Below are 56,186 nucleotides of genomic sequence, written 5' to 3'. Positions count from 1 at the left end.
CCCCAACGAGCCACAAAGAGAACCACGGGAAGGCGATCAGCAGCGCGAGGCGTACAAGGTCGGATACCCAGAATGGGAACACGCCCTTGAAGATCGTGGAAAGTTTGACATCCTGGAGGACGTTGCGCAGCACGAAAACATTGAGCCCGACCGGTGGCGAGATCAGACTTATCTCGGTAACCACCACCACAATGACTGCAAACCAGATGAGCACGGCTTCCGGATCGTTCAGTACTTCTGTGCCAAAGTCCAACTCCAGAATGAGCGGGTAGAACACAGGCACGGTCAGCAGGATCATGGAGAGGCTCTCCAGCACACAACCAAGTACGATGTAGATGAGCACGATCCCGAGGATCACCATGTAGGCGTTGACTTCAAGCTCCAGCACCCATTCTGCCAGCGTGTCCGGCAGGCCAGCAAAGTTCACGAAGTTGGAGAACACTTCCGCGCCAATGATGATCATGAAGATCATTGCTGTGGTGCGGGCACTCTCCAGCATGGCTTGGTAGAGATTTCGAATGGTCATGCCACCCATCAGCAACGCGATCAGGAACGCTGTTCCAGCGCCGATACCAGCAGCCTCAGTGGGCGTGAAGAGCCCGCCATAAATGCCAACCATGATCACAGCAAACAGGCCGAGCACAGCAAAGACACCGAGCTTTTCTTTGCGGGTGAATGGCTCAACACCTTCAGCTTTGGGTGCGAGAGACGGGTTGATCAAAGTGGCGACGTAGATGGCGCCGATGTAAAGCAGAAGCCCTAGAATACCCGGAATGACACCAGCGACGAACAATTTGCCGATGTCGGACTCCGTCAGCAGGCCGTAGATGATCATCACAACAGATGGTGGAATGAGGATGCCAAGCGTTCCGCCAGCGGCGATGGAACCAGAGGCCAGGCTGTCTGCATAACCGTACTTGCGCATGGACGGCATGGCCACTTTGGACATGGTGGCCGCTGTCGCCAGAGATGATCCGCAAACAGCTGAGAACCCGCCGCACGCCACAACTGATGCCATGGCAAGGCCCCCGCGCGCGCCACCCAACAGGCGGTTTGCAGCAGCATAAAGGCCGTGGCTGACACCGGAGATGGTGAGCAGATTGCCCATGAGGATGAACAGCGGAACAACGGAGAGCGAGTAAGACAGGCTGGTTTCAAAACCCACGCTGCTGACAACAGACCATGTGGCAGACCAACCGCGCAGCCACGCAAAACCAGCCGCCCCGATAAAGATCATAGCGAAGGCGATTGGCACGCGCAGGAAAATGAGGACGAGCAGAGCTGCAAAGCCGACAAGGGATTCGAACATGACTTTAAAAACCTCTGCGGAATGCTTTTTTGAAGAATACGAATGTGTAACCGGCGCTCAGCAGCGCAGAGACAGCAGCGATCCAGGCAAGGGGTGCCAATGGGATGTCCAAAGCATTGGTGACGGCTCCATCTTCCATAAGGCGCTCTGCGTGTGCAGCCAGCCGCCAGGAGAGGATCAGGAGCGTGACAGTGGAAACAGACCAGGCAATGCCCTTCATCAGAGACTGCATGACCGGAGGAACCATGCCGTAGATCATGTCCACTTCAACATGTTCTTTACGAGAGGTTGTTAGCGGCAAAGCTGTGAAAACCAGAGCGCCAAGCATCAGCTGGGTGATTTCGAAAGCACCGCGAACAGGAGCGTTGAACCAGTAACGGCCAACAACATCAACGACTGTAAGGCCAGTCAGACCCGCGAGGAGTAACGCGCAACATATTCCAAGGCCAAGCTCAATGAGGTTGGCGAGGGAGCGCACCCGCGATGCGCCCCCTGAAGAGTTGTTAGACCCGATCACTTTTCTACGCCTGTAGATTTACGGAATTTTTTGAGAGCAGCAGTGCCGTCAAAGCCATCTTCTGCAACAGCCTTTGCCCATTCGGTCTCGTAGGCAGTAGCTTTTTCCTTGATGGCCGCAACCATTTCAGGAGATGCATCATAAATTTCGATGCCAGCTTTGTTGATGCGCTCGATTGCTTTCTCATCCGCACCGTTCCATGCCTTGCCAACACGCTCAGCAAAAGCATCGCCGGAGATTGCCATGATAGCGGCCTGATCTTCAGCAGAGATGCCCTTCCACTTGTCTTCGTTCATCACGAGGAACCATGTGGTGTTGTAGATGCCGCCTGGAACGCGCATGGAGTATTTGACGTGGTCCAGCAGTTTGAACGCGGTCAACGCTTCATAAGTGAAAGTCACACCGTCGATGATGCCGCGAGACAGGGTCTCATAGACTTCGCCGGATGGCATGAACAGTGGAGACGCGCCAAGATCGCTTGCCAGATCAGCAATGTAACCGCCCGGAACACGGATCTTGAGGCCTTCGATGTCTGCTGGAGTGTTCAGCTTGCGTACGTTGTTATGGAACACGCCCGGGCCATGAACGAAGAGACCAAGAACCTTCGTGCCCTTATGTTCAGCCTGTGCATCCAGATCGTTTGCGTAAACATCCCAAAATGCTTTGGAGCCGGAACCAGCATCATCTCCAAGGAAGGAGAACTGGCCGATGCGGGAGCGCTGGAAACGGTTGTCCTTGGTGAAGGAATGCAGACCGTAGGTGATGTCGACAACACCGTCAGCAGCCATGTCAAAGTGCGCAGGTGGAGCGCCAGCAGATTTCGCCAGAACGCGCACAGAAACGCGACCATCGGTAACCTTCTTAACTTCCTTTGCCCAGGGCTTGATTGCGTTGACCACAATCGGGTGGCGTGGTGGCAGCCAGCTGGAAAGAACCAGCTTGGTTTCTGCGTAAGCAGCGGTTGCAAATGCAGTTGGCGCCAGCATGGCAGCTGTTGCCATGCCAAGCAGCGTGCGGCGGGCAACTTTCGTCTTCAAGAATTCCATGGCTCCCTCCCTAAAGATACCAATAAAATCATTTTGTTGGGTGAAGAACGGGAACCTCCCAGTCCCCATTCTTCAGGCAGTCCTAATCCTAGGCTTTGCCGAGTTCTTTTGCGTGCAGCCAGTCAGCGTGTTTTGGCGCCTTCTTGGTGCGGCTCCACTCTTCCAGCATGTCCCACTTCACAGCATCGAGACGCTTGAGCTTCTCTTCTTCTGCCGGATCCGGACAGGCCAGCTCGACGCGGTGTCCGTTTGGATCGAAGAAGTAGATGGAATGGAAGATGGAGTGATCTGTCACGCCCAGCACATCAATGCCGTTGCCTTCAAGGTGCTCTTTAAACTCGATCAGAGTTTCACGGTCCTTCACTTTGAAGGCAATGTGCTGCACCCAGATTGGCGTGTTCTCGTCGCGGCCCATTTCCGGCTTGGTTGGCAGTTCAAAGAATGCCAGTACGTTGCCGTTGCCTGCATCAAGGAACAGATGCATGTAAGGATCAGGCTCGTGTGTAGAAGGAACCTTGTCCTCTGCAATCGCCAATACGAAGTCCATGTTGAGGTTTTTGGTGTACCACTCAACGGTCTCTTTTGCGTCTTTACAACGGTAGGCAACGTGGTGAATTTGCTCAATTTTCATAAGACTCTAACCGAGGCGACTAAGCCTCGCCTCCTCCCTGTATTCTGGCCTGTGTTTTGGCAGCCAGGTCCATTGCTTCACGAAGAACACTTGCATCCCCGATGTGGTTGGCAAGAATGAGAACCAGCTTGGCGTTGAGCGCTTCGCTTTCCTCTTCAGAACGTCCTTCATGCAGAACCAGAAGATCGTGATAAAACTCGTCCGGTTTGGCGATGTTTGCTTTTGTATTCAGATGGCTCATTGTGCGGCCTCCTGCTCAAAAATGCCGATAGCGCGGTTCAGGGCCTGTGCGACGTTGGCACCGTCATAGGTCTCCCAACGGGCAGCAGCGTGCTGGTCCGGGCGCATCAGATAAACAGCGGAAGACTTGTCTCCCAGATAACGATCTTTGATCTCGTCGGTCGCGTTTACACGCAATGCAGAGATGGTCACGCCGCCAACATCGACAGTGTCCGGCACATCTGTGTTGATTGCCAGCAACTGAAATTTGTTGCCCATCTGATCCAGCAACCAGCCATTCGCCGTTGGTGCATCTGCTGCCGGAGAGCCCGGACGGGAGCGCACTGGCATGCCAGCACAATCATCACTGTTCAGAGAAGACCCGTCATAAGTGGCCGGAACGGACAGACGACCGGAGTTGACCAGTGGGCGTGCAAACTCGGCAGCCTCGGAAAGGTCCAGCACAGCATTGCGGAACACACGGCTGATCGCAGATTTCGGCGTGATGAAGTCAGTGGAACGCGAAGAGTTCAAAATGTTCTCTTCAGCCGCAAAAACACGCTCTTCATCGTATGTGTCCAGCAGGCTCATTGGTGCCGTACCGTCCATCACCAGCTTCAGCTTCCAGATCAGGTTATCTGTGTCCTGCAGGCCGGAGTTTGCACCACGGGCACCAAACGGAGACACCTGATGGGCACTGTCACCAGCAAAGATCACACGGCCTTTGCGGAACTGTTCCATGCGGCGGCACTGGAAGGTGTAGATGGAAACCCACTCAAGCTCGAAGTTCACATCCTCGCCCAGCATCGCTTTCAGGCGCGGAATGACGTTTTCCGGCTTCTTCTCTTCTTCCTTGTCGACATCCCAGCCAAGCTGGAGATCGATGCGCCAAACATTGTCTGGCTGCTTGTGAAGAAGAGCGGACTGACCACGGTTGAATGGTGGATCGAACCAGAACCAGCGCTCTGTCGGGAAGTTTGCTTCCATAACCACGTCAGCAATCAGGAAGTTGTCTTCAAAGATGCGGCCCACAAAGTCCAGACCCATCATGGCACGGATTGGAGACGCAGCCCCGTCACAGGCGATCACCCAGTCGGCTTCGACCGAATAGTTGCCTTCCGGTGTTTCCAGCTCAACAGTTGCAAAGTCACTGCCCTGATCAACGGAGACAACCTTGTTGTTGCCGCGGATCTCGATCGGCTTGCCTTGGGCCTGAAGTTCTTTAACCCGGTCAACCAGATACTCTTCAAAGTAATACTGTTGCAGGTTGATGAAGGCCGGACGCTTGTGACCGTCTTCTGGCAACAGGTCAAACTGATAGACCTGACGCTCGTCAAAGAAGACCTTGCCCACGTTCCACTGAACGCCTTTATCGACAAATTGGTCACCACAGCCAATGCGGTCGAGGATTTCCAGCGGGCGCTTTGCATAACAAACCGCGCGAGAGCCCCAGCTCACCTTGTCGTTGTCATCAACAACAACAACTTCAACATCCTGCATGGCCAGTTCAATTGCTGCAGCCAGACCAATCGGGCCTGCTCCCACCACAACAACCTTATGGCGCACTGCCTTTTCCGCATCCTGATCCGGCGACCGGACATATGGATAAAGCGGAACTTCGAAAATCTTTTTTTTCGTCATACGCTGCCTCCCAGCAAGTGTGATGCCTCAGCCAGCATCCGGCAAAACATCAATCAACTTTAGAGAGCCGGCTGGAACTTGGGGTCCATCCGGCGCCCTGACGCATATGGGGTGGCTTTCGCCTGCGGTATTGAAGGTGGAAGGGCCAGCAAAATTGGTGTTCAGGATAAACGCTGCCAAAATGCTGAGAGAGACAAGAACTCAAGGTGTTGCCGTGAGCCAGTATTTTCTATTTCTTAGATGCATTCGCTCTGTTGCGAGTGACCCAAATTCTGTAGCTTCCTGTCGTCTCTCTTTAGGTCTTCCACCTCGAATTTGTTTGAGCTTTGCGGTCTTTATCCCTTGAAGGGGGAAAGGTGGTGAGGAGGATCTTGGACATCCTCACCTCACCTCAGCTCATTCATATTAACCCTGCAACGCTGCCCACATTTCCTGATCGCGTTCAGCGGTCCAGATGCGTGGGGTGTCGATGCCGCGAGCCTCATCAAAAGCGCGGGCGACGTTGAAAGGCAGACAATGCTCGTAGATTGCGTAGTCAGCGAATTTCGGATCGCATTCTGCGCGCACTGCGTCCCATGCTTCTTTCAGCGTGCCGCCTCGTACTGCCACGCGGGCGGCTGGTTTATAGGTGCTCTCAACAAAGTCGCGCGTGTTCTCAATGGCTTTGTTGACCATGTCCTGACCCACAAGCGCATCACCGCGACCCGGTGCAATTGCGTCTGGATTGTAGGCTTTGATTGCGTCGAGCGTGTTGCCCCAGTCCTTGAAGTGACCGTCGCCGCAGTAACAAGCAGAGTGGTACTCAACAATGTCACCAGTGAACATCACGCCTTCATCGGGAACCCATGCAACAATGTCGCCTGCAGTGTGGGCACGGCCCAGATGCATCAGCTCAACCTTGCGGCTGCCCATGTTGATGGTCATGCGGTCTTTGAAGGTCATGGTTGGCCATGTGAGGCCCGGAATGGAGTCTGCTGCATCAAACAGGCGTGGGAAGCGACCGAACTCGGAGTCCCAGTCTTCCTGACCGCGCTCATAGATCATGCCCTCACACTTTTCAGAGGCAATGATTTCTGAAGCGCCGTAACCGGATGCTCCCAGCACGCGCACAGCGTGGTAGTGCGACAAGGTTACGTATTTGATCGGCTTGTCAGTCACTTCGCGGATTTTATCAACCACGAGCTGAGCCATGACAGGGGTTGCCTGCGCATCAACCACCATGACGCTGTCATCACCAATGATAACGCCGGTGTTTGGGTCACCTTCAGCGGTGAACGCGTACAGATCGCGTCCAACTTCGGTGAAGGAGATCTTTTTGGCTTCCATGTCGCCACTGGATGCAAATGCTTTAGCCATCGTCACTATCCTAATTAAGCTTTGAAATCTGGAGCTGGCAGAATTTTGCCGGTACATTCGCCGAAGCCGATGCGGAAGCCATCGCCCTGCGCCCAGCCTGTCAGCGTCAGGGTGTCACCATCCTCGATGAACGTGCGGCTTTCACCGCTGTCCAGAGTGATCGGCTCTTTGCCACCCCATGTGAGTTCCATCAGGGAGCCAAACTCGGACCTTTCTGCACCGGAAATGGTGCCGGAGCCGAGCAGGTCGCCCGTGTTCATTTTACAGCCGCCGATGGCATGGTGGGTCAGCTGCTGTGCCGCAGAGTAGTACATGCGGTTGTAATTGGTGTGGCAGAGCAAAGTCGCTTTGTCAGCGCCTTCTGGCTGCATGTAGGCCTGCAGCTCAATGTCGTAGATCATCGGACCCGGCTCATTGAGATAAGACAGAAGCTCTTTTTCACGTTCCGGTGTGCTGGTGCGGAAGGATTCCAGTGCTGCCTTCGTCACAACCCACGGGCTGATGGAGGTTGCAAATGCTTTCGCCTGAAACGGACCAAGCGGCTGATATTCCCAGCCTTGAATGTCGCGTGCGGACCAGTCGTTGAGCAGCACATAACCGAAGATCATATCATCGGCTTCCTGCACGGTGATCGGCTGACCCATAGTGCTTGGCGTACCAACAACCGCACCCATTTCCAGCTCGATATCGAGGCGTGCACAGGCTTTGAAAGAAGGCACCTGAGCCGTTGGCGCTTTGGTTTGACCCAGAGGGCGCTTGATATCTGTACCGGATACAATGACCGTTGAGGCGCGGCCATTGTATCCGATTGGGATATGCAACCAGTTTGGTGGTAGTGCATTCTCAGCGCCGCGAAGAATAGTGCCAATGTTCATGGCATGCTGCTTGCCAGCGTAAAAATCGGTGTATTCGGAAACTGCAAAAGGCAGGTACATCTGCGCAGCGCTCATTGGCACCAGCGCTTTTGCTTTCAACGTATCATTGCCGGAAAGCGCATCATTGCCGCCTTTCGCAAACAGCGATGTCAGCTGCTCGCGAACGCTGTCCCAGGATGTTTTGCCAAGGCCCATGAAGGCATTCAGAGTTGGCTTATCGAAAACTGTAGTGGCGGCGCCCGCTTTGAGAAGTCCGGCGGATTCCAGCACAGCCATGTCAACAACCATGTCACCGATCGCAACACCACAACGTGGCTCTTCACCGTTTTTGGCAAACACGCCGTAGGGAAGATTTTGGATTGGGAAATGGCAGTGCGGTGCGTTCGCACTCTCGATCCAACTCGTCATAACACATCCTTGGCAATTGAAGATCACAGCAAAGTCCTCCCAGACTCAGGCAATCTGTAATTTATCTAATCTCAGAATAGTTTCACTTGTAACTTTGTCAATAACATTTTCCGCCAAAACAAATTCCCTAAGCGTAAGAAAGCGGGCTAAAATGCTGCAAAATGGCTAAAAATAGCTGATTATTCTACTTTTGGATATATATCAGAGGCGCTGATCATGCTCTTGACATATAGTTGCAATTGATACTATCAGGATGATTGTGCAAGTATCTATGTGCAATAGTTTCATTTTAAACCAACGAGACATGATGATGGCGACTGCGAATAACACGATGGACAAGGAAGACTTCCAGCTTGGGTCGTTCTTTCCCTATAAGGTCCGTGTTTTTGGCACTGCCGTTAGTACTGCTGTCTCAAGTGTTTACCGGGAACGGTACGGCCTCAGCGTCTCTGAGTGGCGCACCATGGCAATTCTGGGTCGCAATCAGGCGCTGTCCGCTTCTGAGATTGTCGAACGCTCCAGTATGGACAAGGTGAATGTCAGCCGCGCTGTGCAGGCCCTTCGCAAAAAAGAGTTCCTGCGCCGCGATATTGACGGAGAGGACCGCCGTAAATCCGTCCTGCGCCTGACCGAAAAAGGCCTTGCCGTATTCAACGATGTCATTCCGTTGGTCCGGGATGTGGAAGCAGCACTGACTGGGAACCTTTCCGCTGAAGAACAGGCCGTTCTGCTGTCTTTGATGGAAAAGGTTCAGAAAAATGCAGAGGGACTTATTGGGGAAATGAGTGCCGAGGCTGCCGACGGGACCTAAAGCGTATTTCCCAAAAGTCGGGAACCGACTCTCGGGGAACGATACGCGTAAGATCATGAATTGAGCTCTGGGAGGGGGCGCCAATACGATGAGCAACATAAAATTATATGATTACTGGCGTTCTTCCGCGAGCTACCGGGTCCGCATCGCACTGAACCTGAAAGGGCTCTCCTACGATATGGTCACGGTCAATCTGCTCAAAGGCGAGCAAAAGGCCGATGAAAACCTGAGCCGCAATCCGCAAGGCTTTGTGCCGTCGCTGGATCTGGACGGCGATATGCTGACCCAGTCGCTCGCCATCATCGAATATCTGGATGAGCTGCACCCATCCCCTGCCCTGTTGCCATCCACCGCTCGCGAACGGGCCCGCGTCCGTGCGCTGTCTCATGCAATCGCTATGGATATTCACCCGGTTTGTAATCTGGGTGTGGTTCAGCGCATCGTGGAGCTGGCTGGCGGAGACGATCAGGTTAAAATTGACTGGATGCGTGAGTTCATCGCCAAAGGCCTCGATGCATTTGAGCAGATGCTGGCAGATGGGCAAAGCGGTAAGTTCTGTCATGGGGATCAGGTGGGACTGGCTGATATCTGCCTTGTGCCGCAAGTTTACAATGCGGATCGCTGGGGCGTGGACCGCTCTCACCTCACGCGCATCAGTGCTATTTTTGAGCAAACAGAGCAGATTGAAGCCTTTCAAAAGGCTGCACCAAAACAGGTTGCGTGAGGGAAAATATCCCTCAGTTCAATGAATGAGCTTCATTTTTAACGCGGTGTTGGAAAAATATTCCTGCGCCGCGTTTTCGCGTTTGAAGAGCATCATTCCAGAATACATCAATAGTTTGGCTCCGAGATTGTTAGAATACCTCTAAGCTTCCTAGGAGGAATGGGCGCAAGTTTCTCTCAGTGGAACTGCAATTTTAGCAATATTTCACTTCTAAACTATCTCCCCGCATAGATTTGTTGTCATGAAAATTCTTCTTTACTGAGTTTTGCCTCTTGCCAACAGAGATATATCAGAGATAATACTGATATATCACCGGTGACTAATGGAATTTTTGGGAGAGGCCACCACCTGCACGCCACCATGCATCATAAAATAATAAGCAGGTCCGGCGTGTATCAATTGAGGGGACTATCATGAAGACTTTGTTGATTGCCGCGCTTGCAGGCGTGTCGATGCTCGCCATCAATTCGGCTCAGGCCGTGGAACGTGGTGGCACGCTCACCTTCGCCCGCTATGATGATTCCAATCTGGTTGATCCAGTCTATGCAGACCGGAACCCGGATATCTGGATGGTCACAAACCTCTATGATACCCTGCTCCGCACCAAGGCAGATGGCAAAACCATCGTTCCAGGCCTTGCATCCGGTTATGAGGTTTCCGCAGATGGTAAAACCATCTCCATCACCCTGCGCGACGGCATCAAGTTTTCCGATGGTTCCGCGATTACTGCGGCAGACGTGAAATTCTCTTTGGAACGCGCCACAAATCCTGACTTCGGCCCATGGTCCGGCCTTTTGGGCTCTGTTGAAAGCATCACCGAGACCAAGAATGGTGTCACGCTTTCCATGAAGAACCCTGACCCGACCATCATCTCAATTCTGGCGACCTTCAACACCGCGATCGTGTCCAAGGCCGCGTTTGAGGCTGCGCCAGGGGCAAACGATCAGGAAAAAGCAACTGCTCTTTTCGCTCCGGCTACGCCTGTTTCCGGCCCGTTTACGCTGAAAGACCGTAGCCGCGGCAGCACCATGACATTTTCCGCCAACCCGCATTACTGGCGTCAGGGCGAAGACGGTAAACCACTGCCGTATCTGGATGAGGTCAGCTTCGTCGTGATTCCTGATGATGCAACCCGTATCCTGAAACTGCAGGCTGGTGAAGTGAACGGTGCTGAGTTCGTGCCATTCTCTCGTGTGGCTGAGCTGAAGGCAGACCCTGCGATCAACATGGAGCTGTACCCATCCACCCGCATCATCTACAGCCCGATCAATTCTCGCGAAACCCGTGCAGATGGCTCTCCAAACCCGATGGCAACCAAAGAGGCGCGTCAGGCGCTGAACTATGCCATCAACAAAGACGCATTAGTTCAGTTGATCACGCATGGCACTGGCAAGTCCATGACATCCCCGTTAATGGCATCGACAACCCAGCTGGCACATGATGGCGGTCCGCTTTACCCATATGACGTTGCCAAGGCGAAAGAACTTGCTGCTGCATCAGGTCTTGAAGGAGCTGAAATCACGCTGACCACACTTGCAGGTTCTTCTGATGATGCAACTCTGTTTGCAGCCATCCAGCAGATGTGGGGCGCCATTGGCGTCAACGTGAAAGTGGAGCAGGTTGATAACCCGACCCGCGGCGCGAAGAACCGCTCCGGCGAGTTCGACATTCACACCTATGGCTGGGTGAATGATGTGAATGATCCGGCACAGGTTGCAGGTTGGCTGGGTTATTACCCAACCCGTAAAGCTGTCGGGACTGGCTGGAACAACGCGGAGTTCAACTCCCTGTTTGAGGCCTCCAATACCGAGATTGACCCGGAAAACGCAGTGAGCAGTACAAGCGCATGCAGGAAATCTATGCAGATGCGGCTCCGCTTCTGTTCCTCTATGAAACGCCATTTGCTGTTGCTCTGTCTGCCAACGTGAACGGTTATCTCCAGACACCGTTGGGGAACAATGAGTTCTCCTCGGCGTGGATTGCAAAATAACTCCTCCTCTGAGTGCATCCGGTCTGCATCAACAGGCAAGCCGGGTGTGAAGTAAACGGAGCGGGTGGTCTGATCAGAAAACGGCAGGACCAGACCGTCTGCCCTATGCAATCCGGAAAGCCGAAGCGTCAATCCCATTATCTGTCGCTTCGGCTCTCAATGCTCACGCCCTATTAGGACTCAGGAATGTCGTCACTTTCCTATCTGGTGTCACGGTTGCTGCAGATCATTCCGACCTTTCTTCTTGTGATGGTCGTTATCTTTCTGCTGGTACGTATGCTGCCAGGGGATCCGGCCATCGCCATGGCCGATGCCAAAGCCACCGAAGCTCAGCTGGAACTCATCCGCCAAAAACTCGGGTTAAATGAACCTCTGGTCATGCAGTTCTTCTATTTTGTAAAGAACACTTTGAGTGGAGATATGGGCACATCCATTCTTCTCAAAGCGCCTGTACTGGAAGTTATTATTGAACGTATTCCAGTCACGGCGTTCCTCACCCTCTATGCCGTTTGCCTTTCCATTCTCATTGCCGGCCCGCTGGCCTTTGTTGCCGCGCTGAATAAAAATGGTGGTCTAGATATTGCCATTCGCAGCGGCTTTCAGGTGGGGCTTTCAACCCCGGTGTTTTACATTGGTCTGCTGCTGCTCACCTTCCTTGCAGCGTCGCTGCGGCTGTTTCCGGTTGGTGGTTACGGCACCACGTTTTTGCAACACCTGCACCACTTGATGCTGCCCGCCCTGACGGTCGCGCTCTACACCTCCGCAATCATCATGCGGAATTTGCGATCTGCCGTGATTGAGGTGCTGGATGCCGACTATGTGCAGTTCGCCCGCTCCAAGGGGTTGTCGCGCAGTGTCATTCTGGGCCGCCATGTTCTGCGCAACGCAATGATTTCCACTGTCACACTGCTTGGCCTTTCCATTGGCAACCTGATGAGTGGGACGCTGGTGACGGAGACGGTATTCGCGGTTCCCGGTCTTGGCCGGTTGATGCTGGAGGCGATCTTTGCCCGTGATTACCCGCTGATACAGGGCCTCACCCTCACCTTCGCTGTTATGGTTTCTCTCGTGTTTCTGTTCACCGACATGGTGCAGGCATGGCTTGATCCGAGGTTACGCCTGTCATGACCCAGCTCGATACTCTTCAAGCCACCACACCGCAGAAGAAAAAGCTCCACCCACGGGTCAAAGCTCTGCTCCGCCCAGGGTTCTTGCTGGGCTTCTTCATCCTGTCCTCTTCCATCCTGCTTGCCGTATTCCCATGGGCGTTTGCACCGTATGATCCCAACGCCTTTGACTTCAATGCGATCCAGAAGTCACCAAGCTGGGCGCATCCGTTTGGCACGGACAATTTGGGGCGTGACACGCTTTCCCGCGTGATCTGGGCGTATCAGGTTGATATGCAAATCGCGTTTTTTGCCACCTTCTTTGCCATGGTGATTGGCGTTGTGGTTGGCTCGCTGGTTGCTTATCACGGCGGCATTGCAGATGTGCTCTTTGGCCGCTTGGTGGATGTCACCATCACCTTCCCGTTTCTGGTGCTGGTCATTGCAGTTGTTGCAGTTTTAGGACCGGGGCTGACCAACATGTATGTGGCGGTGACGCTGGTGCAGTGGGTCTATTATGCCCGCCTCACCCGTGCAGAAATCATGACGCAGATGACCAGCGATTATGCCTCTGCCGGACGGGTGATGGGATACTCCTCCACTCGCATCATCTTCCGCCATTTGTTGCCCAACGCCACAACACCGCTGATCACCTATTGGATGACCGACATGGCGCTCGCCATCCTGCTTGGGTCTTCTCTTGGTTATCTCGGCCTTGGCGCACAGCCACCGCAGGCAGAATGGGGCGTGCTGATCGCAGAAGGGCGTAACTTCATCACCACCGCCTGGTGGATGAGCCTGATGCCGGGCATTGCGATTGTTGTGACTGGGCTTGGTTTCTCTCTTGTTGGAGACAGCCTTGCCGATGTTCTCAGACCAAGGGGGGCATCATAATGACCAACCAAAATGAGAGCCTGCTGCAGGTTCGAGACCTCACAACCACGTTTCACAGCAAGGGCCGCGCGTTGCGCGCTGTTGATGGCATCTCCTTTGACGTGCGCGCTGGCGAAGTGCTTGGTCTGGTGGGCGAAAGTGGCTCCGGTAAATCCATCAGTCTGCGTTCCATCATCGGCCTTGCACGGGATTACGGCACAGTAGAAGGCAATGTTTACTGGAAGGGAGAGGATCTGCTCACCCGCACAGACAAGCAATTACAGTCTGTTCGTGGAAGTCAGATTTCCATGATCTTTCAGGAGCCAATGACCTCGCTCAACCCGCTGCTCACCGTGGGCTTGCAGATTGAGGAGAACCTGAAAGCCCACACGGATCTGGATCGCCGTGCCCGCAAGGCCCGCGCCATCGAGCTGCTGGACACTGTTGGTATTCCCAGCGCCTCGTCCCGCCTCAAGGATTTCCCGCACCAGTTCTCCGGCGGCATGCGCCAACGGGTGATGATCGCTATTGCACTGGCGTCCAATCCGGAACTGTTGCTGGCGGATGAACCGACCACAGCGCTGGACGTGACCATTCAGGATCAGATCCTGCAACTGCTGCTCTCACTGGCCAAGGACCTCAACATGGCGATTGTGCTGGTTACCCACGATCTGGGCGTGGTCGCGCAAACCTGTGATCGCGTGGCGGTGATGTACGCTGGTCGCTTGGTAGAAACCGGTTCTGTTCGCGATGTGTTAAAACGACCTCAGCACCCTTACACGCTCGGCCTTTTGAAGTCGGTACCGGAAAACATTCCACCCCGCACACCACTGTACTCTGTTCCCGGCACACCACCGGCGCTGGATGCCCTGCCGAAAGGATGCGCCTTCGCGCCGCGCTGCCACAAAGTGGAGGATGTGTGTCTTGGTAGTAAACCACCACTCTCCCAGTTGGGAGATGGAATTTCATCTGCTTGCCATTTCACAGCAGATATTCGTGAGGAGGTGCTGGCATGACCTATGAAGCTCCGGTTTTGGAAGTTGAGGGCCTGCATTTACACTTTCCGCTCAAAAGAACCCTCTTCGACGCAATTCAACGCAAGGAAAAACGCATTGTTAAAGCACTCAATGGGGTAAGCCTTGAGGTGAAACGGGGTGAAACCCTTGGAATTGTTGGCGAATCCGGCTGCGGAAAGTCCACTTTAGCCCGTTGTCTGGCCCGTCTTTATGAGGCGGACAAAGGCACCATCCGCTATGACGGACAAGAGGTTGCCGCCAAAGATGCCGGTGCATTGCGGGAGTATAACCGCAAGGTCCAGATGATGTTTCAGGACCCTTACTCCTCCCTCAATCCCCGCATGACAGTCCGGCAAGTACTCACGGAAGCTCTGCGTGTTCATAATATGCGACCTCCTGAGCAGATTAGTGATCGCATTGCCGAGCTGCTTGATCTGGTGCGCCTGCCGCAAGATGCTGCGGATAAGTTGCCTCATGAGTTTTCTGGTGGGCAACGCCAACGCATTGCTATTGCACGGGCTTTGTCGGTTGAGCCGGAGGTGCTGGTTGCCGATGAGTTGGTGTCGGCGCTGGATGTTTCGGTGCAGGCACAGGTGGTGAACTTGCTGCTGGAATTGCAGGACAAACTGGATCTGACCATCCTGTTCGTGGCGCATGACCTCAGACTTGTCCGCCACGTCTCCCACAGGGTCGCAGTGATTTATTTGGGCACAATTGTTGAGATCGGCGATTCAGAACAGCTCTTCAACGCCCCAAAACACCCCTACTCCAAGGCTCTTCTGGCAGCAGCACCTTCTCTTGATCCGGACAAACGCCATACTCGCCCGTCAATTTCTGGCGAACTGCCCAGCCCGCTCAACGTGCCAAAGGGCTGCGCATTCCATGCAAGATGTCCCCATGCATCAGGGCGATGCCAAAATGAAACTCCCCGATTGAGGGCATTAGACGAGCTCGGTAATGTGGCTTGTCATCATGCCGAAGCTCTTTTATCAGCATAAAACCCCATCACACGATCGAGCAAAAAATGTTGGAAAATCAGAAATTTGAAAGAACCACAGATCGCTTGAAACTCATACGAGACGAGCTGAAGCGCAACGGACTGGATGCAGTTATCATCCCGCGTTTTGATGAGCATCAGGGGGAATATTGCGCCCCGCATGATGAGCGTCTGGCATGGGCAACCGGCTTCACAGGATCCGCTGGTCTGGCAATTGTCACGTTAGATCAAGCAGTTATGTTTGTTGATGGCCGTTACACTGTTCAGGTGCGCAACCAATGCAGCAGTGAGTTCTTCTCCTACCAGCATATCTTTGATGAACCACTGGAAAACTGGATTTCTGCCAATATGAAGGCAGGCCAGCAAATCGGCGTCGATCCGATGCTTATCCCCTCCGCATGGTGGGATCGCTTCGCTGGTGGAGCAGACGAAGCAGGCGCTACCCTGATCGCTACTCCTGGCAACATCATCGATGCAGTCTGGTCTGATCAACCAGACAAACCACTCTCACCCATCACACCGTACTCCCTTGAAAAGGCTGGGAAAACAAGTCTGGAGAAACGCGCTGAGATTGCAGCGCAAATGAAGCACAAAGGCGCAAAGGTGCTGGTTGAAACCCAACCCGACAATATCGCCTGGCTTCTCAATGTCCGCGGTGATGACGTCGAGTTCAACCCCATCCCACACTCCTTCCTGCTCCTGAAAGATGACGGCTCCGCCAGCTGGTTCGTAGATTCGCGCAAACTTTCCAATAGCTTGGATGAGTATGAGCTTGAAAATGTAGAGACCGCAGACCCTATGAACTTCATCGGTTCACTGGAAAAAATGACCGGGGAAAGAACGCAGGTTCTGATCGACCCGATGTTCTCCCCCGTCGCAACCCGTCTTGCTGTTCAGGCTGCTGGTGGCGTTCCAGTCATGGAACAAGGTGCAATCACGCTCACCAAATCTAAGAAGAACGGGAGTGAAATCAAAGGGTTACGCGACTGTCATGTGCGTGACGGCATTGCATGGACCGAGTTTTCTGCTTGGTTAAAACGGGAAGTTCCGCAAAGAGCCAAGGTAGATGATCCGGTGCACGAGCTGGAAGCGGAAGAACGCATTCTGACCGAGCGTAAACGTCAGAAAGACTTTGTTTATCCGAGCTTTAGAAGCATTTCAGCTGCAGCCGGCAACGCCGCAATGTGCCACTACGCTGCTACAGAAGCGTCGAATACTGCGATCCTGCCCGAGCACACATATCTGCTGGATTCTGGTGGTCAGTACCAGGACGGTACAACGGACGCCACGCGTACCTTTGCTTTTTCGGAAACATCTGAAGAGTTTAAAGCCGCCTACACCGCTGTTTTCAAAGGCTTTGTAGCGTTGGCTTCGCTGCGTTTCCCGATAGGCACACAAGGCCATCACATCGACGGGTTTGCCCGCAGGCCGCTTTGGGATCTGGGACTCGATTATGACCACGGCACCGGCCACGGTATCGGGCACTTCCTCTCTGTTCATGAACAACCACAACGCATCGGGAAGCCATACAATCCGGTGGACCTTGTTGCTGGTATGGTGATGTCCATTGAACCGGGATATTACGTTGCAGATCAATACGGTATCCGGATTGAGAACCTTTTCGAGATCGTAGAGGAAGATGATGGTTTCCTCGCTTTCAAGAACCTTTCCTACATCCCGATTGAACCGCAGATGCTCAACATGGTTGATCTGACCCGCGCAGAAATCAAATGGCTTGGTGATTACAACGCTGATCTGAAACGGGTTCTTGGGCCGGAGCTGAGCCCTGATGCCTATGACTACCTGATAAGTTGCTGTGATTTGCCGGAGTAATCACAGTTGATGCGATAAGAAAAAACCCCGCAAAGCCAGAAGCTCTGCGGGGTTAATTATTTGTAGATCAACGAGAAATCAGGCCGATACCTGCTCTCCAATCGCCTCAATGAGCAGAGCTTTTGCAGCTTCCAGCGTAAACTCGACCGGGTTGCCGCCGGCACTTGGATCCTTCACCGCTTCTTCTGCAAGCACGTCAATCTTGTCAGTGCCTACACCAAGTTCGGCCAGAGTATTCGGAACACCCATGTCTGAGCGCATCTTCATCACGAAAGCGAAGAAACCGTCGAAACCACCGGGAATATCAAGGTAAGCAGCGAGCTTCTCAATACGCTCTTCAATCGCACCGCGGTTGAACTTCAGCACAGTTGGCATGATCACAGCATTGGTCAGACCGTGATGGGTGTTGTAAACCGCGCCTACCGGATGTGCCAGCGCGTGAATACCACCAAGGCCCTTCTGGAAGGCCACTGCACCCATGGCCGCCGCACTCATCATGTGGCCGCGAGCTTCGATATCATTTGGATTTTCAAAGACTTTCGGCAGGTTCTCCTTAACAAGACGCATGCCTTCCAGCGCGATGCCCTGAGACATCGGGTGGTAGTGCGGAGAGCTGTAGGCTTCGAGACAGTGCACGAATGCATCGATGCCGGTACCAACTGTGATCATCGTCGGCATGCCAACAGTCAGCTCAGGATCACAGATCACAACGCTTGGAAGTATCTTCGGATGGAAGATGATCTTCTTTACGTGGCTCTCAGAGTTGGTGATAACGCTTGCACGGCCAACTTCAGATCCGGTACCTGCTGTGGTTGGAACTGCGATATTCGGATAAATCGCATCCGCATCAGCCCGTGTCCACCAATCGCCGATATCTTCAAAGTCCCAGACTGGACGGGTTTGACCTGCCATGAACGCAATCAGCTTGCCAAGGTCGAGGCCTGAGCCTCCACCAAAAGCGATAACACCGTCATGACCACCTGCGTTGAAAGCAGCAACACCTGCTTCCAGATTGATCTCGGTTGGGTTCGGATCAACCTCAAAGAACATGGCGCGGCCAAGACCAGCCTCTTCCATCACATCCAAAGTGCTGGCAGTGACAGGTAGATTTGCAAGGCCTTTGTCAGTGACAAGCAGCGGCTTTTTTATACCAGCAGCAGCACAAGCATCGGCCAGTTCCTTAATGCGCCCGGCACCAAAGCGGATGGCGGTCGGATAGCTCCAGTTTGCTGTCAGAGTCATTTTTCTTATGCCTTTTTAAGGTGATACGATTTTGGACGGGTCAGGTTCTGGTAGCCGATCTCAGACAGAGCGCCGCCGCGGCCCGTGTCTTTGCAGCCTGTCCAGCACAAGGCCGGGTCCAGATAGTCAGCGCGGTTCATGAACACGGTACCGGTCTCGATCTGAGCACCGAGCTTTGCCGCTCGTGCAGGATCCTGTGTCCACAGCGATGCCGTCAGGCCGTAGTGGCTGTCGTTCATCAGGCGGATTGCTTCTTCGTCGCTCTCCACTTTCATGATGCCGACCACAGGACCGAAGCTCTCTTCGCGCATAACTTCCATATCGTGGTTTACATCCACGAGGATTTGAGGTGCGAGGTAAGCGCCACCATCATCTTCCGGGAAGAGGTGCGCGTCGATCATAGGCTTTGCGCCCTGCTCAACAGCATCTGCCACCTGTTTGCGTACCAGATCTGCAAAACGAACGTTCGCCATTGGGCCGATCGTGGTTTTCTCATCCAGCGGGTTGCCGAGCTTATAGCCGGAAACGATCTCTACAGCCTTCTTCACAAAGGCATCGTACTTGGAAGAATGCACGTAGATGCGCTCTATTCCACAGCAGCACTGGCCGGAGTTGAACATAGCACCGTCAATGAGTGTTTCGGCAGCAGCCTCAACATCCGCATCATCCATCACGTAGCCCGGATCTTTGCCACCCAGCTCAAGTCCAAGACCTGTGAAGGTACCAGCTGCAGCGATCTCCATCGCACGACCGCCACCAACAGAGCCTGTAAAGTTGACGAAGCCGAAATTGCGGCCTGCGATCAGGTGGGAGGTGGTGTCATGATCCAGGAAGAGGTTCTGGAATACCTCTGCCGGAACACCTGCCTCTGCAAAGGCACTCGCCATACGCTCACCAACCAGAAGCGTCTGGGTGGCATGCTTCAGGATCACCGCGTTGCCAGCAATCAGGGCCGGAGCAACGGTGTTGATCGCAGTCATGTATGGATAGTTCCATGGTGCGATCACGAGGATGACGCCGTGCGGTTCCTTCTCGATGCGGCGTTCAAAGTTGTCGCTCTCTTCGGCAATGATCGGTTTCAGGCTTTCTTCCGCGATCTTTGCCATGTGAGAAGCGCGCTCGTTAAAGCCGCCGAACTCGCCACCGTAACGGACCGGACGACCCATCATTTTTGCAAGTTCCGGAACGATTTCGTCGTTCTGTTCACCAATCTTTGCGACACCAGCCATAACCAGTTTGATGCGCTCTTCGAGTGGACGCGCTGCCCACTCTTTCTGCGCAGTCTTGGCACTGGCAATGACGGCTTCTGCTTCTTTCTGGCTTGCCACCGGACGTTCTGCAAATACAGAACCATCAACCGGCGAAATACATTTTAGTGTTTTTGTCATGGTCAACTCATCATTCACAGCGTGGGCTGGTTTTATCAGGCCCGTTCAAACCCGCGCGCAACTTCCCAGTCGGTTACACGGCGGTCATATTCATCCTGCTCGATCTTGGCGGCATGTGCGTAGTGATCAATCACATCGCCCCCAAACGCAGCACGAAGCATCTCGGAAGATTTCATCTCGGTAGCAGCATCGCGCAAGGTTGTCGGAATTTCGCGAGCGCCTTCGCCTCCGTAAGCATCGCCTCTGAACTCTGGCTCCAGCTCAAGTTCGTTTTCGATGCCATCAATGCCGGCAGCCAGCAGCGCCGCCATTGCCAGATATGGGTTCAGGTCTGCGCCGCCAACACGGCATTCAACACGCACAGCCTTGGTGCCATCGCCACATACGCGATAGCCAGCGGTACGGTTGTCCATACTCCAGATTGCTTTGGTCGGCGCAAAGGTGCCAGCCGCAAAGCGCTTGTAGGAGTTGATGTTTGGCGCAAGGAAATAGGTGATCGAACTTGCGTGCTTCAGCAAACCAGCGAGGTAATGGCGCATCATCTTGGACATGCCGTACTCGCCGGATGGATCGTAAAACAGAGATTCACCATCCTTGCCCCAGAGAGACTGGTGCACGTGGGAGGAACTGCCGGAAGCATCATAATGCCACTTGGCCATAAAGCTGATGCTCTGGCCGTTCTGCCATGCGATCTCTTTACAGCCGTTTTTGATGATGGAATGGCGGTCTGCCATGTTCAGTGCATCAGAATAACGGACGTTGATCTCTTCCTGACCCGCATCGGCTTCACCTTTGGAGCACTCGACCGGAATGTCGGCGCCGTTAAGGCCGTTGCGAATGGCACGCATCACGTTCTCTTCCTTGGTGGTCTGGAAGATGTGATAGTCCTCATTGTAGGCGGAGACTGGCGAAATATTGCGGTAACCCTTGGCGTGGGCTTCTTCAAAACTCTCTTTGAACAGGAAGAACTCCAGCTCGGTTGCCATGTTAGCGGTCATGCCCATGCCTTCGAGGCGGTCGACCTGGCTTTTCAATATGGCACGCGGAGAATGTGGAACTTCTTTATGAGTGTGGTGGTCCAGCACATCACACAGTACCAGTGCGGTGCCTTCCAGCCATGGAATAACGCGCAAGGTGGCAAGGTCCGGCTTCATGACGTAGTCGCCATAACCCGCTTCCCAGCTTGTTGCTTTGTAGCCATCCGGAGTGGCCATCTCCATATCGGTTGCAAGCAGGTAGTTACAGCTGTGGGTCTCTTCCCAGGCGCTGTTCACGAAGAACTCACCCTGAAAGCGTTTGCCCATCAAGCGGCCCTGCATGTCCACTTGTGCGGCAATAACGGTGTCTATCTCACCGGTGTCGACCAGCTCGCGTAACTCGTCGAGGGTCAGTTTTCCGGTTCTACGTGTCTTTTTGGTTTCTTCTCGCAACATACCTGTTCCCCGAGGACCCTGTTAAAGCGGCGGATGCCTGTGCCTCTCCTGCATGGCATCACCGACAGTGCTTCGTTACTGTGTGGTGTAGCCAGCCCGAAAACCGGGCTGACCAATCTTGGAAAAACAGCTTAGCCGTAGCGATAAGGACGACCAGCTTTTGCCATTGCTGCGTTGTATTCCTTCAGGATTTTAACAACGCGGGCGTTACGCTCGGACTTGGCTGCAATCTCGTCCCAGAACTTGAGAGCTTCGTCTTCAACAGTTGCCCACTCTTCATCAGGAATGGAGGTCAGCTCCATCTTCTCGCCCTGTGTACGCAGCTTGGCTTCGCCTGCCCAGTACCAGTGCTGGCGGTAGTAGTGCGAACTATCCATGCACAGGTTAAAGAGGGTCTTCAGGTGATCTGGCAGTTCATTCCAGCGCTCTTCGTTGGCAAAGTAAGAGCCAGCCCATGCACCGGAGATGTTGTTGGTGAGGAAGTAGTTGGTCACGTCAGCCCAACCTACAGTGTAATCCTCAGTGATACCGGACCACGCAATACCGTCCAGTTCGCCAGTCTGCATTGCAACTTCAATGTCTTCCCATGGCAGGGTGACCGGAACAACGCCGAAGCGTGTCAGGAATTTACCAGCGGTTGGGAAGGTGAAGACGCGCTTGCCTTTCAGGTCAGCAAGGCTGCGGATCGGGTCTTTTGTCGCAAAGTGACAAGGGTCCCATGCACCAGCGGAAAGCCACTTAACGCCTTCTACTTCGTCATAAGCTTCTTCCCAGATCTCTTTCAGACCCCAGTGGTTAAACAGGGCTGGAACATCAAGGCTGTAACGGGAAGCGAATGGGAAATAGCCACCGAAAACAGATACATCTACTGGTGCTGCAATGGAGTCATCATCAGACTGCACAGCATCAATGGTGCCGCGCTGCATGGCACGGAAAAGTTCACCAGTTGGTACCAGCTGGTCTGCGTAGTACAGCTCGATCTCCATTTCACCATTTGCTGCCTTGTTGAAGGCGTCAATGGATGGCTTGATCACGTGCTGAGCAAGTGCTGCACCAGCATATGTCTGAAGGCGCCATTTGATAGGACGACCTGCAGCATGAACAGCCGGAGCTGCAAGGGTAGATGCACCAGCAGCGGCGACGGTTGTTAAACCAGCTTTCTTAAGAAAATCACGTCTATTCGTCATACTCAATTCCCCTTGGAATATGAATTTCTGGATCCCTCAGAACCGGTGGACTTTTTATAGCGAGGGGTGTGATTTTTATCTGTCTCCATCCGGAATTCGCTAATTACTTCAATGGGTACGTTTATGATGCCTTGTCATGTCACCTCGCGTAGTAAAGGTTGGGCAGCCAAAGCGCGATTTGCGGGAAGATCGTGACCAGAGCCAATCCAAACACCATGATTGCCACGAATGGAATGATGGATTTGTAGATGTCTGTCAGCGAGATCTCCGGCGGCGCCATGGCACGCATCAGGAACAGGTTGTAGCCAAAGGGCGGTGTCATGTAGGCGATCTGACAGGTGATGGTGTACAGCACGCCGTACCAGACCAGATCAAACCCAAGCACTTTGACCAATGGCACGTAAAGCGGAGCCACAATCACCAGCATCGCAGTGTCATCCAGGAACATGCCCATCACGATGTAGGAAAGCTGCATCAGCAGAAGGATTTCCCATGGGCCAAGACCGAGGTCACCCACGAAGAAGCCTTCAATCGCACGCACAGCGCCCAATCCGTCAAACACAGCACCAAACGCAAGAGCTGCAAGAATGATCCACATGAACATACAGCTGATCTGAAGCGTCTTTTCAGTGGTGATGTGCAGCAAGCGGAAGGTGAGGCGTCGTTTGAATGCAGCGGCCAGTGTCGCAGCTGTTGCACCAACAGCGGAACTTTCCACGAGGCTGGTCACACCCATCAGGAACAGGCCTGTCATCGCAAAGAAGATGAACAGCGGGATCACACCAGCTTGTAACAGGCGGATTTTTTCGGACCACGTGATCTCTTTGCGCTCTTCTTCAGAAAGGGTTGGACCCAGTTCCGGCTGAAGGCGGCAACGCACCACGATGTAAAGAATGAACAGCCCTGCCAGCAGCAAACCTGGAATAGCACCTGCGAGCCAAAGCTTGCCTACCGGTTGGCGGGCAATCATGCCGTAAAGAACCAGAACAACGCTTGGCGGTACGAGAATGCCCAGTGAGGAACCAGCCTGAATAACGCCGGTCACCATAACCTTGTCGTAACCACGACGCAGCAACTCAGGTAGTGCGATGGTTGCGCCGATGGCCATACCGGCCACAGACAGACCGTTCATGGCTGAAATCATCACCATGAGGCCGACTGTGCCGATGGCCAATCCACCATGAAGGCCACCTGTCCAGACATGGAACATCTTATAAAGATCTTCGGCAATGCCTGATTCAGAGAGCATATAGCCCATGAAAATGAACAGTGGCAGCGTGAGGAGCGGGTACCACTTCATCAGCTTCATGCTGGCGGAGAAGGCGATTTCGGAGCCACCATCACCCCACAAAAGAAGGGCAGCGATAACAGCAACGGAACCAATTGCAGCAAAAACACGTTGCCCGGTCAGGAGCATCAGCATCATGCTGGAGAACATCAAAATTGCGATCAGTTCATAACTCATGGCGCTGGCCTCCCGAGGGCTGCGGCCAAGTCTTTAAAGAACGTCGCGATTGCCTGAAGCAGCATCAAGAATATTCCAAAACACATAATGGCTTTGATCGGCGCCATAGGTGGTGCCCAAGCCGAGTAGCTTTCCTCACCGTATTTGACTGCGTATTCCAATGAGGAAAGACCGCCGTAAAGGAGGAAGATGAGGTACAAAATCAGAAGCAGGATGGTCATGACATCCATGGTGGCTTTACGCCGTGGAGACCAGCTTCCATAAAACAAGTCCATGCGCACGTGAGACTGTGTCTGCATGGAATAGGCGCCACCCAGAAGGTAATAGGCTGCCATGGTGAACTGGGCCGTTTCCAGCGTCCAGAGCGGCGGTGCGAAAAAGGTCTTCGCGATTGAGGAATACAACAGCACCCCCAGCATCACGAAAATGAGGTACATGGCAAAACGGCAAACATATTTGTTGATCCAGTCCACGTACCTGACGAAAACAACTATTCCCCTTGGCATTAATCTGCTGCCCTTGCTTTTGTTGTTGCTCCCTGCCCGCTCACAGTTGTTTCAGCGCTAAACTGTGGCAGGACTCGCAGAATTGCCTCTCCTAACAAGTCTACAATTTTCTTCTGGTCTGCTCGCTCTGCGATTAAGTCGTTGCGCACTTCAATCATAACGTTTAGCAGACCGCGGGATTGTGCCTGATCAACGAGGGTATGCGTAACCCCGTCTTCCGGCCCATATGGTTCGTTTCTTTGGATGTCGTAGAGATCTGACGGGCACAGTGCTTCCAGCAGTGCATCGGCAAAGCGGGTATCGCTGTCATGCAGCACACCCACCTCAACGGCTCTTTTCTTGCCGTTGTAAACCGGTGTGAACGAGTGGATCGTGACCATCACCGGGAGTTGACCCGCGGTGTGTTTGGCGTCGATCGCCTGTTTTAATTCTGACTGGAAGGGACGATAAAATTTGTTGGCCCGGTCTTGCCGCTGTTCATCATTCAACGAAACATTGCCCGGCACCTCGTAGATCTCGCTTTTTTCCGGCATGGCACTCGGTGCTTCCGGTGGGCGGTTACAATCATAAACGAGGCGCGAAATTCGTTGAGCGACCAAAGGTGCGTTCAGCTTGGCGGAGAGAAGCTTGGCAATCGCCAATGCTCCTGGATCCCAAGCCGCATGGCTGCTTGCAGCTTCTTCACTTAGACCGAGGCCATTTAGGTATGCAGGAATAAACTTGGATGCATGTTCGCAGACCAACACAACTGGAGCCGTTCCTCCTGTATTGATCGTTTCAACAGTGTCGTTGCCAACAGATTCTATCTGGTCAGTTTTGACTTCAGACAAGAACAGTCCCCCCGAATGCATCTTGTTTTTCCTTGTACTTTCAGTCTTTTTATTCGTAAAAGAGTTTCTGAAAGAAACGTTTCCAAGGAGACTAATCTGAAAGGAACGTTTCACAAAGCCTAAAAACTAGGCAAATATACATACATCAGGTAGGTGAGAGACGTGCGAGACCCAAATGAACAGACCGTTGCAGAAAAATTACGCGGACATTTTAATGGGTTAACTCGTGCAGAGCGTCAGCTGGCCGTCTCCTTGCTTGCAAATTATCCAGTCAGCGGATTAGGCAGCGTTTCAGAGCTTGCAAAGTCGGCAAATGTCTCTGGTCCAACGGTGGTCAGAATGGCGCAAAAGATTGGTTTTGCTGGATTTACCGAGTTGCAATCAGCCTTGAAGTTGGAAGTGGAAGAAACAATTTCCAACCCGATTTCCAAACAAGAGCGCTGGACCCGAAATGCACCCGATGCACATATTCTGAACAGGTTTGCTGACGCGGTCATCGACAATCTGAAACAAACCTTACAGCAACTCGATACGCAGGATTTCGATCAGGCTGTGGGTTTGTTGACGGAGCGCGAGCGGGCTGTCCACATTGTTGGTGGTCGTATTACACGTGCTTTATCGGACTATTTCTTTACGCATTTGCAGGTGATCCGTGACGATGTAATTGCCATCGCCTCCAACTCCAACACGTGGCCGCACTATCTCCTGAACATGAAACCGGGTGATGTTGTGGTGGTTCTCGACATCCGTCGATACGAACACGACATTCTGCGCTTTGTCGATCTGGCGCGCGAACGTGGGGCGGTTGTGATCGTTTTTACCGATCAGTGGACGTCACCAGCTGCCGTCAATGCAGAGTATGTTTTCAATGCTCGTATTGAAGCACCGTCGGCCTGGGACAGCAGCGTTGTCATCATGTTTATTCTGGAAGCCATGATTGAAGCCATGACCACCTCCACATGGAAGGTGACCAAGGAGCGGATGAACACGCTGGAGAACCTGTTCGACAAGACCAAGATGTTCAGCAAGTCCAGTTAGTTGGTCTGCTGTCCCGTTGCACGCGCTGGTAAGAGAGCCGGTGCGAAGAATGTCAGGTATTTGAAGCTGACATAGAGAACGACGGCTGTTGCCACATAAAGTTCAATGTGCGCCAAGGCTCTGATCTGCGCGACAAGACTGGCATTCGCACCCAGACTTTCCATCCATGTTACCGTTTTAAAGAGCGCTGTTGCGCCAATTACGAGCGGAAATGTGAAGGCAGAAAAGCCCGGAGAAAACGGCAAGCGGAACAAGCGCAGGAATGAGATATAAATCAGCGCCGTCATAGCCACAGCAATTCCGCCAAGTACGGCGACCATGATTGGAGATGGATTGCTGGTCAGAGTGAGATAACCAGCAAGCGAAAGACTGGCAGGTGCAGCGAGGATCGCGATGGTTGGTTTCGCTGCATCGGGTACTTCGGCGTGAAAAATCAAACGATACAGCATCATTGGTAACATCAGCGCATAGGCGACCAAACCAAACCAGAGCAAGGCATTCGCAAAGCCTTCAAACACACCGCCGGGAAAAGCAACGGCTGCCACGATGATTCCAACTGGTGGCACAAACCAGCTTGGGACCATGTGCTGTAGATTGAAGCCTTTTGCGCGATGATAAATGAACACAGATAAGAACGTGAGATGCAGGGCAATACCCAATAGCCAAAGCATCTGCCCGATTGCGAAATTGTATTGCGCGATTGCGTAGGATACGATCATCAGCGCCATTGCGGTTGTCGGGAGCACACTGCCCACAACTGGATGCCTCAGATCTTCAAAAACTGCGGTGTGTGCAAAAAAGATTTTTCCAAGCAATAGCACGAGCAAAACGCTCGAAATCAATGCGCCCGTGAGTTGCAGCGCCCCTCCAAAATTACCAGCATTTTCCATCGACCAGCCGAGACTTGCTATCCCTAGCGCGAGACCACCGAGAGGGGCCGGAACGTGAGCCAGTTTGTTTCGAAGAGTGTTCATAGGAAATGCCAATAACCTGAGGGTGAGAAGACAAAGTATGCAACTCAAGTTCCTAGCTGATTTGATATGTCCTGAAAATCTGAATATATTGAATAGGTGGTTCAGTAAAATTGAACCTCATACAATACTGTCCCACAGATTGGCCTTGAAAAGAAATGAATGTAACGTTTCGTCAGCTCAAAGTGTTTGTTTCGATTACGCAGGAAGGCTCAATCACAGCTGCGGCAGAAAAACTGTTTCTCACCAAATCAGCTGTTTCCATGGCTCTTGCTGAGCTGGAACGTCAGTTGGGATGGAAGATGTTTGATCGTGCCAACAAGCAACTCATCTTAAACGAGCAAGGCCGCCGTTTACTCCCTCTGGCGGATGAACTGCTGGATAGATCTGAAGCGATCACGCAGCTTTTTGAAGGCGATGATGCAACCAACGGTAACTTGCGGATTGGGTCCAGCTACACAATCGGCAACCATCTCTTGCCGACCTTACTTGGAGATTTTCGCGAAAACACGGGGTATCTGCATCAGTCCATGAGCCTCTCCAATTCCACCAAAACTTGTAGAATGCTGCTGGATTTTGAGTTGGATCTAGGTTTCATTGAGGCAAAGATCAGTGACAAACGTCTCAAGGTTGAGCCGTGGATGACGGACGAAATGGTCGTGGTCTGCGCGCCATCTCAGTGTCCCGCTTCCGATAAGCCGCTTGAGTTAGATGCGCTCGAAGGCAAGAGCTGGGTTTTGAGGGAACCGGGATCTGGCACACGAGAGTATTTTCTGACTGAAGTTGCTGCGAACCTTGAAGAGTGGACAGAAGCGTTCGAGCTCAACAGCACCACGGCTATCGTCAACTCAGTCATCGCAGGGCTCGGTCTGACTGTGCTTTCTCGCCGCTCTGTCAATGCCGCCGTTCAAGATGGTCGCTTATCGATCGTGCCCTTGAAGCACAAGATGATCAGGCAATTTTCGCTGGTCTATAACACGGAGAAATACCAGAGCCCCGTCTTCAAATCCTTTCGGGAGTTCGCCCACAACTGGACTTTGGGTCGGGATTAACGGGCAGCTTGCGCAACATTAGTTTTATGGAAATGCAAATAATCAGCGTTTGAATGTATTTCGACTATCGTACTCACTCCTGTGGTTTAATAGCCATTTTATCTAATAAAACCATTATCTTACAACCTCATATCCAAGACGCACCTAGTTGATCTTGTAGTTGAAACTGACTTAGTCTGAGCATGAAATAAGCGATTTATAGGAAAATGCATATATCTGGCTTGATTGCTGTTTAGATTCTTTCTAGCATTCCCCTTGGTTAGGGGAGGCGCCAGTGTGTATTCAGATACCTTCAACTCAATCCTGCCGATATGAGCTGGATGAATGGAACACACGGCTGACTGAAATCTGTGGTCACTTTGTTACAAACACAGAAGCTGGAAGTGTCATGGGAAATGCCTCCATACTCCAGCTTGGTGATGTTGATTGCGCCCGCGTCACTCACAATGCAAGAGAGATCACCCGTGGACCTGCTGATATCAGCAAGGACGGCGAGGCCTACTATTTTCTGATCCTGCAGCTTCGGGGAGAAGCGGAGCTGGAACAGAATGGACAAACCGCGCTGCTTTCCAAGCCCGGAGACATGACGTTGATCGATTCCGTCAAATCCTCCATTTTCCGGGCTAACCGCACTTTGGGGTCTGACCAGATATCCATGCATATCCCGCGCCATCTGCTGCATCGGCATTTCAATTCTGCTTATGCCTGTGGTCGCAAGGTCTCCGCGTTTTCCGGGGCTGGCCAGCTGATCAACGCCCACCTAAATCTGCTGCTTGAAGCCCAGCCGGGAAGTCAGAAACAACATTTGCTCTCAGGCGCTTTCAATGACGTGGTGAGTGCGACCTTTCTTGAAGAAGACACCAGTGCTTTGCAGGAAGGATATGACAAGCTGCAGTTCCTGTTGTCTCTTATTCACGACAATGCGTTGGAAGAGAGCTTCAATATCGATGAGCTTTCAAAGCTTTCCAGCATGTCGCGCAGTAGCATTTATCGTCTTTTCAGAGAACACGGATTGAGCTGTAACGAGCAGATCGCCAAGGTGCGTGTCGGGCGGTTCAAACGCGAGTTATCGCGCCGTCTGCACTCCCGGCAGGCCTTTAGAATCTCTCAGCTGGCGTTTGAGTTTGGCTTTCGTGATCTGTCGACCTTTAATCGGGCATTTCGGGCACAGGTTGGTATGTCTCCGCGAACCTTTGTGGAGCAGATCAGGCAGAACGAGCCAGCTGTGAACCGATATGCCTAGTAAATTGCACAGGATGCGCAGACACAGCGATCCGGGCTCGCCTAAGCTTTGATTGGACGGATTTAGGGGGAGAAGACACAGGTGGGTTCATCTCCCCTTCCGATGGGAGGGAACCAATGACTTTAAAGATGCTGGGGGGGCTTGTGGCCGCCTCAATGCTCACGTCTGCCGCGTATGCTGCAGACCCTCATCCACTCGATGGCCTGACGGGAGACGAACTCAATGCAGTTCGAGCAACCCTGATTGAAGCCAATGCTGCCAGCGATAAAACCCTTTATCCGCTGATTGAGCTGTTGGAGCCGCACAAGAAAGCAGTCATGAGCAATGCGACAGATGGGAGCCTTGATCGCAGAGCGACTGTTCATTTTCAGGAAGGCGGCAAATTTCACCAAGCGGTGGTGAACATCACCAAAGGTACTGTTGAAAGCAGGTCAGACCTTGAAGGTCAGCCCATGATCATGCTGGCGGACTTTTTGTCGGCTATGGAGATCGCGCTGGGAGATGAGCGCATGGTTGCCGGGCTCGCCAAGCGTGGCCTGACGCCAGATGACGTTTATTGCCTTCCGCTGACTGCCGGTAACTTCTTCACTGACGCAGAAAAAGGCAAACGCCTGATGAAGGTGCCTTGCTATGTGAACCCGACAAGCTCCAACTTCTATGCCAAGCCGGTTGAAGGGCTGGTAGCTGTGGTCGAGCTTTCTGAGCGTAAAGTTCTGGAAGTTATCGATGAAGGCGCTGTCCCTCTTCCAGAAGATGACTGGGGCTACAACGAGGATGAAGTCGCCAAACGTACGGCCTTGAGAGCTAAAACCAATCCGGCACGCCTGCGTCAGGAGGGCGGTCCAAACTTTACCATTGATGGCAGTGAGATCACCTGGGACATCTGGAAGATGCGGTATCGCGTCGACAAGCGTCCAGGTCTTGTTCTGTCGCAAGTCAAAGCCAATGATGGTGCGAACTGGCGTTCAGTGCTCTATCAAGCCTCTCTTTCTGAAGTGTTCGTACCGTATATGGACCCCTCCGCTGGCTGGTATTGGCGGACCTATATGGACAGCGGAGAATACGGGTTTGGCCTCTTCCTGACACCTCTGCGCAAGAATGTGGACTGTCCGGATTACGCAACTTTCCTTCCGGCATTGATCCATGATGATATGGGCCAGCCGCTGGAGATTCCCGACGCGATTTGCATCTTCGAGCGTGACATCGGAAACCCTGCATGGCGCCACTTTGAAGTCTTTGCCCAGTCAGAAACGGAATTTGTGCCTGCTGAAGGGCGGCCAGAAACAGAACTGGTCATTCGGACCGCCTCTGAGGTTGGCAACTACGACTACCTGATCGACTATCGCTTCAAGCAGGATGGCACGATTTACCTGAAGGTTGGCGCATCTGGTCTGGATGCCGTGAAGGGCGTTGCGCCCAAGTCCTTACAGGATCCAACCGCTGCCGAAGACACGAAGTATGGCTCGCTCATTGCACCCTATCTGGTTGCTCCATTCCACGACCACTACTTCAATTTCCGCCTGGACTTTGACGTAGATGGGCCGGACAACACCATGATGGTGCAGGAAATCGTTGGTGGTGAACCTCCGGTCAATGTGCCACGCCGCTCACTCTGGACGGTTAAGAACACACCGGTCAAAAGCGAGATGGAAGGTCGCTTCCGCCTCAGCTCCATGAAGCCGAAAGCCTTTATGGTGATGAACGGAAATGTGGACGGCTACCTTGGCCACAAACCAGCATACATGCTCCACCACGGTAGCGTGTCCTATGCCCCATTTGACTTTGAAAATGATGCCCCATTCGTGCGTAACCGCTACATCGAGTACAGTGTCTGGAACACTGCTTACGATCCAAATGAGCGTTATGCTGGTGGCGCGCTTGCCATGGGATCTGACGGGTCTGATGGTCTGGCAGAATGGGTCAAGCAGGACCGCGAACTCATGAACAAGGATGTGGTCACATGGTTCACTGCTGGCTTCCATCACGTACCACGTTTGGAAGACTGGCCGGTCATGTCAACGGAATGGAAGACCATCCATATTCAGCCGATGAACTTCTTCCCTCGCAACCCGGCTCTCACAATCCGGTTGCCTGACGAGTCCAGCTAAGGCTGAGCCCTTGGTTAGAGTATCTTCCATGATTGTCTTCAAACGGATGATGCTCTAACCGAGGCTTTTGTAAGTATACCCCTCACCGGGCACGGGTTTCACGCGCCCGGCCTTGGGGGGTAAATCTATTGTCACTCCGAGTTTTTCCATGAAGGCCTGCATCCACGTCCAAAGGCCATGCCACTCCACGCCGTAAACGATGTTTCCATCAACCACGACGCCTTCATATCCCAGCTTCTCGTAGGTGTTGCCAGCCATCTGAACCTCTGTCTGGCACACAAAGTTTCCCGTCATGGTCTTGCCTTTCAATAGTCCCGTGGCAAGCAGGATCTGTACCCCTCGGCAAATGGAGGCAATCGGTTTGTTTTCCTTGATGAAATGAGATGTTACATCACGGACAATCGGATACGTGCGTAAGTATTCGCAAGAGCGACCTCCGGGAAGTACAAGGGCGATGTAATCGCCAGGATTCAGATGCTCAAGAGACACGTTGATGTTGATCCGATGCCCTTCCCATTCGGTGACTGTTTGATAGTCCTTATTGATATCGTGAATGGACGAGGCGACCGTTTCGCCCTCCCGTTTTTTAGGACAGGCAACATGAACTTCATAACCGATGGCTTTCAGCAGCATGAACGGAACAATGACTTCATAGTCCTCACCAAAGTCACCGGTAATCAGCAGAATCTTGAGCTTCATAAGGACATCCCTCCAAAACAATTGGTGTGAAAGATGCCATGGTGCGCTGAGCAAACTGTTGGGCGATCAATTCAGTTTTGATCCGTGATTAGTTCAGATTTTGCCGAGTTGCTCGTTGAATGGTGGATGGAAGACAAACTGAATACTGAGGCCTTTACCAGAAGCAGGAGAGGATAAAACGAGTTCGGCTTGGTGCAGATCGGCAATGGCTTTCACCAAAGCAAGCCCTAACCCTGCACCTGGTGTACTCCTGCTCTGCTCCATTCGATACATAGGCTCGACAACGCGTGGATAGTACGCCTCGGGTATACCCGGCCCATTGTCCTGCAGACCAATCGTGTTTCCTGAAACGAACAGCGTAACTTTGGCCTCTTTGGGTGTGTGGCGTAAGGCATTTTCAATGAGATTAGCAAGTGCCTGAACAAGAAGCACCTGATCGCCGGATATGCTTCCAGCTTCTTCAATTTCGACGAAAAATGAACGGCCAGTTTCTTCAACCACAGCTTGATAGATCTCAGCAACATTATGGATCAGGTCAGCTAGTTGGATGTGTTGGAACTGTTTTTTTCTCTCGCCAGACTGAACACGCGAAATTCGCAGCAGGGCGTCAAATACCTCAAGCAGATCATCGGTTTTCTTAAGTGCTCCGGCAACGCCTTCTGCATCGCTGACACCTTTTTGGTTTTGCTCCTGTGTCTGTTCCAGTTGCGCTCTGAGACGAGTGAGAGGTGTCTTCAAATCGTGTGCGATATTGACTGACAGGTCGCGAACTTGCTGAAGTGTGGTTGAAAGTCGCTGTGTGGTTTCATCCAGTTTAACGGAAAGAATATCCAGATCGTCTCTGCAGCTTGAAGGTGCAATGCGGGTCGTCAAATCGCCTGCTGCGATCTGATCCAAAGCACGCGTTATTTTGGAGAGCCTCCGCTGTGAGCGCCAGCCAAACCAGAGACCACCGCTCAGCGTAATGAACATCATGACACCACCACTGAACAGGAATGCATAGGGCAATGTATTCAGAAGCTGGTTACGGGCGCGAAGACTGGAACCGATAGCTAACCGGCCTCCCGGAATAGTGCCAATATATACACGCCAACTGGTCTCAGTTTCTGCGTGCTCTTCCGTTTCCTCCTCGTCCTCCTCGTGAAAGTAATAGGGAGCGAGGTTTATAAAGCCTGTCTTTCCATAAACATCTGGGATTGGGTACCCATATATCCTGCCAGTATCTGATTTGAAGCTGACAAATTCATCAAGACTGAAGTGCTCACTCTCAGATTGATAGGATCCCGCAATGGATTGGTAGGAAACACCCTTAGCGAGATCAGCTTTGATCTGATTGAACTTTGTAAGAAGGTCGTTGTCGATGGTTTGGTTGAGGTTGGCGCGAATAGAAACATCAGCCAGAAAGCCTGTTGCAACCAAGACCCCTAAAAACACCAGTGTGAGCGCAAATGCCTGACGCAGCGCGGACATCTGCCAGAGATATTTCAAAGAGCTAGTCATCAAGAATATACCCTGCTCCACGGATTGTTCGAATGAGCTCAATATCAAACGGCTTTTCGATTTTGGCGCGCAGCCGACTGATGTGAGTCTCCACAACACTGCTGGTCGGGTCGAAGTTCATGTCCCAGACCTTCTCCAGCAACATGTTCTTGGTCAGAACACGGCCTTTATTGCGAATGAAGGTTTCAAACAGACGAAATTCTTTGGCATTGAGCGGAACAGGTTGACCAGCCCGCGTACATTGTTGTTTGAGCAAGTTAAGCTGAAATTTTTCGACCTCCAGGCAACTAATCGTTTCAGATGAGTTGGAGCTTGGCCGCCGACCGAGGGCAGACACGCGGGCCAACAACTCAGAAAAAGCAAAGGGCTTGGGCAGATAATCATCTCCGCCAGCATCCAGCCCTTCAACGCGATCTTCGACCGAACCTAGCGCTGTCAGAAAGAGGACGGGAACAGCATTTTTGGTTGAGCGCAATGCTTTCAGAACCGAGAGGCCATCAAGGCCTGGTGTCATTCGATCCAGAACAATGACGTCGTAGTCCCGTGTTGTTGCATTCAGGAATGCATCGTGCCCGTCTTTGACCCAATCGATGACATGGCCGGCTTTGGAAAGACCATCCTCAACCCATGTTCCGATTTCAACGTCGTCTTCAAGCAAAAGAATGCGCATAAGATACTCTGGGCTATAGCTCTGAGATGTGTTTGCACCATCGATTTGGTTCGGTCAAGCAAGCGCACCAACGCTCAGGAACGTTGATGCGCCTTCCTCAGGTAATGTTGGGGACTACCCGCGGGAAGTCTCAGCTGTGAGAGCGGCTGGAGCGCTCGTGTTCACGTTCGCGCTGTACTTTATCATCGTGATCGTCACAGTCATTGTGATCGCGATCATCGTCGTAGCCTCTGTCTCCGTCGTGCACATCATGTTCTTCACGATCGTCATGACGGTCTTTGTCATGGTTTTTGCCGTGTTCTGAGCTCTCATCGTAATCTTTACAGGTCCGTGCTTTTTCGGTTTTGTGTTCTTCCCGAACAGAGCCTGCATCGGCAACAATAAATGGTGTTTTGATCTGGAGATTTTCTTCCAGATTGGAGGAACCTGCGGCAACAACAAAACCGGTTGAAGCAACGGTCAAAAGAATGGAACTCATCAAAATACTAATTGTCTTCATAATGTATCTCCTTGGGGGCGTTATTGCCGGGACACCCAAGGAGTACTCATTCAGTTTTTCAGCTGCCGGACATGAACTTTACAAGTTTGTAAACTTACGCGAATTCGTCAAACTCAAATCAATAGAAGCTTTGAGCTTAGTGAACAGGAGAAAAGCGTATCAACCTTGCTCAACATCGTGCGGCCTCAACTCCGTGATTGCATGCTAGCTTTTCCGCTGAGTTCCTGAAGGAAGCTGACTTTCAGCTCTACAAGAGTTTGCAAACCAGCGTGTGGAGAGCGTTTATGGACGACCCCCAGCAACGGAGAGAGGATGCTGCTCCTGCTCTGCAGGATGATCGTTTGATCATTCTCAATGGGGCGTTGTGTTGTTTCGCACGCAACGGTTACTTCAACACCACATTCAAAGAGATTGCCAAGGAAACCGGGCTTTCACAGCAAACTATCGGATCCATTTTCGCCAGTAAGGATGAGATTTTGGCGGAATATCTGCAAATGTGTGACGACGAGATCGTACAGCAAATTAAAGAAGAAACTGCATCAGATACGGATGTTCTGGAACGGATACAGTCCATTTGTGTCACCACCCTCATCTATCTTGGTACACATTCTGAGCTGACCGCGATTTGGGTGGAGTTTTACAAGCACCATGTGGCGCGTGTGGTTTTAAAGAAGTTCTTTGGTCTGCTTCGCACGCGTATTAGTGAGCAGATTAATGAGGGAATGGAAAATGGCGTTATCCGGCAGGCAAATGCAACGCATATCGTGGAAGCCATTGTCGAGTTGTTTGAAGGGACACTGATCCTCAGCCGTTTGGAAGGAACCAACAATGAGGTGGAACGGCGCTTCCTTGCCTCCTGGGAGGTGATGGTGGAAGGGCTCGTTCAAAAATAACAGGGCTTGGTAAGAGCCCGCAAAATCCACGGGCTCTTTGTATTTTACTGAGCTGCAACCACGGTAAATTCAACCAAAATATCTGGTCGGGCCATGCGTGCTTCAACGCAGGCACGTGCTGGTTTTTCACCTTCTGCAATCCAGGCTTCCCACACGGCGTTCATCGCAGCGAAATCTTTCATATCGCGCACATAAATGGTGGTGGACAGGATTTTGTTGCGGTCGCTGCCAGCTTGTTCCAGCAGGGCATCAACTTTGGCCAGACAGCGTTTTGTCTGTTCGGTGATGTCCCAGCTTGGATCATCAGCAGCCGTCTGTCCGCACAGATAAATTGTGCCGTTGTGCTTCACGATCTTACTCATGCGGTGGTTGGAATCCACGCGTTCAATTGTCATGGCTTACTTTCCTGTTGTCTTGGAAATCTTGGGAGCTAAAGAACCTTGCGTTCAAAGCGGTCGATGCGGAACGGGTTCAGGTCAAAACTGGTTTTTCCTCTGGTGATCAGCTGCGCGAGTACATCACCAACGACTGGTCCGAGCTGGAACCCATGGGCGGAAAACCCGAAGGCATGGTAGGCATTGCGGGCATTCACCCCCGCCCCAATCACCGGCAGGTTGTCGGGCATGTAAGCTTCCAGCCCGGCCCACATCCGGTTGATGACTGCTGTCTTCATGATCGGGAAAAAAGTTTTGGTCGTCTCTGCAGCAAGGGCTAGCTTCTTGTAGTCCAGCGTTGTCCGATCATTATCACGATCAGCAAAACCTTTGGCGCCGCCACCGATGAGCACAGTGCCATTTTCGAACTGCTTGAACGACAGCTGGCGAGAGATGGCGCCTACGACCGGACCAGCAAAATGTGGCACGCGCGCAGTGATCATCAACATGGGTGCACTGTGAGAGAGTGGGGTGTTGTCTCCCATCATCATGGCAGTTTTGTCCGCCCATGCTCCAGAGCAGTTGATCACAGTGCCTGTGTCATAGCTGGCTTTGTCGGTTCGCACCTGCCAGGCATCGCCAAACTGGCGCAGGTTTACGAGTGCTTCACCTTCGTGAAATGTTGCTCCAAATCGTTCAGCTGCTCGGCGAAAGGCACTGGTTGCCTTGTAAGGGATAGCATAGCCGTCTTGTTCAGACACCACGCCGCCCACGCAGTTATGCGCCACATGAGGCAATCGCTCGCGCAGTTCCTGCTGGTCGATCTGTATTTCGTGATCGTAACCCAATCCGGCGAGCTTAGTGATCCGGGTCTTGATCGTGCTCATGTCTGCGTCATCAGTGGCAATGTTGATCAGGCTACGCCTGCGAAAACCAGTATCGCCCTCAAGTTCATCATCCAGTGTTTGCCAGCGGGACATGGCTTCTTTAGAGAGCGGCACCTCAGCAAAATCTCGGCCTAACAACCGCACACCGCCAGCATTGACACCGGAGGCATGACGGCCAACATAGTCCTTTTCCAGCACCAGCGTCTTCATACCGGCCTTGGACAGATAGTAAGCCGTTGCGCTGCCGTGAATGCCACCGCCAATGATGATTGCATCAAAATTCATGCGGACACCTCAGCCGGTTTTTTTGCTGGTTTGATGTTTTGAAACTGACTTAACTCATCAACACTGAGTAACCTTTGCGGAGAGCGCAGGCGATAATAGCCGATGTCAGAAACAGGCTTGTTCTGCCAGTCAGCAAGCAACTCACTGACGGTATGCCCGCATTGGCGGCCCTGACACGGGCCCATTCCACAGCGGGTCAATGCTTTAAGCGCGTTTGGATCTTTCGCACCTTGCTCAAATCCAGCACGCAGCTGCCCCATTGATTGCTCTTCACAGCGGCATACCAGCGTGTTGGACGCAGCAGGGATGCGATGCTCTGGTGTTGGTGCATAATACGCATCAAGAAAACTGCGGAAGGCTTTGAAGGACTTCATGGCTCTCAGATGATCAGAACTTTGTTGCTGCAGACTTGCCTCGCTGAGTTTGCCAAGTTTGTTCATGGCCTTAAGTGCTGCAAGGCGTCCGGCATGTCGCGCAGCTTCCGCACCCTGAATACCAGCTGCATCACCAACCACTGCAATGTGTGGGATCGAGCTTTGGCCCCAGTCGTCCAGTGTCGGTGTCCAACACAGTTGTTGCTCTGCCCAATGATGTTCTATGCTAAGCGCGCGGGTCATGTTGAGGTTGGGTATGACGCCCTGATGCAGGAAGATATAATCTGCGTTGACGGAGTGGGTTCGTCCATCCTGTTCAAACTGAAGGCCAACGGCCTTGCTTTCTCCAAGCACGCTCAGGTTTGAGGTATGGCGGAAGACGGGAACACCAGCACGGCGAATTTCATTGAGGAGCATCAGACCTTTGATGAGGTAGGCTGGTTTGCGGAGCGCACCACCAATGTACTGCATCGCGCGGCCAACACCGCCTGCTGGCGTTGTGTCCACTACAGCGTTGACGGTTACACCAAGCCGCAGATACTGAGCTACGATCAGGTAAAGCAAGGGTCCGGTGCCAGCAAAGATAGCACCATCTTTGACCATGCCGTCAGACTTGAGCATCACCTGTGCGCTGCCTGCTGTCATAACACCTGGCAAATGCCAGCCTTCAATAGGGAACGGGCGTTCCATCGCGCCCGGACTGATGATGAGTTCACGTGCAACAAGACGGCGGGTCTGATTGTCTTGGGAGTACAAGACCTCGCCGGTTTCTCCGATATGCCAGACATCCGCATTTTGGTGGCGGTCAATGTCTGCCTCCATAAAGGCTTCAACCAGCTCCGCTCCCTCGGTGTATTCAGTGCCGAGCACGGACGGATCCAACAAGGGGCTTTGCGTCACGTCCCGGTAGATCTGCCCGCCGGGAGTTGCCTTGCGATCAAGCACCGCGACCGAGGCTCCCTGCTGTGCTGCCTCTAGTGCGGCGGACATGCCGGCCGGGCCTGCCCCGATGATTGCGATATCAAAAATGTCACTCATGATCAGCACTCTCTTTTTGATGAAGTGCAGCAATGGATTGTTCGGTCAGGTCTTGGCTACAGACGTGCATGCCCTCTTCTACCGTCGTCAGGCAGGCCTGCTGGTTAGGCACGCCATTGACCTCAACGAGACACTCAAAGCACACGCCCATGGCGCAATAAGCGGAGCGTGGTTGGCCCGAGACTGAAGCAAGGCGGGTTTGTGTTTCACCGTGCAACGCCATGGCTGCCCAAAGGCTGGAGCCTTCAGCAACCTGAACCATCTGCCCGTTGATGTTGATGGAGACGCTTTGGGTCTCGGGTTTGCGCAGTGAGCGGAACATTGGACCTGACCTTTAGTGGCAAGCTTTAAAAACAAGTGGGTTTCCCAATGAAACCGGGAGGATCAGGCAGCTCAGGTGAAACCGGGATTGGGATCCGGTTAGGGAACAAAGTTGCCTGATCCTTTGGAGACCTATCGGTCTGGACTGTTAGTTCTTGATTTTTTCAAGAATGGACTGACCCCAGTCAGCACCAACATCGTTCAGGATCTGTGGCCATACGTCTGCGCGAACTTTCTTGGCCGCTGCTGCCAGCTCATCATCCGAGAGATTGACGATGGTTGCACCGTAGTCTGCCAGTTTCTGCTCAAACGCACCCTGATCGGATTCCGCTTTAGCCCAACGCTTGACTTCAAACTCTTTTGCTGCTTCTACGAGTGCTTTGCGGGAGCTTTCGTCAAGACCTTCAAAACGTTCGGAGTTGATGATCAGGTACCAGACTTCGAAGTGCGTGTTCACCGGGATGTAGGTTTTCGCAACATCGCGGAAAGAGGCGTAATAACCTTCAGCACCGGAGCCCACGACACCATCAACAACACCGGTCTGAACAGCGGTGAAGGCTTCTGAGAATGGGATTGGGGAGCTGATGTAACCCAGAGCATCTGCTGTCAGCTGGAAGCTCTTGATGCCAGGCACACGAACTTTGATGCCTTTGTCAGCGTTTGGATCACCTGGAGCCACCGCATCACGGTTCAGCGCGATACCGCCGAAGTACACCGGATAAGCTGCCAGCATGGTGATGTCCTGCTTGGCGTAAAGCTCTTTCATCGCGTCATGTATTGCGCCTCCCGGACCGTAAATCTTTTGCGCCTGCTCCCAGTTTTCTGCCACATATGGGAAGGCACTGATCTGCATTTTACGCTCAACAGCGGTTGCTGCTGGCTGTACGGCCATGTCGATCGCACCAACGGAAATACGCTCTTGCACAGTGGTGTAGTCACCCAGTGCGCTTGCTGCGAAGATCTTCATCTTCAGGTCGCCATTGGTTGCTTTCTTCAACTCTTCAGCAAGGTCTTTCACTTCCAGATCAACAGTTGCGCCTTGCGGACGGATGTGGCTGATCTTCAGCGTTTTGGCGTGTGCGACGGATGCTGCACTTACACCACCAATGATGGTTGCCAGCGCAAGGGTCGTTTTCAATGCCTTCAAAATCATAGTTCACCTCTGTGTTTTGTTTTCAATCGCAACTGAGGTTGCTGTTATCGGAGCTGCTCCCACAGCTCGCTTTGGGCTCTTGTCTGGTGATGGGGTCAGTAACCAAAGAGCCGGGGAATGAAGAGAGACAGGTCTGCCCAGAAGGAGGTCAGGAACACCACTGGCAGATAGCCAAACAGGATCAGGATCATGGCCGGGCGGATTACCTGTGTGACCGGCACCTTGCCGATACGCGCGCCCAGATAAAGGATCGAAGCGTATGGTGGAGTTACACCGCCCATAGCCGTGTTGACGCCCATGATTGCTGCAAACTGGATCGGGCTGATGCCGATTGCTTCCATGAGCGGCAGCAGCAGCGGCGCAATCAGGATGATCGCGGTCACGTCATTCACCACCATGCCCACAAGGAAGAGCAGGATGTTGATGAGGATCAGCAGCAGTACCTTGTTCTCGGTGATGGAGAAGATTGCTTCCACCAGTTCCTGCGGCACACTTTCCAGCACGAACATCTGGGAGAGGATCATGGAGAACAGAATCATCAGCATGATCGCGCCAACGGAGGTTGCCGCCTCTTTGCCTGCGCCGAGGAATGTTTTGGCGTCCAGACCACGGTAGATGAGGAAGCCAACAGGGATCGCGTAGATCACCGCAACAGCCGCAGCTTCTGTCGGGGTCATGATGCCACCGTAGATGCCGCCGAGGATGATAACGGGCATGAGCAGCGCCGGGGTTGCCTTGAAACCGCGATGGCTGGCTTCCTGAACAAAAGCTTTGCCGCGTGGGCGGTCTTCCAACTTCAGGTCAAACTTGCGCGCCAGACGCAGGTTTACAACGGAGAAGCTGGACATGATCAGGAGGCCTGGGCCAAGCGTTGCGAGGAAGCAGGCGAGGATGGACGTGTCAGTCACCCAGCCGTAGACGATCATGGTCACGCTTGGTGGGATCAGCAGGCCAAGCAAGGAAGCGTTGGCGATGAGCGCAGTTGCATAGGCACGCGGGTAGCCCTGCTTTTCCATCTCAGGAATGAGGAGTGGACCAATAGCGGCCACGCCAGTCAGGCCAGAGCCGGAAATCGCACCGATCAACGCACAGCTGACGGTAGCCACAACGCCCAGACCGCCACGCAAATGGCCGATGAAGATGTTGACGAAGTTGAGCAAACTGGCAGCGATACCGCTGACGCTCATAATCGTGCCCGCCAGAACAAACAGCGGAATAGCAAGCAGAACCGGATTGCCGAGCTGTTGGAAGCCCCAAAGCATGTTGCCCTTCATGATGACGTCGCCAGCGAAGTACATGGTCATCAGACCCGCGCCAAAGCAGTAAGGCAGCGGTACGCCAAGAGTGAGCAGAATTACGAGAACTGCAACGGAAAGAAGTGCGATCTCAACCATATCAGGCCAACTCCTCTTTTGGGGATTCTGTGGTGGTTGGGAGCGGCTCAGGGAACGTCCCTGTCAAAACCTGATGGATGTGTCGGCCCAGCTGAATTGCGGTGAACACCATCATCAGGACAAGGCCGGTGATCAACGAGATGTCCACGTAAAAAGTCGGGATGTAGAGGGTCGGGCTTTCGCGCCACACACGCATAGAATATTTGGTGAAATCCCATGCCCAGTAGGTGAGCCAACAACCAATCGCGAGGCTTAATGCTTCCCCAATGAGGGCGAGCACGGCCACTTGCTTTGGTGTTTTAAGGAAGATTTCCAGAACGTTGGCGCGGATATGGCTGTTTTCACGGGATGCGTTGACCGCGCCCACCATGTAGAGCCACATTGTTGGATAAAGCAGACTTTCTTCCAGCCCCAGAACTGGAATTTCAAGCAGGTATCGCGTGATCACCTGTACAAATTGGCCCAGTGCAACAAGGCATATCAGCCCCGTCAGCAGCAGGCTCATTAAGCGATCCATCAGCAATCCTCCCTAAGTAGATGTCCGCAGCGCTGTTCGGGGAAGATTTCGATTTTGACCTATAAAATCAAAGTGATTTAATCTATTAAAGTATAGAAAAAAATTATAGGGCATGTAATTGCCTCACAATAACAGGCGGTTACATGAACCTGAGTTTTCGACAGTTGCTGGCATTTCGTGAAGTTATGCGAACGGGCTCTATCTCTGAGGCGGCACGTATCCTGGGTCGGACGCAACCTGCAGTAAGTTCTCTGATTTCCAATCTGGAACAGGAACTGGGGATCGAACTGTTTGAACGTCAACGCGGCAAACTCCTCCGAAAACCGGAGGCGCAATTCTTTTTGGGGGAAGCAGAAGCAATTTTGGATCGCCTCGCCCGTTCGACACGGACCATGCGCGAGATTGGCTCCTTGCAGCAGGGTCGGCTCAACGTGGCGTTCATGCCGGCCTCCTCTCAGGTGCTTATTCCGCAACTGATCTCAGAGTTTGTCCAAGACAAACCGGAGGTAAAGGTCTCGCTGATGATGCGCGGGTCCAACGTGATTGAAGAATGGGTCGCCTCTCAGCAATATGATGTGGGGCTGGCAGAAACCCCTGCTCCCAACAGTGCGTTGATTACGCATGATTTCCTGCTCAACTGTATTTGTGCCTTACGGAGTGATGATCCGTTGGCGCGCCAAGAGGTCATTGAAGCAAAGGACCTTTCGGGCAAGCCGTTGGCGACATTGCCTGAAATGCACCCCAATTGCGTTTCCACGCGAATGGCGTTTGAGGAGCAGAAAGCGGAGTTCAACCAACGCTTTGAACTGCGTAACTTCCTCCCGGCCCTGAAGCTGGTGGAAGATGGCTTGTGCTATTGCATTTGTGATCCGATGACGGCGGACGGTTATCTGAACACGGCACGCGAACACAGCTCTCTCGTTTTCCGCCCGTTTGCACCCAAAGTGGTGCTGGCAATCTCAATCCTGCTGCCATCACAGCGGCCAGCGTCTGCCCTGGCAGATGCGTTCAGCGAGAAGCTGCTGAGCGCAGTTACGGAGATTGAAAGGAAGCAATGGGGAGATTTTTATGGGGGTCCACAATAGTAGCGAGAGGTAGTGCGTATTCCCGAGATTAGGGCCAGATAAGTTTCGGGAATACGCAGTAACGGGAGAGTTTGCTCACCCGCTATTCGATATAATCAGTTCGCTTGTACGGCGCTTTGCAGCTTCTGGATTTGCTCTTGCAGTTCAGCGATCTTCTGTTCTTTTTCTTCCAGAGCGGATTTGACCCAATCTGCGTCAATGCGCACTGGAATGTGCTGCGGGCAGTTGGCATCCCATGCATCAACACTGAAGATGATTGCCTGCTCTGGTGCTGTACGATAGGGTTGATCGTAGTCCATCAGCTGTTCAATCAAGCCCGGGTCATCCTCGATGACCTTAGCTGTGCCCCAGATCTTGATCCGCGTCTTCTGCACGTAATCGATCAGAAAAATGAAGGCCTTGGAATTATCCTCCAGATTTCCCTGGCTGATGTACTGACGGTTGCCGCGAAAATCCGCAAACCCTAGGTGGCGATTGTCTAGCACCTTAAGGAACCCGGTTGGGCCCCCACGATGCTGAATATAGGGTTGGCCATCCGCATTGGACGTTGCCAGAAAGAAGCTGCGCTGATCGGCAATGTACCGCGCCAGTTCTTCTGTTACTTCGTTTTTCCAACTACCGCCCTCTTCCATGCTGGCATAGCCGCGTCGCGAGCCTTTGCGGCTCTGGATGGCTTTCACTGTGGGAGTGAAGGCAATATCACTGGAATACATGGGGTTTCCTCCAGTTACAGACCTAGATCACTCAGGCTTGCATGATCATCAGGACGGCGACCCAGCGGCCAATGGAACTTGCGTTCTTCTGGTGTGATCGGATGCTCGTTGATGCTTGCAATCCGGCGCTTCATGAGGCCGTCCTCTGCAAACTCCCAGTTTTCATTGCCGTAGGCTCTGAACCACTGTCCGGAGTCGTCATGATACTCGTAGGCAAAGCGAACCGCGATCCGGTCTCCCTCAAAGGCCCATAGCTCTTTAATAAGGCGGTAATCGAGCTCTAGGGTCCATTTGCGAGTGAGCAACTGCTCAATCTCAGGGCGTCCAGTTACAAATTCTGCTCTGTTCCGCCATTGGCAGTCTGGCGTATAGGCCAGAGCTACCTTTTGCGGATCTCTAGAGTTCCAGCCATCTTCCGCCGCACGGATTTTGATGCTGGCTGTTTCCCGTGTGAATGGAGGGAGTGGTGGTCTGGTCATGACGATCTCCGGAAGGGTGGCAGGTGGATTGGGCTCCACCCGCCCGTGGTGTTAGGCAAGTTCTTTAACAGCAGGGAAGTCAACTTCGGTTCCCAAAACTTCGTTCATGTAGTTGGTCAGCGTGTTCAGAGCGACATGTCCAACAATTTCAACGAGTTCCGCATCAGAATAACCAGCGTCGCGTACAGCCCGCACCTGCGCATCAGAAACCTTTCCGCGGTTTTTGACGATTGCGACGGCAAACTCGACAGCAACGGCTGCTTTCGCATCTTCAGAACTGCCGCGGCGGTTCTTTGCAATTTCATCAGCACTGAGCTTGGCAAGGTTGGATGCAAGGTAAGTATGCGCGGAGAGGCAGTAGTTACAGCCATTCTGCTCGCCAACAGCCAATGCGAGACGCTCACGCGTAGCAGCAGGCAGTGTTCCTTTGCCGAGCGCGCCGTTCAAACCGAGGTAACCTTCCAGCGCCTGCGGGCTGTTGGCAACAATTCGGAACAGATTTGGCACCGAGCCGAGCTGAGAGTTGACGGCCTGAAGGGAAGCCTGGGAGTCTTGAGGAGCGGCTTCGACGGAAGATGGGGTAGGAATGCGTGACATTATTTTATCTCCATATTTTTGAAATCGGATGATGGTCTTCATGTAACCAATGTTGGACAGGAAATAATTGGGCTTCTGTGCAATTCACTATTACACTCAGCGTAATAAATGAGCGTGATTGTGGGATTGAAATGGATAAGCTTGAAACAATGCAGGTGTTTGTAGAAGTGGCTGAACGGGAAAGTTTCGTGGAAGCCAGCAAAAAGCTTGGCCTTTCCGCTCCTGCTGTGACGCGCTCTATCGCCCGGCTGGAGCAATCTCTCGGAACAAGATTATTCAACCGAACCACGCGCCACGTCCGCCTGACGGATGCGGGCCGGCATTATCTTTGCGATGTAAAAGGCATTCTGGAGAGTGTCGAACAGGCAGAAGCGTTTGTAAGTGGTAGTTATGCCAAGCCAATCGGCGAGCTTTCCATCACAGCGCCCATACTGTTTGGGCAGAAGTACATCATCCCCCTGATCACAGAGTACCTCGACCTCTACCCCGAAGTGACTGCCAATGCCGAGTTCTACGATCGCATCGTCAATATGGTGGAAGATAATCTGGACGTGGCGTTCCGTATCGGGCATCTGCAGGATTCCGGGCTTTATGCGACCCGCGTGGGTAGCATCCGCCGCGTGATTTGTGCTTCACCAACGTATTTTAGCGAGCACGGCACCCCGCAAACACCGTCAGATCTTACAAAGCACAAGATTATCCAGCCAACCTCGGTTGAAACGAGCAATCATTGGAAGTTTGCTGGAGAGAAGGCTGAGGTGGTGAAGATCAACCCACATTTGCGCTGCAACCACAATTGCGCAGCTATTCAGGCAGCAACAGGGGGGGCCGGCATTACCCGATTGCTATCCTATCAGGTGGCGAAAGACGTTTCGAATGGTGTGCTTCAGCTGGCGCTGGAGGATTACGAGCCTGAGCCGCTTCCAGTCCATATCGTTTACATGGAAGGCCGCCGTGCCAGCGCTAAAGTGCGTTCCTTCGTGGACTTCGCTGCTGAGCGCTTGCGAGACAATCCGTTTATCGGTGACTGATGCTTAATAGCTGAAACGCCCGGAAAGCTGATGTTGTATCCGGGCGTCTCTCGTTTAGTTAAGCGTCTTCCAGCTCTGCTTGCTCATTAAAGTTTGGCGGTCGCTTTTCAAGGAACGCGGCCATGCCCTCTTTCTGGGCAGGAGAACCAAACAAGGCATGGTACATCTGCCGTTCAAAGCGAATGCCATTTTCCAATGAGTTTTCATCCGCCGCATTCACGCAGGCCCGTGCCATCATCGTGATGTCGCGTGCATAGCCAGCAATGGTCTTTGCTGTTTCATTTGCAACGGACATCAGCTCATCTGCAGGGATCTTTCTGCTAATGAGACCCATGTCGTAAGCCTCTTGCGCGTCAATCATGCGGCCCGTGAGGATGAGATCCATGGCGCGTGCTTTACCAACCAACTTAGTCAGACGCTGAGACCCACCAATGCCTGGAATACAGCCGATCTTCACTTCTGGTTGGCCAAACCTGGCCGTGTCTGCCGCCAAAATGATATCGCACATCATGGCGACCTCACAGCCGCCGCCCAAGGCATAACCGGAGACCGCTGCAATCTTCGGGATGCGAAGCGCTGCAAAACGATCCCATCCGGTGAAAAAGTTGCTGGCGTACATGCTAGCATAATCCTGCAGGTTGAGCTCTGCGATATCAGCACCTGCTGCAAAAGCTCGTTCACTGCCGGTTAGGATGAGGCACCCGATGGCAGGATCTGCATCATACTTGGTTGCCGCATCCAGCACCTCTTCCAGAACCTGGGAGTTAAGTGCATTCAGCGCTTTTGGCCGATTGAAGCGAATGGTTGCAACGCGGCCTTCGACAGATGTTTCAATGGTTTCATACATGATCAGCTATCCCAAATTGCGCCGTAAGCAGGAACGCCGAAGCTTTCCATGTCATGAACGAGTTTGCGGGTCAGTTTCTGGTTGGAAATCACGATAACAGCCTCTGCTCCGCTCTCCTCAACCGCTTTCAGAGTTAATGCGGTCAAGTCGGGCTTGCCTTGAGAATCCGTATCCCAAATCACCGGGTTCTCAGTGCTTGCCTCAATCTCGTCAACGAAAGCATCGCCATAGGTTTTACGTGGGTTACGTGTGGACCAAATCACCTTGTTCGGCACGTCGCCTGCGAGCAGATGCGGCACGATTGGGCCAATACCAGAACCTGTGCCAACGTAAACGACCTTCTTGAACAACACCTCGATACGCGCAACACCAGAGGTGGTGATGCCCTTCACCCAGACATGGCTTGGCGGGTTTTCAATGAAGTCTCCGGTCCAATCCCCTGCCCGACTGATAGCGAGACGATACCCAGACTCTTTCGGAGACGGGATATTGGCAAACGCGTGATACTCGCCAAATGGTGTGTGACTGATTGCGTTTGAGCTGCCCGGGAAGGGAGTGTCGCCATAATCGAACTTAGCCAAAACAGCATGGTTAGAAGGCTTTACCACGTCCACTTTGACACGCTTCAACGACAGCCATGGTGAGACGATGGACAGTGAAATCAGGCAGAGCATCCAGAATGCTGGGGTTTCCATAAGAACGCCGCCAGTGTCCTGTGTGATGGAAACAGTCTGTGCCCAAAACAAGCCAAGCACTGCCCAACCAACAAAACGGTGCACCTTCTCAAAGGTGTTATGATGGCGCGCGCGGAAACCTCCTTGTGCCGTGACGATCAGCAGGACCATCAACGAGACCATCGCCCCGCTGAGAGCAAGCGTTTGGTCTGATGGAAGCGCAGCCCCTTCAATGCGGTTTGCCACCATGGCGAAAAGCAGAAAGCCAAACCAGATTGTGCCGGACACCGTGCTGCTGGAATGAAGGCCACCGAAATGAAACACTTTGCCTGCACCCCAACGAAGCCAGAGCGGCCAGCTGGTTGGAATGCGGGTTGCCAGCCAGAACAAGGCGTTAACCACCCGTTGCTGCCGGATCAGGATGCCAAGAGACAGGTTGATCAGCGCCATATCTGCAATAGCACTAAGAGCAAAGCCACTTTCGGCAAACCAGCGTCCCTCCTGTAAACCAGCGATGAAGACTGCGACGTTAACCACGGCGACCAGCATCACCAGTCGGTTGTATTCCATCAAGGATGGATGGCGCGTAATACGTCGCCAGTTGTAACTGCGTGTTTCGGCAGTTGTTGCTTCAATAGTCATTAATTTAACTCCACACCCTGAGCGTCAATATGGTCTTGTGCCAGCTTCAAAAGCAGGCGCTTGTCCAACTTCCCGCGTGGTGTGCGAGGCAACTCATCCATGGAAAGGATCAGTGTTGGACTACAATAATAAGGAAGTTTGTCTTTCACGGACTGGGCCGCGGTGTTGGTGCACACATTTGCCGGGCTGATGAAGGCCACCAGATTACGGCTGTCGAACTTGAGAGTGACCGCCTGATCACAGCCTTCCGTGGCTTCCAATGTGTTGGAAACGCCATCCAGCTCCACACGGAACCCGCGAATTTTCACCAGATCATCAACCCGCCCAAAGTGCTCCAGTTCACCTGTGTTGGTCCAGCGGCCAAGGTCTTTAGTGCGGAACATCATGTGACCGGGACTAAATGGGTCAGGTCGATAACGGTCAAGCGTAAGCTCGGGATTAGCAAGGTATCCAGCAGTCACACAATCACCACCAGCCCACATTTCGCCCTTCTCGCCAATGGCAACGGGGCGCAGGTTTTCATCCAGAACATAAACCGTGTTGTTGGGCGTCGGACGTCCAATGGAGAGGATTTCCTTTCCCGGATAATGCGGTTCGGCTGTGTTGATGATGGTGGTTTCTGTTGGGCCACAAGAATTGTAGAATCGGCAGAAGCTACTCCAAGCGTCTGCAAGAGGTCTTGGGCATGGTTCTCCCGCAACAGCAGCAGTTTGCACCTGCTGGCAACGGCTGTGGTCAAGTGAGTTCAGGATTGACGGTGTTGCGATCAACACGTCCACCTTTTCGGCTGTTTCCTGAATGCTTTTGCCGCGAATAACCAGCGTAGCGCCGTTTGAAACAGCGCCAAGAGTTTCCCAAGCCGCCATATCAAATGCGATCGAAAGAATTTGACCCACCCGCAACCCCGGACGCATGCCAAGATCACCAGGGCTGGTTTGCAAAATGTTGCATAGGTTCTTGTGGGTGACCTGAACGCCATTCGGGACGCCTGTAGTGCCAGAGGTGAACAGGATCATGCACAGATCATCCGGCTGTGCTTTATGTTGTTCGCCTTCTACTGGCGTGGTCGGCAGAGTTTCATCCTCGATCACATCTTCAATCGTGATGAGAGTTTGGCCCTCTGCCACGGGCACCTGATCTTTAAGGCTGCGCAGCGTTACAATGACTTGGGCACCGGTCACTGCTGCGATGTGGTTCAATGCCTTTTCAGGAGCGACACCTACATGCTGCGGAATATAGGCAGCACCTACGCGAAGAGCCGCGACGATGCCGACTAGCATTGGAATAGAACGGTGCAGGTACAGACAAACGGCGTCCCCTCTCTTTACGCCGTGTTGTGCCAAGGTGTGAGCGAGCCGGTTTGCGGCGTCATTCAGCTCACCGTAGCTGATCTCCTGATCTTGATACTCAGCTGCGACGGCATTGGGTTGTGCAGCCATAAAGTGGTTCATTGCAGAAATGATAGTTGGAAAGCGTGGAGCGTTTTCTGGTCCCCATCCAAAATCCAGAAAACGTTCCTGATCAAAATCGCTCAATGCCGACAGGAGTGGATTACGTGGCGCAACTCCTGTCAGTTTTGGCATGGCCGGAAACACTGGCCGAATGTCATTTAGATAATCTGCAGCAATATCCCGCATGGCGAGTCCCTCTTATGGTGATAATCACTCATTCTAGATAATGGGAAAAATTCCCATTTGAGTATAACAAGTGTTCAACAAGCAGTAACGAATTCGTAGGATGAAAAATTCTGGTGTAATGATTAGAGAACTGGACAGCACAGGAAACGGAAATGAGTCCCGAGCAAACAGACCCTTTTGAGACCGCCCTCACAGCGCTTCTTGCCCCATTGGCAAAAGCGATGGTGGCGCGTGGCGTCACAATCGGGCCAGCGACCGAGGCACTGAAACGGGCCCTGCTCCAGGCCGCTATTGAGGAAAATCCCGGTAAGACAACTGATAGCCGCGTCAGCCTTAAGACCGGCATTCACCGTAAGGATGTCAAACGGTTACGATCTGATGAAAACGGCAGTTCTCTCAAGAAATCCGTCAATGCGACGGCCCTTGCGATCAGTTATTGGGCAACGGCTCCAGAGTTTCAAAGCGCAGAAGGAACGCCCCGGAATTTGCCGCGGCAAGGCAGCGAAAAGGAGCCTGGTTTTGACGAGCTGGTTCGCCTCACACGCGCTGATATGGCGCCGGGAACTGTTCTTGAGGCGCTTATTGATCAGGGTGTCGTTACGGAATTAGATGACGGATTTTATCGTTTATTGACTCACGCCCTTTTGCCCGCACCTGGAAGTGCCGAACAAGTTGCTGCCTATCAAGCGACACTTTCGACGCACCTTTCGGCCGCTACCCACAACTTAATTGCCCCTCAGGGAGAAGCTCTCAATTTTGATCGAATCCTGCGTTATTCGCATTTGTCAGAGGAGTCAGTGGAGGCTCTGAACAGGTTGACGCAAGAGAAGGCCCAGATGCTTTTGGAAGAAGTCAACGCTCTGGCACGGGAGATGCAAATGAATGATGCGGAACAGACCGCCAACGGCCGTTTTGCCTTTGGGGCCTACGTCCTTCCAAAAAAAAAGCCAAAATCAGATGAGGCTGCTGCGTAATGGTTTGGAGGCACACACTTTCCGCTTTAATAGCATCAACTTTTCTGATCGCTCCAGCAGCAGGCCACGCAGAAGAAGAGCGTGAAGGCGGCATTTTGGGGACAGGCATTGTCGGCACGATTACGCGTCTCGGCAGTATTATCGTTAATGATCAACGCATCACCTTCCCTCCAGATCTGCCAATCAAAAATGAACTTGGTCCTTTGACGGCCTCGCAATTGGTACCGGGAGACACGGTTGCCGTTGTTGCTGCTCTGACTGGCTCAAATTGGGAAGCTAAGAGTATCCGCAGAATTGTGCCGATCATCGGTCCTGTTTCTGAAGTGAAGTCAGATGAGACAGGCAGAACCTTTGAGATTATGGGAACGTTCGTTCACGTACCAGTGGCCATCGCGACCACGGTGAAACAAGGGGACTGGGTAGCGATCAGCGGTCTGTGGCAAGATGAAGATGTGGTTGCAACACGCGTTGAGGTGGTTCCACCCCGCCAGTCCGCAGTCATCATCGGCAGCAACCTTTCTGTTGGCGCAAGCAATGTTCCACAGATTGGTAACACGTTGATTGCAGGCATTATTCCGCAACACGTTCAGTCCGGTGATGTTATCCGTGTCATAGGGATACCTGAAGCTGGCAGTATCCGCGCGACCTCGTTAGAGGCTGGGATCTTCGATGGAAAGGTTGGGCTGGTTCAGGCCGAAGGCTACTTGTCTCCGCCAAACTCAACCGGTCTTTACACCTTGCTTGGCTCCGGCATGGTGGCCTTCACAGACCAGCCAGACATGATCGACGAAACAGCCAAGGTGGTTGTGTGTGGGTATGATGGCGAGCTTGGAAGTGACCCGACCAAGGCAGCAGATCCTGAATTACTGGAGAAGCTTGGCTGTCAGTAGTCTGCTTGGAGCGCGTAATTATTTGAGCTACATCAGGGTGATGCATCGCATTATTTCGGCAATATAAAGAAAACCCCGGAACGTTCCTCACGTTCCGGGGTTTATCGTTTTTATTAAGAAACCAAACTAGCTGATTTTACCCAGTAGGTTGTCCATGGAGCTCTTCGCATCGCCGTAGTACATGCGGGAGTTCTCTTTGTAGAACAGTGGGTTCTCTATGCCGGAGTAACCGGTGCCCTGACCACGTTTGGAGATGAACACGTGCTTGGCTTTCCAAACTTCCAGAACTGGCATGCCTGCGATTGGTGAGTTTGGATCTTCCTGAGCAGCCGGGTTCACGATGTCGTTGGCGCCAATGATGATGACAACATCCGTATCAGGGAAGTCATCGTTGATCTCATCCATTTCCAGAACGATATCGTAAGGCACTTTTGCTTCAGCGAGCAGCACATTCATGTGGCCTGGCAGACGGCCTGCAACCGGGTGGATTGCGAAGCGGACGTTCTTGCCTTTGGCACGCAGACGCTTGGTCAACTCAGAAACAGACTGCTGCGCCTGAGCAACGGCCATGCCGTAACCTGGTACAATCACAACGCTATCTGCATCATTGAGTGTCTCGGCTACGAAGTCCGTATCAGTTGCAACCATCTCGCCTTCGATTTCCTGCGCTGGACCCGTCGTGGTACCAAAGCCGCCAAGAATAACGGAGACGAAGTGACGGTTCATCGCCTTACACATGATGTAAGAGAGGATTGCACCGGAAGAACCAACCAGAGCACCTGTTACGATCAGCAGGTCGTTGCCAAGTAAGAAACCTGTCGCCGCTGCTGCCCAACCGGAGTAGGAGTTCAGCATGGAAACAACAACGGGCATGTCAGCGCCGCCGATGGCCATAACCATGTGCCAACCGATGAAGAAGGCGATCAGGGTCATCAGGTAGAGCGTCCAGGAACCTGCGTGGTTCATGTACATGAACATCAGGAGCACTGCGAGAATGAGCAAGCCTGCGTTGAGAGCATGACGACCCGGCAGCAGAAGTGCCTTACCGCCGATCTTTCCAGCAAGCTTGCCGTAAGCGACAATGGAACCGGTGAAGGTGATCGCACCGATGAAGACGCCGATGAAGATTTCTGCTTCATGGATAACCAGCTCCGCGCCTGCCAAACCTGCTGGTGGAGCGATATCAGAGTTGATGCCGATGAACACTGCTGCCAGACCCACGAAGGAGTGCAGAGCAGCCACAAGCTGTGGCATGCCAGTCATTTCAACGCGTTGAGCCACAATCACGCCGGCAGTGGAGCCAACGGTTACAGTCACAAGCAACATGATCAAAACGGCTGGGCTTGTAAGATCAACACCTGGGCCAAATACTGTTGCAAGAACAGCCAGTGCCATACCGACGATGCCAAACCAAACAGCGCGTTTTGCGCTTTCCTGATTGGACAGACCGCCCAGAGACAGGATAAAGAGTACGGTTGCCGCAATATAAGCGGCGGTTTGAAGTCCAATAGACATAATGCTTCCCTCCCCCGCTTAAGACTTGTTGAACATCTGGAGCATACGGCGCGTGACCATAAACCCGCCGACGATGTTGACCGATGCAATCAGCACCGAGATGCCGGCGAGGAACCAGACGATCCAGCTGCCAGAGCCAAGCTGCAACACGGCGCCCAGAATGATGATACCGGAGATTGCGTTGGTAACAGCCATAAGCGGTGTATGCAGGGAGTGAGCCACACCCCAGATGACCTGGAAGCCAACAAACACTGCGAGGACAAACACGATGAAGTGTTGCATAAAGCTTTCAGGCGCATAGGCACCTATCAACGCCATAACAGCACCACCGCCAATCAGAAGACCGAGCTGTTTGCGACCGGCAGCTTTGGCAGCCGCAGCCTCTTCAACCGCGAGTTCCTCAGGGGTTTTCTCAGGTGCCTTTGGCTTTTGGGCAGCGATTGCAGCAATCTTCGGCTTAGGCGGCGGGAAGGTGATTTCCCCGTCTTTGGTTGCCGTTGCACCGCGGATAACATCGTCTTCCATGTTGATATTGGCCTGACCGTCTTTCTCAGGGGTCAGATCAAACATCATGTGGCGGATGTTGGTTGCGTACAGCGTGGAGGACTGCGTTGCCATGCGGGATGGGAAGTCAGTGTAGCCGATCACGGTGACGCCGTTGTCGGTTACGATCTTCTCGTCCATCTTGGTCAGTTTACAGTTGCCGCCTTTTTCAGCAGCAAGGTCAACAATCACAGAACCCGGCTTCATGGACTGGACCATGTCTTCGGTCCAGAGCTCAGGCGCATCGCGGCCCGGGATCAGTGCTGTGGTGATGACGATGTCAACATCTGGTGCTAATTCGCGGAATTTCGCCAGTTGCGCTTCGCGGAATTCTGGTGAAGAAACAGAGGCATAGCCGCCAGTGGAGGCGCCGTCCTGCTGCTCTTCCTCAAAGTCCAGATAAACGAACTCAGCGCCCATGGATTCGACCTGCTCAGCCACTTCCGGGCGAACGTCGAACGCAAGGGTGATCGCGCCAAGAGAGGTTGAGGCGCCAATTGCAGCAAGACCAGCGACGCCAGCGCCGATGACGAGCACTTTGGCTGGTGGCACTTTACCGGCAGCGGTGATCTGGCCGGTGAAGAAGCGTGGGAAGTTGTTGCCAGCTTCCATAACAGCGCGGTAACCAGCGATGTTGGCCATGGATGACAGAGCATCCATCTTCTGTGCGCGCGAGATACGCGGCACCATATCCATCGCCAGCACGTTGACCTTTTTATCGGCAAACTGCTGAAGAAGCTCACCATTTTGCGCTGGCCAGAAGAAGCTGATGAGGGTTTGTCCCTCGTGTGTCAGTTCCAGTTCAGACGCTTCGGGCGGACGGACTTTGATGACGATATCTGCGGTTTCCCAGAGCGTTTTTGCATCTGCGATAACCTTTACGCCAGCATCTTTATAATCTGTGTCAGAGAAGTTTGCAGCTTCACCAGCGCCGGATTCAATAGCGCACTCATATCCCAGCTTTTGCAGCTGTTGGGCGCTGTCCGGCGTCAACGCGACCCGACGTTCCCCGTCAAGGACTTCCTTGGCAGCCCCTATGATCATGTTCTAACCTCTTGCCTGTTAAATAGGTTTCCAGCAGAAATCGCTCGTTACCAACTGTTCCAATCGTTTTTTATTCTCTTTCCCAGCGTAGGCGCTGGTATCGTTTTTGTGCAATGCACCAAAGGCCCTAAACTTTACCGAACCGACCAAAGGAATCTCTTTGATCAATTTCGCTCGAAAGGCAGGTTAAGCTCCTTTGCGTAAACTGCAAGTCTCTCCTAAAAACTTCGAAAATCCCTTCATCTTTAAAATGGACCTCGTTCAAATCCCAGTAGGGTAAAGCCCTATCTGAACGACAGTTGATCACCTTTACCCAAGTGTTTGAGCTCAAACTAAAGAACGAGGTGGATAAGTGAAATTGAATGAATCTCAATATAGTTCACATATATAAGAGCGAAGGTGAGTATAAACCGCATTTCATGCAGATTATCGGGGTTTATACTTGCATTTGCTCTTAGGCTGCGCAGAGGAAAACTATGCCTAAAGTGGGAGATTAACTGAAATATATTTATGTCTCAGTCTGAAGTTACAGGTAGATATACCAGCTTATCACTTTGGCGCATGTGACAACCAGACATAGAAGCTACCCCTTCACCCATTCACGAAAGTCACTTTCCGCCTTTGCGTTATTCTGTGCGTTTCTTTGCGCAATTTTGCGTTGCTATGTGAAATCTTGCATTTAAACAATGCACAGACATGAGCTCGCGCGCGCCTACCACGGTGGAACTTCAGCACTTTACATTACATCCATCCTGCTTTGCGAATAATTGTAAGAGGTGCTTAGTTTTTGGGACAACTCGTATAAGTGGAATTAGCTCCTAAAACTAACCTGATGCCAAGAACAGGAGAACACCATAATTAAACATCCGCGCTGGAACCGTAGCCCGACCTATAAAACGAAGATGTCGCTTCTTGCTATTCGTGGAAAGAATACATTAAGTGAGTTTGCTCTGAAGCTTGGTTTTTGCGTGAACCAAATCAATCAATGAAAAGAGCAAGCCTAAAGCGTTTCGATCAAAGTTTGAATCTATGAGATTCCCCAAAACTTCGATTTGTGATTCACTCTGTTCGGGAGGATCACAGCATGCCAGCACCA

At 52.7% G+C, this 56,186-nt stretch carries 52 protein-coding genes; 17 read left to right on the top strand and 35 right to left on the bottom strand.

Going from position 1 to position 56,186, the window contains the following annotated elements:
- The 8 genes from PPL9_RS03480 to fahA form a co-directional block, all read right to left on the bottom strand.
- Positions 1-1,309, bottom strand: a 1,309-nt coding sequence (locus PPL9_RS03480; protein WP_082596503.1) for a TRAP transporter large permease, incomplete at its 3' end; no start/stop codon positions are given.
- Between the two features lie 4 nt (positions 1,310-1,313).
- Positions 1,314-1,787, bottom strand: a complete 474-nt coding sequence (locus PPL9_RS03475) for a TRAP transporter small permease (protein WP_057461350.1) — start codon at positions 1,785-1,787, stop codon at positions 1,314-1,316.
- A gap of 35 nt (positions 1,788-1,822) precedes the next feature.
- A complete protein-coding gene (locus PPL9_RS03470; RefSeq protein WP_057461349.1) occupies positions 1,823-2,872 on the bottom strand; it encodes a TRAP transporter substrate-binding protein in 1,050 nt (349 codons plus the stop codon).
- Between the two features lie 88 nt (positions 2,873-2,960).
- Positions 2,961-3,503, bottom strand: a complete 543-nt coding sequence (locus PPL9_RS03465; protein WP_057461348.1) for a VOC family protein — start codon at positions 3,501-3,503, stop codon at positions 2,961-2,963.
- A 19-nt stretch (positions 3,504-3,522) separates the two neighbouring features.
- Complete coding sequence (locus PPL9_RS03460) at positions 3,523-3,744, bottom strand: DUF2783 domain-containing protein (RefSeq protein ID WP_057461347.1); 222 nt, start codon at positions 3,742-3,744, stop codon at positions 3,523-3,525.
- Positions 3,741-5,363, bottom strand: coding sequence for an FAD-dependent oxidoreductase (locus PPL9_RS03455; protein WP_057461346.1), 1,623 nt, complete (start codon positions 5,361-5,363; stop codon positions 3,741-3,743). Before PPL9_RS03455 ends, PPL9_RS03460 begins: the two co-directional genes overlap by 4 nt.
- Before the next feature lie 405 nt (positions 5,364-5,768).
- Positions 5,769-6,719: an MBL fold metallo-hydrolase gene (locus tag PPL9_RS03450; RefSeq protein ID WP_057461345.1), complete on the bottom strand. Its 951-nt coding sequence runs from the start codon at positions 6,717-6,719 to the stop codon at positions 5,769-5,771.
- Positions 6,720-6,733: 14 nt separating this feature from the next.
- Positions 6,734-8,002 carry a fumarylacetoacetase gene (gene fahA / locus PPL9_RS03445; RefSeq protein ID WP_057461344.1) on the bottom strand — a complete coding sequence of 423 codons (1,269 nt, stop codon included), beginning with the start codon at positions 8,000-8,002 and terminating at the stop codon, positions 6,734-6,736.
- Positions 8,003-8,312: 310 nt separating this feature from the next.
- Here fahA and PPL9_RS03440 point away from each other — a divergent pair, with 310 nt between their 5' ends.
- From PPL9_RS03440 to PPL9_RS03405, 8 genes are all read left to right on the top strand, one after another.
- Entirely contained in the window at positions 8,313-8,813 is a 501-nt protein-coding gene (locus PPL9_RS03440) for a MarR family transcriptional regulator (RefSeq protein WP_208981803.1), read from the top strand.
- Between the two features lie 88 nt (positions 8,814-8,901).
- Positions 8,902-9,537 (top strand): maleylacetoacetate isomerase, encoded by a 636-nt coding sequence (maiA, locus tag PPL9_RS03435; protein ID WP_057461342.1) that lies wholly within the window; start codon positions 8,902-8,904, stop codon positions 9,535-9,537.
- Between the two features lie 413 nt (positions 9,538-9,950).
- Positions 9,951-11,465, top strand: a complete 1,515-nt coding sequence (locus PPL9_RS03430) for an ABC transporter substrate-binding protein (protein WP_244273339.1) — start codon at positions 9,951-9,953, stop codon at positions 11,463-11,465.
- 248 nt (positions 11,466-11,713) lie between these two features.
- Entirely contained in the window at positions 11,714-12,655 is a 942-nt protein-coding gene (locus PPL9_RS03425) for an ABC transporter permease (protein ID WP_057461341.1), read from the top strand.
- Positions 12,652-13,527, top strand: a complete 876-nt coding sequence (locus tag PPL9_RS03420) for an ABC transporter permease (protein ID WP_057461340.1) — start codon at positions 12,652-12,654, stop codon at positions 13,525-13,527. Before PPL9_RS03425 ends, PPL9_RS03420 begins: the two co-directional genes overlap by 4 nt.
- Positions 13,527-14,522: an ABC transporter ATP-binding protein gene (locus PPL9_RS03415; protein WP_057461339.1), complete on the top strand. Its 996-nt coding sequence runs from the start codon at positions 13,527-13,529 to the stop codon at positions 14,520-14,522. The genes PPL9_RS03420 and PPL9_RS03415 overlap by 1 nt, the downstream gene beginning before the upstream one ends.
- A complete protein-coding gene (locus PPL9_RS03410) occupies positions 14,519-15,520 on the top strand; it encodes an oligopeptide/dipeptide ABC transporter ATP-binding protein (protein ID WP_057461338.1) in 1,002 nt (333 codons plus the stop codon). Before PPL9_RS03415 ends, PPL9_RS03410 begins: the two co-directional genes overlap by 4 nt.
- A 26-nt stretch (positions 15,521-15,546) precedes the next feature.
- On the top strand, positions 15,547-17,352 hold the full coding sequence (locus tag PPL9_RS03405) for a M24B family metallopeptidase (protein ID WP_057461337.1): 1,806 nt from the start codon (positions 15,547-15,549) through the stop codon (positions 17,350-17,352).
- Between the two features lie 78 nt (positions 17,353-17,430).
- Here the strand turns inward: PPL9_RS03405 and PPL9_RS03400 are convergent, their stop codons facing one another.
- The 7 genes from PPL9_RS03400 to PPL9_RS03370 all read right to left on the bottom strand — a co-directional run bounded on the left by PPL9_RS03400 (position 17,431) and on the right by PPL9_RS03370 (position 25,403).
- Entirely contained in the window at positions 17,431-18,594 is a 1,164-nt protein-coding gene (locus PPL9_RS03400) for an iron-containing alcohol dehydrogenase (RefSeq protein ID WP_057461336.1), read from the bottom strand.
- Between the two features lie 5 nt (positions 18,595-18,599).
- Positions 18,600-19,982: an aldehyde dehydrogenase family protein gene (locus PPL9_RS03395; RefSeq protein ID WP_057461453.1), complete on the bottom strand. Its 1,383-nt coding sequence runs from the start codon at positions 19,980-19,982 to the stop codon at positions 18,600-18,602.
- A gap of 35 nt (positions 19,983-20,017) precedes the next feature.
- The gene (locus PPL9_RS03390; RefSeq protein ID WP_057461335.1) at positions 20,018-21,415 is read right to left on the bottom strand and encodes a glutamine synthetase family protein; all 1,398 of its coding nucleotides are present in this window, start codon (positions 21,413-21,415) and stop codon (positions 20,018-20,020) included.
- A gap of 131 nt (positions 21,416-21,546) precedes the next feature.
- On the bottom strand, positions 21,547-22,602 hold the full coding sequence (locus PPL9_RS03385) for a TRAP transporter substrate-binding protein (protein WP_057461334.1): 1,056 nt from the start codon (positions 22,600-22,602) through the stop codon (positions 21,547-21,549).
- Positions 22,603-22,741: 139 nt separating this feature from the next.
- Positions 22,742-24,067 (bottom strand): TRAP transporter large permease subunit, encoded by a 1,326-nt coding sequence (locus PPL9_RS03380; RefSeq protein WP_057461333.1) that lies wholly within the window; start codon positions 24,065-24,067, stop codon positions 22,742-22,744.
- Entirely contained in the window at positions 24,064-24,573 is a 510-nt protein-coding gene (locus PPL9_RS03375; RefSeq protein ID WP_057461332.1) for a TRAP transporter small permease subunit, read from the bottom strand. The genes PPL9_RS03380 and PPL9_RS03375 overlap by 4 nt, the downstream gene beginning before the upstream one ends.
- Positions 24,573-25,403, bottom strand: coding sequence for an N-formylglutamate amidohydrolase (locus PPL9_RS03370; protein WP_057461452.1), 831 nt, complete (start codon positions 25,401-25,403; stop codon positions 24,573-24,575). The genes PPL9_RS03375 and PPL9_RS03370 overlap by 1 nt, the downstream gene beginning before the upstream one ends.
- 162 nt (positions 25,404-25,565) lie before the next feature.
- On the opposite strand from PPL9_RS03370, the gene PPL9_RS03365 reads away from it, so the two are divergent.
- Entirely contained in the window at positions 25,566-26,441 is an 876-nt protein-coding gene (locus PPL9_RS03365) for a MurR/RpiR family transcriptional regulator (RefSeq protein WP_057461331.1), read from the top strand.
- Here the strand turns inward: PPL9_RS03365 and PPL9_RS03360 are convergent.
- Positions 26,438-27,415 (bottom strand): TDT family transporter, encoded by a 978-nt coding sequence (locus PPL9_RS03360; protein WP_057461330.1) that lies wholly within the window; start codon positions 27,413-27,415, stop codon positions 26,438-26,440. The genes PPL9_RS03365 and PPL9_RS03360 overlap by 4 nt on opposite strands.
- A gap of 155 nt (positions 27,416-27,570) precedes the next feature.
- On the opposite strand from PPL9_RS03360, the gene PPL9_RS03355 reads away from it, so the two are divergent.
- From PPL9_RS03355 to PPL9_RS03345, 3 genes are all read left to right on the top strand, one after another.
- On the top strand, positions 27,571-28,464 hold the full coding sequence (locus PPL9_RS03355; protein WP_057461329.1) for a LysR substrate-binding domain-containing protein: 894 nt from the start codon (positions 27,571-27,573) through the stop codon (positions 28,462-28,464).
- A 274-nt stretch (positions 28,465-28,738) separates the two neighbouring features.
- Positions 28,739-29,707: a helix-turn-helix domain-containing protein gene (locus PPL9_RS03350; protein WP_057461328.1), complete on the top strand. Its 969-nt coding sequence runs from the start codon at positions 28,739-28,741 to the stop codon at positions 29,705-29,707.
- A gap of 116 nt (positions 29,708-29,823) precedes the next feature.
- On the top strand, positions 29,824-31,815 hold the full coding sequence (locus PPL9_RS03345; RefSeq protein ID WP_057461327.1) for a tyramine oxidase: 1,992 nt from the start codon (positions 29,824-29,826) through the stop codon (positions 31,813-31,815).
- A 54-nt stretch (positions 31,816-31,869) separates the two neighbouring features.
- Here the strand turns inward: PPL9_RS03345 and PPL9_RS03340 are convergent, their stop codons facing one another.
- The 4 genes from PPL9_RS03340 to PPL9_RS03325 all read right to left on the bottom strand — a co-directional run bounded on the left by PPL9_RS03340 (position 31,870) and on the right by PPL9_RS03325 (position 35,183).
- Positions 31,870-32,514, bottom strand: a complete 645-nt coding sequence (locus PPL9_RS03340; RefSeq protein ID WP_057461326.1) for a DJ-1/PfpI family protein — start codon at positions 32,512-32,514, stop codon at positions 31,870-31,872.
- A 93-nt stretch (positions 32,515-32,607) separates the two neighbouring features.
- The gene (locus tag PPL9_RS03335; RefSeq protein WP_057461325.1) at positions 32,608-34,014 is read right to left on the bottom strand and encodes a HAMP domain-containing sensor histidine kinase; all 1,407 of its coding nucleotides are present in this window, start codon (positions 34,012-34,014) and stop codon (positions 32,608-32,610) included.
- Entirely contained in the window at positions 34,007-34,684 is a 678-nt protein-coding gene (locus PPL9_RS03330) for a response regulator transcription factor (protein ID WP_057461324.1), read from the bottom strand. Before PPL9_RS03330 ends, PPL9_RS03335 begins: the two co-directional genes overlap by 8 nt.
- Positions 34,685-34,814: 130 nt before the next feature.
- On the bottom strand, positions 34,815-35,183 hold the full coding sequence (locus PPL9_RS03325) for a hypothetical protein (protein ID WP_057461323.1): 369 nt from the start codon (positions 35,181-35,183) through the stop codon (positions 34,815-34,817).
- 284 nt (positions 35,184-35,467) lie between these two features.
- On the opposite strand from PPL9_RS03325, the gene PPL9_RS03320 reads away from it, so the two are divergent.
- Positions 35,468-36,076 (top strand): TetR/AcrR family transcriptional regulator, encoded by a 609-nt coding sequence (locus PPL9_RS03320; RefSeq protein ID WP_057461322.1) that lies wholly within the window; start codon positions 35,468-35,470, stop codon positions 36,074-36,076.
- Positions 36,077-36,120: 44 nt separating this feature from the next.
- Here PPL9_RS03320 and PPL9_RS03315 read toward each other — a convergent pair whose 3' ends face one another.
- The 7 genes from PPL9_RS03315 to PPL9_RS03285 all read right to left on the bottom strand — a co-directional run bounded on the left by PPL9_RS03315 (position 36,121) and on the right by PPL9_RS03285 (position 42,419).
- Positions 36,121-36,471 carry a RidA family protein gene (locus tag PPL9_RS03315; RefSeq protein ID WP_057461321.1) on the bottom strand — a complete coding sequence of 117 codons (351 nt, stop codon included), beginning with the start codon at positions 36,469-36,471 and terminating at the stop codon, positions 36,121-36,123.
- 35 nt (positions 36,472-36,506) lie between these two features.
- Positions 36,507-37,622 carry an FAD-binding oxidoreductase gene (locus PPL9_RS03310; protein WP_057461320.1) on the bottom strand — a complete coding sequence of 372 codons (1,116 nt, stop codon included), beginning with the start codon at positions 37,620-37,622 and terminating at the stop codon, positions 36,507-36,509.
- Positions 37,619-39,034, bottom strand: a complete 1,416-nt coding sequence (locus PPL9_RS34695) for an NAD(P)/FAD-dependent oxidoreductase (RefSeq protein ID WP_057461319.1) — start codon at positions 39,032-39,034, stop codon at positions 37,619-37,621. The genes PPL9_RS03310 and PPL9_RS34695 overlap by 4 nt, the downstream gene beginning before the upstream one ends.
- Positions 39,027-39,356, bottom strand: coding sequence for a (2Fe-2S)-binding protein (locus PPL9_RS03300; protein WP_057461318.1), 330 nt, complete (start codon positions 39,354-39,356; stop codon positions 39,027-39,029). Before PPL9_RS03300 ends, PPL9_RS34695 begins: the two co-directional genes overlap by 8 nt.
- Before the next feature lie 147 nt (positions 39,357-39,503).
- Complete coding sequence (gene dctP, locus PPL9_RS03295; protein WP_057461317.1) at positions 39,504-40,508, bottom strand: TRAP transporter substrate-binding protein DctP; 1,005 nt, start codon at positions 40,506-40,508, stop codon at positions 39,504-39,506.
- A 95-nt stretch (positions 40,509-40,603) separates the two neighbouring features.
- Positions 40,604-41,902, bottom strand: a complete 1,299-nt coding sequence (locus PPL9_RS03290; protein WP_057461316.1) for a TRAP transporter large permease — start codon at positions 41,900-41,902, stop codon at positions 40,604-40,606.
- Position 41,903: 1 nt separating this feature from the next.
- Positions 41,904-42,419, bottom strand: coding sequence for a TRAP transporter small permease subunit (locus PPL9_RS03285; RefSeq protein WP_057461315.1), 516 nt, complete (start codon positions 42,417-42,419; stop codon positions 41,904-41,906).
- 143 nt (positions 42,420-42,562) lie between these two features.
- On the opposite strand from PPL9_RS03285, the gene PPL9_RS03280 reads away from it, so the two are divergent.
- Positions 42,563-43,504, top strand: coding sequence for a LysR substrate-binding domain-containing protein (locus PPL9_RS03280; RefSeq protein ID WP_057461314.1), 942 nt, complete (start codon positions 42,563-42,565; stop codon positions 43,502-43,504).
- Between the two features lie 95 nt (positions 43,505-43,599).
- On the opposite strand, the gene PPL9_RS03275 is transcribed toward PPL9_RS03280, so the two are convergent.
- The 3 genes from PPL9_RS03275 to PPL9_RS03265 are packed head-to-tail and all read right to left on the bottom strand — an operon-like array spanning position 43,600 to position 45,293.
- Positions 43,600-44,217 (bottom strand): pyridoxamine 5'-phosphate oxidase family protein, encoded by a 618-nt coding sequence (locus PPL9_RS03275; RefSeq protein ID WP_057461313.1) that lies wholly within the window; start codon positions 44,215-44,217, stop codon positions 43,600-43,602.
- 14 nt (positions 44,218-44,231) lie between these two features.
- The gene (locus tag PPL9_RS03270) at positions 44,232-44,696 is read right to left on the bottom strand and encodes a nuclear transport factor 2 family protein (protein ID WP_057461312.1); all 465 of its coding nucleotides are present in this window, start codon (positions 44,694-44,696) and stop codon (positions 44,232-44,234) included.
- A gap of 51 nt (positions 44,697-44,747) precedes the next feature.
- The gene (locus tag PPL9_RS03265; protein ID WP_057461311.1) at positions 44,748-45,293 is read right to left on the bottom strand and encodes a peroxidase-related enzyme; all 546 of its coding nucleotides are present in this window, start codon (positions 45,291-45,293) and stop codon (positions 44,748-44,750) included.
- A 131-nt stretch (positions 45,294-45,424) separates the two neighbouring features.
- On the opposite strand from PPL9_RS03265, the gene PPL9_RS03260 reads away from it, so the two are divergent.
- On the top strand, positions 45,425-46,324 hold the full coding sequence (locus tag PPL9_RS03260) for a LysR family transcriptional regulator (protein ID WP_057461310.1): 900 nt from the start codon (positions 45,425-45,427) through the stop codon (positions 46,322-46,324).
- A 58-nt stretch (positions 46,325-46,382) separates the two neighbouring features.
- Here PPL9_RS03260 and PPL9_RS03255 read toward each other — a convergent pair whose 3' ends face one another.
- Genes PPL9_RS03255 through PPL9_RS03245 form a run of 3 tightly spaced genes read right to left on the bottom strand, consistent with a single transcriptional unit; the run spans position 46,383 to position 50,124 of the window.
- The gene (locus PPL9_RS03255; RefSeq protein ID WP_057461309.1) at positions 46,383-47,171 is read right to left on the bottom strand and encodes an enoyl-CoA hydratase-related protein; all 789 of its coding nucleotides are present in this window, start codon (positions 47,169-47,171) and stop codon (positions 46,383-46,385) included.
- Between the two features lie 2 nt (positions 47,172-47,173).
- The gene (locus PPL9_RS03250) at positions 47,174-48,487 is read right to left on the bottom strand and encodes a hypothetical protein (RefSeq protein WP_057461308.1); all 1,314 of its coding nucleotides are present in this window, start codon (positions 48,485-48,487) and stop codon (positions 47,174-47,176) included.
- On the bottom strand, positions 48,487-50,124 hold the full coding sequence (locus PPL9_RS03245) for an amino acid adenylation domain-containing protein (protein WP_057461307.1): 1,638 nt from the start codon (positions 50,122-50,124) through the stop codon (positions 48,487-48,489). Before PPL9_RS03245 ends, PPL9_RS03250 begins: the two co-directional genes overlap by 1 nt.
- Before the next feature lie 152 nt (positions 50,125-50,276).
- Between PPL9_RS03245 and PPL9_RS03240 the strand changes: the two genes are divergently transcribed.
- Both PPL9_RS03240 and PPL9_RS03235 read left to right on the top strand, forming a co-directional pair.
- Positions 50,277-51,098: a DUF6502 family protein gene (locus PPL9_RS03240; RefSeq protein ID WP_057461306.1), complete on the top strand. Its 822-nt coding sequence runs from the start codon at positions 50,277-50,279 to the stop codon at positions 51,096-51,098.
- On the top strand, positions 51,098-51,988 hold the full coding sequence (locus PPL9_RS03235) for a DUF5666 domain-containing protein (protein WP_057461305.1): 891 nt from the start codon (positions 51,098-51,100) through the stop codon (positions 51,986-51,988). Before PPL9_RS03240 ends, PPL9_RS03235 begins: the two co-directional genes overlap by 1 nt.
- Positions 51,989-52,114: 126 nt before the next feature.
- Here the strand turns inward: PPL9_RS03235 and PPL9_RS03230 are convergent, their stop codons facing one another.
- Together PPL9_RS03230 and PPL9_RS03225 are read right to left on the bottom strand one after the other, a co-directional pair.
- Positions 52,115-53,503, bottom strand: coding sequence for an NAD(P)(+) transhydrogenase (Re/Si-specific) subunit beta (locus PPL9_RS03230; protein WP_057461304.1), 1,389 nt, complete (start codon positions 53,501-53,503; stop codon positions 52,115-52,117).
- Between the two features lie 18 nt (positions 53,504-53,521).
- The gene (locus tag PPL9_RS03225) at positions 53,522-55,090 is read right to left on the bottom strand and encodes a Re/Si-specific NAD(P)(+) transhydrogenase subunit alpha (RefSeq protein ID WP_057461303.1); all 1,569 of its coding nucleotides are present in this window, start codon (positions 55,088-55,090) and stop codon (positions 53,522-53,524) included.
- Positions 55,091-56,186 lie beyond the last annotated feature (1,096 nt).

The sequence above is a fragment of the Pseudovibrio sp. POLY-S9 genome (assembly GCF_001431305.1).
Taxonomy (GTDB): domain Bacteria; phylum Pseudomonadota; class Alphaproteobacteria; order Rhizobiales; family Stappiaceae; genus Pseudovibrio.
The sequence above is the reverse complement of the archived record's forward strand: the minus strand, read 5'-3'. Positions and strand labels throughout refer to the sequence as shown.

Coding starts and splice junctions, on each gene's coding strand:
- PPL9_RS03325 (WP_057461323.1), bottom strand. CDS start 35,183: ATGAAGACAATTAGTATTTTGATGAGTTCCATTCTTTTGACCGTTGCT.
- PPL9_RS03455 (WP_057461346.1), bottom strand. CDS start 5,363: ATGACGAAAAAAAAGATTTTCGAAGTTCCGCTTTATCCATATGTCCGG.
- maiA (WP_057461342.1), top strand. CDS start 8,902: ATGAGCAACATAAAATTATATGATTACTGGCGTTCTTCCGCGAGCTAC.
- PPL9_RS03380 (WP_057461333.1), bottom strand. CDS start 24,067: ATGAGTTATGAACTGATCGCAATTTTGATGTTCTCCAGCATGATGCTG.
- PPL9_RS03440 (WP_208981803.1), top strand. CDS start 8,313: ATGGCGACTGCGAATAACACGATGGACAAGGAAGACTTCCAGCTTGGG.
- PPL9_RS03420 (WP_057461340.1), top strand. CDS start 12,652: ATGACCCAGCTCGATACTCTTCAAGCCACCACACCGCAGAAGAAAAAG.
- PPL9_RS03300 (WP_057461318.1), bottom strand. CDS start 39,356: ATGTTCCGCTCACTGCGCAAACCCGAGACCCAAAGCGTCTCCATCAAC.
- PPL9_RS03405 (WP_057461337.1), top strand. CDS start 15,547: ATGTTGGAAAATCAGAAATTTGAAAGAACCACAGATCGCTTGAAACTC.
- PPL9_RS03310 (WP_057461320.1), bottom strand. CDS start 37,622: ATGAATTTTGATGCAATCATCATTGGCGGTGGCATTCACGGCAGCGCA.
- PPL9_RS03335 (WP_057461325.1), bottom strand. CDS start 34,014: ATGACTAGCTCTTTGAAATATCTCTGGCAGATGTCCGCGCTGCGTCAG.
- PPL9_RS03425 (WP_057461341.1), top strand. CDS start 11,714: ATGTCGTCACTTTCCTATCTGGTGTCACGGTTGCTGCAGATCATTCCG.
- PPL9_RS03345 (WP_057461327.1), top strand. CDS start 29,824: ATGACTTTAAAGATGCTGGGGGGGCTTGTGGCCGCCTCAATGCTCACG.
- PPL9_RS03375 (WP_057461332.1), bottom strand. CDS start 24,573: ATGCCAAGGGGAATAGTTGTTTTCGTCAGGTACGTGGACTGGATCAAC.
- PPL9_RS03240 (WP_057461306.1), top strand. CDS start 50,277: ATGAGTCCCGAGCAAACAGACCCTTTTGAGACCGCCCTCACAGCGCTT.
- fahA (WP_057461344.1), bottom strand. CDS start 8,002: ATGACGAGTTGGATCGAGAGTGCGAACGCACCGCACTGCCATTTCCCA.
- PPL9_RS03255 (WP_057461309.1), bottom strand. CDS start 47,171: ATGTATGAAACCATTGAAACATCTGTCGAAGGCCGCGTTGCAACCATT.
- PPL9_RS03320 (WP_057461322.1), top strand. CDS start 35,468: ATGGACGACCCCCAGCAACGGAGAGAGGATGCTGCTCCTGCTCTGCAG.
- PPL9_RS03230 (WP_057461304.1), bottom strand. CDS start 53,503: ATGTCTATTGGACTTCAAACCGCCGCTTATATTGCGGCAACCGTACTC.
- PPL9_RS03235 (WP_057461305.1), top strand. CDS start 51,098: ATGGTTTGGAGGCACACACTTTCCGCTTTAATAGCATCAACTTTTCTG.
- PPL9_RS03265 (WP_057461311.1), bottom strand. CDS start 45,293: ATGTCACGCATTCCTACCCCATCTTCCGTCGAAGCCGCTCCTCAAGAC.
- PPL9_RS03460 (WP_057461347.1), bottom strand. CDS start 3,744: ATGAGCCATCTGAATACAAAAGCAAACATCGCCAAACCGGACGAGTTT.
- PPL9_RS03290 (WP_057461316.1), bottom strand. CDS start 41,902: ATGGTTGAGATCGCACTTCTTTCCGTTGCAGTTCTCGTAATTCTGCTC.
- PPL9_RS03355 (WP_057461329.1), top strand. CDS start 27,571: ATGAATGTAACGTTTCGTCAGCTCAAAGTGTTTGTTTCGATTACGCAG.
- PPL9_RS03275 (WP_057461313.1), bottom strand. CDS start 44,217: ATGTATTCCAGTGATATTGCCTTCACTCCCACAGTGAAAGCCATCCAG.
- PPL9_RS03470 (WP_057461349.1), bottom strand. CDS start 2,872: ATGGAATTCTTGAAGACGAAAGTTGCCCGCCGCACGCTGCTTGGCATG.
- PPL9_RS03415 (WP_057461339.1), top strand. CDS start 13,527: ATGACCAACCAAAATGAGAGCCTGCTGCAGGTTCGAGACCTCACAACC.
- PPL9_RS03395 (WP_057461453.1), bottom strand. CDS start 19,982: ATGACAAAAACACTAAAATGTATTTCGCCGGTTGATGGTTCTGTATTT.
- dctP (WP_057461317.1), bottom strand. CDS start 40,508: ATGATTTTGAAGGCATTGAAAACGACCCTTGCGCTGGCAACCATCATT.
- PPL9_RS03450 (WP_057461345.1), bottom strand. CDS start 6,719: ATGGCTAAAGCATTTGCATCCAGTGGCGACATGGAAGCCAAAAAGATC.
- PPL9_RS03410 (WP_057461338.1), top strand. CDS start 14,519: ATGACCTATGAAGCTCCGGTTTTGGAAGTTGAGGGCCTGCATTTACAC.
- PPL9_RS03360 (WP_057461330.1), bottom strand. CDS start 27,415: ATGAACACTCTTCGAAACAAACTGGCTCACGTTCCGGCCCCTCTCGGT.
- PPL9_RS03260 (WP_057461310.1), top strand. CDS start 45,425: ATGGATAAGCTTGAAACAATGCAGGTGTTTGTAGAAGTGGCTGAACGG.
- PPL9_RS03225 (WP_057461303.1), bottom strand. CDS start 55,090: ATGATCATAGGGGCTGCCAAGGAAGTCCTTGACGGGGAACGTCGGGTC.
- PPL9_RS03400 (WP_057461336.1), bottom strand. CDS start 18,594: ATGACTCTGACAGCAAACTGGAGCTATCCGACCGCCATCCGCTTTGGT.
- PPL9_RS03465 (WP_057461348.1), bottom strand. CDS start 3,503: ATGAAAATTGAGCAAATTCACCACGTTGCCTACCGTTGTAAAGACGCA.
- PPL9_RS03385 (WP_057461334.1), bottom strand. CDS start 22,602: ATGACGAATAGACGTGATTTTCTTAAGAAAGCTGGTTTAACAACCGTC.
- PPL9_RS03430 (WP_244273339.1), top strand. CDS start 9,951: ATGAAGACTTTGTTGATTGCCGCGCTTGCAGGCGTGTCGATGCTCGCC.
- PPL9_RS03270 (WP_057461312.1), bottom strand. CDS start 44,696: ATGACCAGACCACCACTCCCTCCATTCACACGGGAAACAGCCAGCATC.
- PPL9_RS03390 (WP_057461335.1), bottom strand. CDS start 21,415: ATGTTGCGAGAAGAAACCAAAAAGACACGTAGAACCGGAAAACTGACC.
- PPL9_RS03250 (WP_057461308.1), bottom strand. CDS start 48,487: ATGACTATTGAAGCAACAACTGCCGAAACACGCAGTTACAACTGGCGA.
- PPL9_RS03330 (WP_057461324.1), bottom strand. CDS start 34,684: ATGCGCATTCTTTTGCTTGAAGACGACGTTGAAATCGGAACATGGGTT.
- PPL9_RS34695 (WP_057461319.1), bottom strand. CDS start 39,034: ATGAGTGACATTTTTGATATCGCAATCATCGGGGCAGGCCCGGCCGGC.
- PPL9_RS03315 (WP_057461321.1), bottom strand. CDS start 36,471: ATGACAATTGAACGCGTGGATTCCAACCACCGCATGAGTAAGATCGTG.
- PPL9_RS03340 (WP_057461326.1), bottom strand. CDS start 32,514: ATGAAGCTCAAGATTCTGCTGATTACCGGTGACTTTGGTGAGGACTAT.
- PPL9_RS03245 (WP_057461307.1), bottom strand. CDS start 50,124: ATGCGGGATATTGCTGCAGATTATCTAAATGACATTCGGCCAGTGTTT.
- PPL9_RS03285 (WP_057461315.1), bottom strand. CDS start 42,419: ATGGATCGCTTAATGAGCCTGCTGCTGACGGGGCTGATATGCCTTGTT.
- PPL9_RS03280 (WP_057461314.1), top strand. CDS start 42,563: ATGAACCTGAGTTTTCGACAGTTGCTGGCATTTCGTGAAGTTATGCGA.